The organism is Viridibacillus arenosi (genome assembly GCF_001955655.1).
Lineage (GTDB): Bacteria > Bacillota > Bacilli > Bacillales_A > Planococcaceae > Viridibacillus > Viridibacillus arenosi.
On sequence record NZ_MSPW01000010.1, the window covers coordinates 1 to 57,671 of the forward strand.

Below are 57,671 nucleotides of genomic sequence, written 5' to 3' on the forward strand. Positions count from 1 at the left end.
GTATCTACATTGAGCACGTGGATAAACAAAATGGAACAGCTACAATCCATCCCCTTGATGAACCAAATAAAAAACAAAGTGTTTCTATAACCAGCTTAAAAGAACAGTAATTCCCTCGATTTAATAATAAACCTCCACTTTCGGGTGGTGGTTTATTGTTCTATTAAGTTCAAGTCCCATCTTATTAATCAATCTATCCCCTTGTTGACCTATCCTGCCCCGTTAGTTGAAGAAGAAAAAAGAGCTGTCTGAACAGCTCATAGATATTCTACTAAAGCACCCGTTAGTTCAAACAGGAGTTTCATTATTAGTAGGTTATATTATTTATACTTCCTTGAATATACAAACTCTGTAATCGGAAGTGTCACAAATGTAAGACCGACCACAATAAGCAAAGGATAATTCTCAATATCATTAAATTTAGTTGCTCCTTCAGAGATAAACAGAATTAAACCTGACAATATCATTAATGCAAAGTAACCTATCTTAGCACTTTGGGTTTCAATATGCTTATCTAATTCGTCCTTCTCTTTAGGACCTTCGTGGCTGCCCCAAGTAAGAGAATTAACAAAGTATGCTAAGGAAAGAAAACTAAAAAATATTAACCCACCATCTATAGTTCCCAATCGTACCCATCTGTATATAGTGATCCCCGCAAGCGTACAAAATAAAGTAAATGTTAAAACAACGATGATTTTTTTTGATTTATCCACTCTTTTTTCCTCCATTCTCCAATGGTATAAATAAATCCTCCATAGTGATTCCTAAATACTTCGCTATATCAAATGCCAACTGTAAACTTGGGTCATACTTGTTGTTCTCGATTGCGTTAATCGTCTGCCTACTTACATTACATAACTCTGCTAATTTCCCTTGTGAAAAACTGTTTTTTTCTCTGTATTCTTTAATTCTGTTTTCCATTCTATATGCCACCGCCATATCCCTAAGGTGTAAAAAACCTTTTACACCTATATAATAAAATAAGACAAAGGAAGTGTCAAACGTTTTTTACACCTTCTTTGTCTTGTGATTATAGAACTTGACTCTTATTCAACTAAACTGCCCCGTTAGTTTAAGTACATTCTTTCACAATCTCAATATTGATAGTAACAAAAATTCCCAATATAAAATCAATCTTTTTTACAAATCTACACTTTATTCAGGTTCAACTCGAGCGAAAACCGCTTTATCTTCATTTATTCCTTCTAATTTGCTCGATTTTCAGTCGTTTTTGCGTTAATCCTTCTTTCCGTTCCAATATATCACAACAAAAAAAGCATTATTCACTATCTATGTATAGTTTCCACAACATGAATCACTTTTATCCCTAAGGCTTCCCCTTTAGTTGAATAAAAAAACCTGTTTGAATAGCTCCAAGATCTTCAACTAAGCACCCGTTAGTTTAAGTGTGATTCTTCACAAATTCTTAGATATTCGCAATGAATAGCGGATCGCACCATAATTATTAATTTACTCATATTGTTCAGTAGTTAGATTTCTACTTTATGAGATTTTCTTTTTTTGTATCAATTTCAAGTCAACTAATAATTAAAATCTAAGTTTTGCATTACAAAAATTACCAAATGGTTTATAATACATATTTGAATGAAAAAATACGATTCGGTTGGTAGTCCGAATGCATCACAATTTTGATGTCAATAACCTTCCCCTCCTTGGGATGTCCATCATTCGAGATTAATATTAAGGAGGGACCTACTATGAAACTAACCATTTGTTATGATGGGCAATTTTATATAGGGCTAATAGAAAACATTTCCGAAAACAAATACAAAGCATACCGGTATATTTTTGGAAAAGAACCTAAAGATCAAGAGGTCTATGATTTTGTAAATACGAATTTGTTGGATTTTATCAAAAATAATGATAAACATAGTGGAATACCTATCCAACAAAATAAAGTAAAAAAAATCAACCCTAAAAGACTTCAAAGAAAAGTGGCGAAAGAACTTAAAAAACCTAGTATTTCTACTAAGGCTGACGAAGCGCTTAAAGCCGAATTGGATCTTAGAAAAAAAGAAAAATCTGTTACCTGCAAACGACTAAAAGAAGAACGTAAAGAATATATTAGGAATATCAAAGTTCAAAAGTCTAAAAATAAACATAAAGGTAGGTAATGCATTCTTTTTACTGACAACATTAGTTGTCAGTTTTTTTATTAGTTGATTACTGCACATTTTCTTTTAGATATTCAATCAATATAGTTATGAAATTTATAGTTTCACTTTGTTATTATCTGTTTAAATTAACCTTCTACTCCTTCATATTCAACTAAACTGCCCCTTTAGTTCAATAAGAAAAAAAGAGCTGCATATGCAACTCAATGATCTTCAAGTAAAGCACCCGTTAGTTCAATAAAGAAAAAGCTATGTTATAGGAAAAGGTTGATTTATAACGTTAAAGAATCCACTGTATATGCAAGATTTTATTCAAAATATGAACCAGTGCAATTTCTTTTGAACAGCATTGAAAGCTTTGTTGTATCTAAGTTCAAACGATAGTGCATAATAAGGTGTATATGAATGAAATATAGAAAAACACTTAATACATTGGTATGACAACGTTTTAAGTGTTTTATTTCGTCCCAAAACTTTGATTTGGGAACGTTTATTGGTTTTATTTTGTATACTTTATAAATCCTTGTTGCACTAAAGCACTCCGTTTAGTTTAAGTACACTTATTCACAACTTAAATATTTTATACTCTCAATAATAGCAAGAAAAAACGCTTCACTTTAAATACTAGCTATGATTTTATATTTAATTATTATCTCAATATTCTCCAAAAGTCAGGTCCATAGTTCTTGTTCCAAAATTCAACTGGGATTTGTTTTTTTGAAAAATGATCACCGACGTTCATCTTATATAATTTATTTTTTAAAGGAGAACCATAGGAACATTCAAGTTGGCGATCAGTAAGATTAAACAAAACTGAATGAACTGTTCCAAAGTTCTCTTTGTAATTATGAATGGATAGCCCTTTTGGAAACTCCGTTGAAAGAAGCTCTTTCATTTCGCATGTAGTTCTTTTACCATTGGCACTAAATTTATTCTCTAAAATAGTATATCGTAGTTGGGAATGTTCTAGCTTACCTGGTTCAATACTTTCAATTTCAGGAAAAAGCCCATGGTTTGTTGCAATTAGATAGTCTAGTTCTGCTTTTTTAACTAATGTCACTCCGTCGTATGTTCCAACTAAAGCTGCCTCACCATTGGTATCCGCTAAAAGTAAATTCATGTTCGTTCCCACAGGCATGCTTTTCACTGTACGGACAGCTTCTTCAATATTTTCACACGTCTCTAGTACAGCCCTAACCACCACCATGAACTGTAGCCCAGAAACTACTGGTTCTCTCATACCGGGATATTTGCCTATTGGCATGCCACACGAAGCAAATGCTACACATAGACCTTTCTCGTTTAATCCCTCACTTCGACCAAATGTAGAAACTGAGAAACCAGTATGCGTGTATCTTCCATCTACTTTAGTTGTACAAAGGCGCATATCCGAAATCTCAGGTGAGAGGTCATAGTTTCTTAATACATAAGTCTTTCCATCTACTGTTTTTGAGGGCAAAATTGCGCCTAGGCTACAGCCTCCTGGTATTAACCATGCATCATTATAAAACTTTAATTGATTTGGTTTATAGCCAAATTCTTCTGCAAAACCTTCTAATTCCTCATTTAATCCCGGGCAGTACTCCTCGATTTGGGATTTCATTTCAAGGTACGCTTTGTCGGAATCAGGTTGTTCCCTAAAAAAAATTTCCTTAGCATGTGTACTCTCACGGTATTCTAATGCCTGCTGTTTTCCAATTTCATACGAACTTCCTTTTAGATAAGCAAATTTCCCTGTATGCTTGTTCATTCCAAGCTCCCCATTCTGCATTTTAATAGCAAGCCATATATACCTTGCTATTAACAGAATAAACCCTCCATCAACTGGAGAGTTTAGCTCAATTCGTTATTCAATTATTCTACGTCTTTACCTTTACAAACACTTTTGTCAAAAAATAATTTGGGTGCATCTCATTATTCGGTTTAATATTTATTGGATCCACTACTTGGGTGGGACGAGTCCCTTTATGTACTGTTCCATATACATACCTTCAACGTGCAGTGATTGTTCTTCCACCCATCTCTTTAAACGTTTGTAACCGTAGTGAAGTTCTGAATACGGTCCTTTCACATTGACACATGCATACATTCCTCCAGGCAATACGGTGAGATACTCCTCATTTTTATCGTTTTTTATGGGGAAAAGTAATTCAACATCTGCTTTCTTTCGTTTCCAGTCTTTTTGATGAAAAATAGCTAGTAGGGGCCCCTCCGTATCAAACTTATAGGCATATATCCTTTCAAACAACATTTTAACGAGTCTGTCTATGTCAATAATGTTTATTGTTTTACGAATAGACACAACCCATATATCTTGTCGTTCCTCTATGTAACAACTTGATAGCGTGGGTTCAGAAATGAATGCTTCCTTATTCTTTATGAAATTCCTCATTTCTTGAATATTGCTAATTTTCTTGCCGAGTTGCTCTTGTTGATACTTTAATTCCTCTGTTTTTTTCTTTAATTACTAAAAAACCTCATACTTGTTACATAAAAAAAAATAATCCAATGAGGCATAAATCTTCCCAAAGCGTCGTTTGGTCACATTTCTTTACTTAGCGTTGTAAATCCCCATAATTCTGAAAGTACTCTTTGTTGCACTAAACTGCCCCGTTAGTTCAATAAGAAAAAAGAGCTGCATTTGCAACTCAATGATCTTCAAGTAAAGCACCCGTTAGTTGGAGAAGATTTCAGTTATTATTTAACAACAATCGCTTAATTGTTTCTTGTAGTAAACTACCCCGTTAACTTATTAAGAAATCTCCTTATTCAAATACAACCATTTCTCCGACATCTATAAACCCAAAGCGCTTATAGATATTTTTCCCATCCTCCGATGCTTGTAAAACAACGGGTTTTTGTTTATCTTTTGTCTGAGTAAGAAGGTAATGAAACATTTCACTGCCATATCCTTTACCTCTAAATGTTTCTTTTGTCATAACATCATAAATACCATAACTTTCTTTGCTATCTATTAGTAAACCAGTAGATACAGTTATTTCACCGACGCGTCCAATAAACATTTGAATTTCTGAACCTAAATTTACTTCAGAAAACTTATTAAAATAATTTTCCAACGCATCTTTTTCTGGTGTACCTTCAAATAGGCTTATAAAAACTTCTTTATATTCCTTAAGTTCTTCAAAATTTCTCACATGAGTAATCATAAGCTGATGGGACTTTCTTTGACCGACATTAAGGGTATTTTCAAGTTTCATCATTACATTACGTTCTGCTTCTTTTAGGTCGTATTCTTGCATCAGGTCTTGCCAGCCAGCGTTCAAATACCGAGAGTCAATCCACGTACTAAAGGGATATTCTTTTAGATGCATATTTTCGATGCTACTTCTAATATTAATTGCATTTTTTATATGTGAAGATTTCGGCAAAAGTACATTGAATGTATCAGTGGGTATTTCTGTATTCGCCAAAACGAAATTTTCTTCTTTGATAAGCTTTCCATTAACCGCATGAGTGAATATTCTTATTTTTTCTTCAAAATTGTTTATAACTAATTGTTGATTTGCAATCATTATTTTGCTCCTTCAAATTATATTCAGCGCGCGCTCTTTTTTATTATAGGAGCAATTCAATTATAATAATACAATGTTCACAGTTTTTATATCCTCCCATAATTTTCAGAAAACTTAAAGCACACTGGTTTATTTACACCACAAGCTGGCCGTTTGTTGAAAGAATGACTCGCATTCTTTCAACAACTTTATTATTCTTTAAACGACTTTATTGTAAGTTAAACACCTTTTTTTGTCACTGTACTGTTGTATAATTCTTATTGAACTAAAGCCACCGTTAGTTGAAGAAGGATATTGCTATCCCTAACCAAAGATTTGTGCAGTAATAGCAAATAACTCTTTATTCCTATATGGCATATTAACAGAGTTCTTTATCATTATAGGAGGATTACTATCTTTTATAAATCCACTTTTCTCCAAGAACAGCATTAACTCGTCATTACTGGATGGCACATCAATCCTTAACTTTCCTTGATGATTAAGAACTAACCCATCGATTATTAAAGCAGCTGTTTGTGAATCTGGTGCTACAATAGGTCCTATTAATAAATTTACTGGACCTAATATGGATAATCCAAACCCAATAATCTTCCCCTTTGAATTTCTAACAACTAAACATTGTTTTGATTGATTTATCCTGTTAAGAAGTAATTTTCTTCTCTTATCACCAAATGCAGCCGAATCTAATTCAATAAGTTCATTAAAATCATTCTCACTGTATTTCTCTAAGGTAAATTCTCGATGATTATTAAACAATTTAGTTGGAATATAATTGTCACTTAAATACTTATGTACAGAATCGACAGTTATAAAACCCAAGTTTTCATATAAGGGTTTCCCATCCTCAGTTGAAATTAACATTATTGAGGTATTTTGAGAAACACTTTCTATACATTTCTGAGTAGCCTTTTTTCCTAAGCCTAAACCTCTATATTCTTCATTAACAATAACCATACCAATTGAAGCTAAATTAGTATCATAAGGTATTATTGCGGCACTAGAAACAATATTCCCAACAGCATTTTTATGTCCGTATATTTTACCAGATGACATAACAGTTCTGATTTCATGTTCATCATAATCCCAGCCAACTGATGTAGAAAGTTCTACCAAACCTAAAACATCATATTTATCAAATTCCACTAATTCTAATACTGTTTTATTGTCTATATGCATTAGAAATCCCCCTAATTTTATTTCTATTCTTAGCGTAATTTACCATCTAGCCTTGTTCAACTAAACTGCCCCGTTAGTTGAATAATATCTATTTCTTTAATGGCATAAATAAGGAAGGATTTAACTCGACACTTTCAATTACAATAGCAGTTAATCCTTTATCTGATTTTGTTTCATGCCATTCATCTTTTTCCCAAAATACAGCATCTCCAGACTGAACTTTAAAATATTCTTCGCTATCATTACGAACATACCCTTCTCCTGTTATTACTACCAAAAGTTGAGGTACTACTGCTTGATGGAACCCTACAATACCATTTTGGTCTAAGTGCATACATCCTATATTAGTTGCTTTATCTGTTTGAATAATACGAGACATAATAAAATTCGAATCAAATTTTGAAATTCTCTTACCACTATCTTTACTAAATTTATAAAACTCCATTATGTACCCCCAATGAATTAGTATATATAATACTTATTCAACCACATTGAACGATTGTCCTTTAATTCTTCTTCAACTAACCTGCCCCATTAGTTGAAGAAGAAAAGTGAAGCTTATTCAACAATTGCGCCCTTTAATGGAGTAATGTAGGATAATCTATTAGCTCGGCTAGTAAAAGAAAAGATGTTTTTCAGGTATAAAAAATTTTCGATAAAATAAATCTCAAGCTATACTAGCTTAAATAAAAACAAAAAGGCTGTTCAATTGGAGAACGTTTTGAACAGCACTCTTCTTATTCCCTAAGCCATTTCAGTTTTACATCATCCTCTAAACAACCGAATTGATCGAAATGGCTTGCTATAATGCCAAAATACATATTTTCATCTGCGCTTACATCGACGTTACGTAGCGCATCATTAACGATATATGCAGCATCCTCTCCTAGTGCAAAAATTGTGTTGAAGGCACGTACTCGTATATTTTGGTCTAAATCAAACATAGCAAATAACAACTCATCAGTCGGAATAGGCTCACTAAAATGAGCATATGGATCTTCATAAGTAGCACAATAAATTCGCTCTCTTGCCTCCTCAAAGGTATCACCAAGTAATACCCCTCCAGCAAAAATCCCATTATCCGTTTGCGAAAGATTAGCCAAATCAATCTCTACAAAGTGCATATCTTTTACAATATAGTAATTGTCATCTAGATTTAGCGCAATAACATAATCATCCCACGTCGCGACTTCTTCCGGTTCAATATAAACTGCAGGACGATACAAGTATTTTGCTGTCACATCTTTAAAGAAAATCGTCCATTCAGCATAAGGGCTACCAAAACTAGATAAAACTCGTAATGCAAATCTACTTTTGATCTTTATTAGTTCGTCATACACGTAATAGCCTTCAAGATTACCTTCTGTTTGTGCATCATGAAAAACTAACTGCACAATTGACTCGACTGTAAACCCTCCACTCATATCTAATAGAAGCGTAAAATTATTTCCTTGTTGCTCAGCATTCAAAATTTTACCATCATGAAATGATTGTGAAAAAACGGTTTGTGCAGACGGATTAAAGCGTTCAACAATTGCTTCACGCTTTTCATAAATAGCATTACTCTTAGTTGTGAACTGCTCAATTGTCACATTGCACCATTCTTCAAACACTTCCATTAAAGTATCATTTCGAAATAAAGTTCGTTCAATAATTCCCGACTGAAACTTTTGTGGTAAAACATCTATATACTCGGCTAAATGCTCATATAAATGATTTTCAAATTCAGCATCGAACTCTTCCTCAAATGGATATGTATGTGCTGCGTTGAATACTTCCTGTCGTTCACGTGTTAAGAAAAACATCATTCCACTCCTTTTTAGTAGTATAGCGAATAATAATGAATAAATATTATAATAGATACTTCCGTTTATTCTTCTAAACTCTAAGGACTTGAACTTCAGAATCTTGTTCAACTAACCTGCCCCGTTAGTTCAAGAAGAAAAAGGCTCTACTCCTTATTGAAGTAAAGCCCCGTTAGTTGAATAAGAAAAGGGACGCTTATTCAACAATCGCGCTCGATTGTGGTAGATACATTATCCTCAATTACTTCTTTGAATTAAAAAAAGTTCATAATTAACCTCCTCGCATTATTTTTAATATTGAATACTTTCGATAAGTTTTATAGAAATTGACACCAAAAAAAACAAACAGAAATGTGGAAGACAACTTCAAAAGGACAAACGGAGTTTCAAATAAAAATGCCTTCCAAAATAATGAACCTTTCATACTCCAAAGACCTTCATGATATAATCCCGAATCCTTGTAAAACATATAAGAATAAGCTAAACACAGTATAACCATCCAAAATGAATAATTCATTAATTTTTTATAATGATTATCCTTTGATTGGCGATCCGAGAAGATTTCATTTTGATCATCATCTTCTTTTTGCCAATACCGTACTCCACTAAGCCAGGGCCCCTTTATATAGTTCCAACCGAAATCCTCATATATCCCTTTGTATTCAACCAACTTTTTCTTAGGTAAATAATCTTGATAATCAAGTCGTATAACATATCCCTTGTCAGTTCCCTTGTCAGTTTTTTTGAAAGTGTATATTCCTAATCCACTAATATTTGTACAACGATAGCCTTTTTGTAATTGCTCGTTCAGCCATTGCTCCTCTTTTTCGATATCAAAAAATATTTTAAATTTCTTCATTCGATTCACTTCCTTCGTATAGGGATAAAATATGCAATAACCTGTTTTGTTCCATTTTCAAAATGGCGCTTCCTTCTGCAGTTATCATATAAACTTTTCTCCGACCTGACTCTCCAACAGGTTCAATCCAACCATGATTATTCAAGTTTTCAATCGCACCGTATAATGTACCAGCTGCTAAAATAACATTACCATTACTTATCTTTTCTATCTTCTGCATTACGGCATAGCCATGGAGTGGCTCACGCAGAGCTAATAAAATATAATGCATGGTTTCAGACAACGGTAATAATTTATGTTTCATATCCTCACCCTCTATTCAGTTCAGCTATATAGTTCAACTTAATAATAACATAATACAGTTCAACTGAATAGTCAACAACATTTTCAAAATTAGTCAAAGGAACTTAAAGTAAAAAGCCTGATAACAAGGGGGAAATCAATCTAAAAAGTCGCTTTCCTTACGTAAGGGAAAGCGACTTTTTGTGTAGTCTTATTCAATTAAATGGCCCGATTGTTGAACTAAAGTTAAACAACACTCTTCAACTAACCTGCCCCGTTAGTTTAAGTGTAAAGGTTCACAATCTATTTTATTTAGTGGGTTCCAACATAGCAGTACATTAGAGCAAAGATAAAAATAAACGTTAAGACTGCTCCTAAAACATTTTGGTTATGAGTGCTTTTTCCATTCTTTAGGTTCTTCAAAAAAGTAGTAAAATTTAAAAACCATAAAACGCCTAATAATGGTATGACAAGCCAAAGCATAAATAACATAAATTAGTCCTCTCCTTCCCATTAACAAAGTCTTCTTGAACTAACCTGCCCCTTTAGTTGAAGAAGAAGAAGGGATCAAGAATTACTTTTCGATATGTATTTATTTTCTCCTGGCAACTTCTTTATCTCTTTCCAAGCAGCAATAGCATCTTCTCGCTTTTTCCCTTTGTTTTCAGGATCAGTAAAGTAATCTCGTGTAAATTGATTATATTCAAATTGAGAACTAATTGTTGTGATGTATGAAGGGTCTTTCTTACGACCCTCTTCTTCATACCAGGCAGCAATTACTTCTTGATATGTCTTTCCTACATTTTCTTTAAAATAGTTTTGAATATGTGTGGAAAAATGAAATTTAGGAATTTGTGATTTAAAGAATGCCCTTACTGCCTGACTACAACGATGCTCTTCTGTAATAATTGTATATAGGCTCAATTCCTTTGATTTGGAAGACTTTTGGTAAGAATTTTGTTTTCTCGATGGTTTAACGATTTTTCCTGTTTGAAGAAAGAACACAATTCTATCTGTGATTTCAACTTTTGAACCTGAAGTACTTAACCCATTTTCTCTACAAAAAACCTGTAGTTCTTCTTTTAACCAGTAAAAATTTCTGAAATCTTTTTCATTCAAATCCTTTGATAATATGGGTCGCATTTCATTCACCTCTTTTGTATTTAAATCCCATTATAGAATATTGGTTTCCAAATGTCCTTGCTAATATTTTTTTTAACTCTTCTTGTACTAAACTGCATCTTTAGTTGAACAAGAAAAAATGAGCTGTATGAACAGCTCATTAATCTTTTGCTAAAGCACCCGTTTATAGAAGACAAAATCTAGATAATTGGTTGGGATGGTAATGGAGAATAACCGCAATAAATTTGTGGTATCTAATAAAAAATTAATATTAAATTCGTAAAAGTTCTTGAAGTATTTAACAAATTAATGTAATGTATAACTTGCATATGTAATATATAAATTACATCGTTAGGAGGTATATATGGTTAATAAAATTAAATTAGCTAGAATGGAAAAAGGGCTAACTCAGTCTCAATTAGCTGAGGCTGTCGGTGTTACTCGACAAACAATAGGTTTGATTGAAAAAAATGCCTATAATCCTAGTTTGCAACTCTGTCTTGCAATAGCCAAAAAACTTAATAAAACACTAAATGATTTATTTTGGGAGGAATAACATGAATATTTTCAACTTACTTGCGCAAGATGAATATCGTCAACAACGAACTTCAAGATTTATTGTAGAAGGTGCTTTGTTTCAGCTCATTTTATCTTTTATTATGATAGCGTTGTATCTTAATACAGAAATAAAGCCTTTGATTTTACTCGCTATTCCAGTATTTTTCTTTTTAATTTATATTGTTTTGCGTTATATTATATCTGGAATTGAATATTCGGAAGTATTTTCAAAAGATGAATATATGCAAATGAAAAAGAGAAATATCTTTCGATCAATTGGTTTTGCTACAGTATTTGCAGTAATGATGATACTAGTTAAAAGTTCGATTTTTGAAAGTATAGCTGTTGCTTTTATCGCTGGTGTATTGTGGTTAATAATGGATACTATATCGCTTAGTAAGTCCTATCGAAAAAATCAGGAACTTTAAACTTTATATATATGAAGTATGTGATACAAAAAATGTAATAATGATTAAAAGTTTATATTATAAAAAAAGACCACTCCATAACGGGCGGTCTTTTTTTTGTTGTCTTTTATATATGGTAGTGTACAGTAATGGGACAATGTTTACGTGAGGATATTGCAAAGATGTTTGGTAAGTTCCAATACTGCTTGCTGTACATAATTTAACAACCATTCTCAATCCCTTTACTTCTTCACGCTTTTCCATTCTATTCTTCTTTAATATCTAATATTAATCACTTCAAATTAAACTATCCTACCCTAAATTGAATAAAAAAGAGCTGTATAAACAGCTCTAAGATCTTATACTAAAGCACCCGTTAGTTTAAGTACATTTATTCACAAACATTAAATTTTAAAGGGCTATTCAACAATTTTACTTTTTTATAGTCGCAACTAGGAAAAGGTCGGATAATTTTTTTACAACAGTTAGTTTATTTTCAATTATCATTTCAGTCTCTTCACCATATTCATGATTTAATAAATAGACAGGAGGATTATTTCCTTCGTGTATATTTATTGCGTAAGGATTTCCAATACCTATTTCTAATCCAATACAAATATAACCGTTTTTATGTACTGCACATCCAGGAACATATAATGAACATTCTTCAATCATACACTGTGGATTCAAGAATTGTATTCGTAATTGAGCTTCTTCATCTTCCTCATCTAGAGGAACAATCAATTCACTATCACACACTTCTACCGTAGTCATTAATTCTATCAACCATTCTGGTAGTTTAATATCTAGTTTTTCATTTAGGTCATTTATTTCGCCAACTGTCGATATCCTAGTGGATGTTCCAGACCTTTGAATCATTTCTTTAGCATTTTTAATTACTTCATTAACCAACGTGACTCCTCCATACAATTAGATATATTTACTTCTTCTTTAATTAACGTCCCGTTTCTAATTTCTTTCCATAGAATACTTGACCTATCCAATCTTAACAATGTATTTCCTGATTTTATATATGTAATATTTTTCTTATTCAACTAAACTGCCTCGTTAGCACAATAAGAATAAAGTTATTATTTAATCCTTAAATGCCTTTTGAACTCCGCAAATGGAGTAGCATAGGGGTCTTTAAACTTCTTAATATGATTTGTTAGAATAGACATATTCTCATCAAGGAAAGGATGTATTTCAGTGGTATCAGCAATACCATACAGTTTAATTAAAAAATAAAGGGTTTGCCATATCAAAAAGTCATCATCTAACTTCAATAAGACCTCAACGACAATCGGAATATAGTTAAATGCTTCGTCAGAAGACATTTCCTTTGTAATTAATTCAAAAGAATTACTAAAATACCACTCATCCTTGTCTAATTTTTCTTCCCATTCCACATATACCGCCAATAATCTGTTATCCGTTTTAATCACGTCCCAATGTTCAATTTGCTATACATATATTATCAATTATTCTTCAACTAAACTACATCGTTAGTTCAATAAAAAAAAGAGCTGCCTATGCAACTCCATGATCTTCAAGTAAAGCACCCGTTAGTTGAAGTAAAAAATGCACCAAAAGCGTGGTTTGGAAAGTTTTCTTCGTAGAGTCACCAAAGTATGATTTGGGAACGTTATGATAATTTAAATATGCATATAATTTACTTTAATCGTGCATGAACAACCATTGAAATACTATTTGCATCAAATAATGCTTTTTTCCATGAGCCATATATACTGATTAACTCAAAGCCATGTTGTTGCAAAACACGTTTTAGCTCTAATGGATACGTATATCGTAGTTTAATACTATCTTTATACTCATTTTTTGAAGATATGTATGTTGAAGTACACTCTAAAATTTGATTCAAAGGATTATATACTTCCTGACTGATAACTTTTGTTATTTCTCCATTTTGCTCAATCGATTCTTCAGAAATATCAACGTTTAAAAGTTCATGTAAAATAGGATTTCTCGTATCAAAAATAAATTCGCCTTTTGTGTTTAAATGCCTTTTGACTGAGATGAATAGGGCATCTTGACTCTCATTAGTTAAGAAATGTTGGAAGGAGTTACCCGTCATATATATAAAGTTTGATTTGATAGGCAAGTTTAATTTTGTACAATCCTGAACGCTTAAGTGAATGTTAAGACCTTCAGCATCAGCTTTTTCTTGTGCATACTTCAACATTCCTGCATCAATATCAACACCATATACTAAGTGTCCTTGTTTTGCTAAAGGTACTGCTAAACGACCTGTTCCACAAGCAAGTTCAATAATTGATTGATTACTCCCACCTAAATGAGCTTCGATGAATTCTAAATCTGCCGTATAACTTTTATAGGTCTCATCATATTCCCCTGGATTTGCATATTTGGACAAATTATCGCTAAATTCATTATTAGTCATAGATTAAGCTCCTTTTTGGATTTTTATGAATATTCATTATATCACTTTCCCAAGCCTTCCCAAAGCGCCGTTTGGTAACAATTCTTTCCTGAACGTTGTAAATCTGCATAAATCTAACGAGACTCCTTATTCAACTAAAGCACCCGTTAGTTTAAGTGAAATTCTTCACAAACTTTAATTGTTATATTAAATCACATCTAGTATATAAATTAACGCTCACCTGAAGCTTTTAACTAGAACTATTCCAACTATTAGAAGCCTCCACTTTAGAAGGGTATTATCTGTAATAAATATTAGGAGAACTACACTAATGATTGGGACAGCTAGTTCAATAAGACATTGTTATGATATTGAAAATACGTTTACGCTTTTCCCTCCTAATATTATTTTCTTCTCCATTACCATTCCTATATTTTTAGCTACTTTTTGCGAAACGACATTCTCAGGCTGAATTAAAGCGATAAATCTTTGTTTATTTAGATGTTCTTTTCCATATTTCCAAAGTGCAATCGCAGCTTCTGTTGCATATCCTTGTCCCCAATAATCTCGAGCGATCCAATACCCTATTTCTATTTCCACTTCATTTTCAATTACTTGTGGAACGAGACCAGCGTGCCCAATAAGAACATTGTCTTCTTTTCGAACTAACAGCAATAATCCCAAATTATCACCAAATTTGTATGTACTATATATCCAGCTTAAAAAATTCTTCCCACCGTATATGTTTCTTGTCTCTCCATTTCCAATAAATTTAACCATTTCAGGGTCAGTTAATAAGGACATAAGGAAATCAAAATCATCATCCGTATACGGACGAAATAACAGTCTTTCAGATTCAACAGGCAATAAAAACATCCTTTCTATCAGTAAATTAAGGGAATATTATTCAACTAACTTCCCCTTTAGTACAATCGATTCAACAAAAAGAGCGTTAATCCTTCTTGGATCAACGCACCCGTTAGTTGAATAAGAATAATTTTAAGTAGCAATATTTATAGAAAATAAAATACGGTCTTGTCCCGGACCAGCTTAATCAGTTTTTAAGGATACGGAAAAACCCATTGATTTATGAAATGAGATAGAACCCTCGTTAACTGGTGTAGTAATGCAACGGACAGTACAACAACCTTGCTATTGTTCTATGATTATATAGTCGTCATCTTCGGCAATTGGTGGATTAAATTTTTCGTTCCTCACACTCGAAAGGTTCTTCGCACGAGAAAACTTCATGGAAAAACCCAAAATACGGGATATCATCTTCAAGGCATTTTATTCTATATGACAACTCCTCATCGCACTTCAGCTCTTCACCGTTGTTCCGCATTACCTCGAATGCATCTACAATATTTTCTATGAGGGTTATTTGGATGAATAAGGACAATTTATCCAACATCAAATCCTCGTTTTTGGTCTCGGATGTGTATCCCTCTAGTACTGTTCTGAAATAATCATCCATAAAGTTTTTTCGTTTACCGGCGTCTGGCTCAAATTGTATCCAGCCCATTCCGAGTGTCCAGAGATTTGCCAAGTCATACATATACCAACAGAAACATGAATTATCGAAGTCAAATACAGTGATTTGTCCGGTATCAAAGTCAATCATATAATTACCATCACTATAATCAAAATGTACCATCCCGAAAGACTCAGAGTTCTTGTCCAATCGTTCTAAAGTTTTAAGGAGCTCTACCATCTTCTCCTTAAGCAGTGATAGCGTACCAGGTATCAGTTTATCGATATACTCGACATTGTATTTATCGAAAAAACTATACCGGCGATGGACGGGAGCATAGCCTTTCGACAATTGGTGCAGCTTACCCAGAACTTTACCGCAGTTATAATAGTATTCCGTAATAGGAACTCCTTCGCGATACTGATAATGATTTTCTACCAGCCTTTTTCCCCTAGCCTTTTCGAACAGGCAGACAAAAAAGGTGTGATTATTATGAGTAATCTCTTCCAGTAGATTTCCCTTCCGGGAGCTGATTACATTCGAGACACTACCGCCATGCTCGAATAAATATTGGATATATTCAACTTCGCCCAACAAATCCTCTCGGCTCCTGTCATTTAAATAGGCGATTCTGAGTATTTTTGCACTAGCGCCCTCTTTCTCACAGTTATAAACGACATTCCGCCCTCCGGCATGAGCATTAATTAGACTTGTTTCATAGCCTTCCAACACGTACAACTCTGATACTAGTGGACTTAAATAAGCTTCGTATATTTCAGCAACTTCATTATGATTAATAATATCTCCTCCAACTGACTTCATTTTCACCCAAGGCGGGTGTTTGTTCAAAAGTTTACATGCTTTAACTTATTCAACACCTTTCCAAAAAAACCTTCTTATTCAACTAAACTGCCCCGTTAGTTCAATAAAGAAAAAAGATCTGCATATGCAACTCTATGATCTTCAAGTAAAGCACCCGTTAGTGAAAAAGCGACTGTTAGCTGGTTTAGTTTAACTAAGAAGTTATTTTTATCATATATTATAATTATTTTATATAGGGATTTTTTAATGGCATTATGTTGTAATTAATCATTCTTACTAAACCATGTATCAATGGATTTTATCATATTTTCAAATGCTTCTTCTTTAAATGGTGAAGCGATTCCTGAATTATCAAGTAAGTCTAGGAAAGATAAACGTCCCCCTTGTTTACAAATATCCATATATACATTCCAAGCAGTATACATATCTATTTGTGCGATTGACCAAATCTGCAATGCACAAATTTGAGCCATTGCATAGTCTATATAGTAAAATGGAAATTTAAATAAATGAATTTGTTGGTGCCACAAGTTCCCTTTTTTTAAGTAAGGGTGATTATAAGTAGTTTTATATGGCATATATTTTTGTTCAATTTCAACCCATTTTTTCTTTCGCTCCACTATTGATAAGTTAGGATTTGTATAGATAAAATGTTGAAACTCATCAATACTAGCCCTATAAGGCATTGCAAATATAGCATCCTCTAAGTGTGAATATCTATAATTCATTGCGTCATCCCCAAATATTTCTTCCATGTAGGGCCATATAAGAAATTCCATTGCAATTGAGCTAATTTCACAAGCTTCCTTAGTGGGAAGTATATATTCTGGTATAGTGTTATTTTGGTTAAAAATAGCCATCTGAAATGCATGACCAAATTCATGTGCTAGTACCTTTACATCCTTTCTTGATCCATTAAAGTTTGCAAAGATATATGGAATCTTTTCATTACATAAATAAGTAGCATAAGCACCTCTTGCTTTATTTTCTTTAATGGTTAAACCCATATATTTATTCGCATGCATTAACTTAAAAATCTCACCAGGTTGTTCAGATAATTGTTGGAAAATAGTTTTAAATTTTTCTATCATCCAATTAGAATCCCCTTTAAGGATAGCCTCTCCGGTTTTAAACCTCACTTCTTCATCATAGTAGGTTAAGTTCTCAATCCCAATCCGAATCCGTTGCTTTTCTCTTAATTTCTCGGATATAGGAGCCATATATTTCAAAATCATTTTTCTAAAGTCAGCCACCTCTTGTTGACCATAGTCAACCCTAGAAAGTCTAGCATATCCAAGTTCCACAAAAGAATTGTAGCCGAGCTCCTTTGCTATTTGAGTTCTTACTTGAATTAAAGAATCAAAAAGTTCATCAATTCTATTTTCGTATTGCTCCAATAGTTCATATTTTTTTTCGATAGCCTGCTTTCTAAGCATTCTATCTGGAGATGAAACAAATTTGTCTAATTGAGCTAGATTTCTCTCTTCTCCTTTAAATTCAATCTTGGCATTTGCCATCATTTTTGTATATTCACTTATAAGATTGTTCTCTCTTTTTAATTTATCAATAACTGATGAACCAATTGTATTTACATTAATCTCAGCTAGATTCAGTAACTGTTTTCCATACTTTTTACTAATTTGTTCTTTAAATGTGGACCTTATTAAACGATCATAATAACTCGCTACAACTTTTTCATATACTGGCCAATTTTTATTGATAAACTTTTGTTCTTCCTGATACTTCTTATCTGAGGTATCTAATTGCGCTCTTATCTCCGCAATAGTCAACATTGTTAAAACATGATTTCTAAGCGAATTAATCTTATCTATTAGCTTAAATTGCTCTTCAAATGAGTTTACAGAGTCAAACTTTCCTAATAGTTCAAATACCTCTTCTTCAAATTCAACGATGTTAGGCCTCTCATATAAAAGCTGATCAAAAATCATTCCTCTACCCCCATTCCATATTATGGTATATTTTATACAGCGGAATTAAAAGTCTTATAATTCAAAATAGTTTGTGCTATAATAGCAATATAAGATAATAACTACCGTTAACGTATACAAAAGGGCTGCTTTCATTAAAGCGGCCCTTTTTGTTTTCTTAGATATGGTTCGATTCAATCTATACTCTATTTTATTTCTTCAGCAATGGTATATATATTTTTCTACTTAAACTAAACTGCTCCGTTAGTTCAATAAAAAAAAAGAGCTGCATATGCAACTCAATGATCTTCAAGTAAAGCACCCGTTACTTTAAGTACTTTCTTTCACAAACTTACTTTGTTTTGCATAATCCATAATTTATATGAACATTCCTTACAGGTATGCTGCTCCGTTAGTTCAATAAAGAAAAAAGAGCTGCATATGCAACTCAATGATCTTCAAGTAAAGCACTCCGTTAGTTAAATAAGAACAGCAACGCTAATTCAACAATCGCACCTATTGCGGAAGACTGTGGTCAAACTGTGCAACAAATCTTAGGGAACAGTCCTTCGTATAACTACTCCCTTAGGTTTAACAGATTATGTTATTAATTTGCTTCTTCTGGTCTCCCGGGAAAAATCTTTTCAAACAATGAAATCAGAGAAACAGTAACACAGACAATAAGCAATCCAGTTATTAACGATGATGTATTAATCCCGTAATGCGCGAATGCTGATGTTAAGATATAACTTACAACGAAACCGAGTAGTAAAACAGACAGAGAAATACCTATTTTCTTTTCCATAAATTTCACCTCCAATCTATATACGTTTATAAGTAAAACCAAGTTTCAAAAACTTCATTCAGAAATGTTTTTCCGTCGTTAATCCCTCTATACGCCCCGTTAATTCAATAAAGAAAAAAGAGCTGCATATGCAACTCAATGATCTTCAAGTAAAGCACCCGTTACTTTAAGTACTTTCTTTCACAATCCATTTCAAAAACAATTTTTTCAATATAACCACTCCAATATTATACAAAGGTCCCGTAAAGTTATTATCGGAAATTTAATGAATGCTTTTCCAGAATAAAATAGGCATCATACTAATCAATTTGTTGTTTTTCTGCGTAATACCATTTTAAATAATACATTATTCCAGACTTATCGACCCAGCTAAAATCTATTAGATCCTTCTCTAGTGAATGGTGTAGCTCATCTACTGGAATCCACTTTATATCCATAGTACCGTCGCCTTCTTTAACTAAATTACCAGAGGCTTGACATCGAAAATAAGCGCCTAATGAATCTACTGGACCATTTGTCGTTTGATATACAGCAAAAGGCTTCATAGCTTCAACATTTGAGTCCACATCATTAGTTTCAATTCTAGTTTCTTCCCCAAAAATCTTTGTTATATGAAGTCCTGTTTCTTCGTGCACTTCTCTTTTAAGTCCTTCCATAAATGACTCGAATTCCTCTAACCTTCCTCCAGGTAGCTCATAAGGTGTTTTATTCTCATTAGATTTAACCCTTTTTTGTATAACGATTTCAGTTCCATTTGGTCCATTTCTTTCAATTATTGCTCTAACATTTACATAGATCATACAAGTTCTCCCTCACTTTTCCTCTTCAACTAGATGGCCCGATTGTTGAATACAAGTTAAAACCTCTCTTGAACTAAACTGCCCCGTTAGTTCCGATTGTTGAATACAAGTTAAAACCTCTCTTGAACTAAACTGCCCCGTTAGTTAAAGAAAAAATGAGCTGTCTGAACAGATTAAAAATCTTCTACTAAAGCCCTCGTTAGCACAAAAAAGATTTGTTATTTCGCTCTTAATATGGGCACAAATGAATACGCTTAAGTTTATTCAGTATAAGTTTACTACAACTGTTTAAAAGAATGGCGAAGTGATTTCTCCGTTTGAGATAGTTTATTCTTAAATAGAATTTTCATAAAGAATAACGGATAAATCATTAAGTATAAATTAAATAACCACCAAGTAAAATCGAAGTCTTTGATAAATGCCCAAAAAGCAATTGCTTGCAATCCTGAGCAAAATGTTAAAACAAGAGAAATAAGCGCCATGCTTTCCCAAGTAGGATGATTCCTTCTACATAAATATAAACTGTACAATCCTGTAATTGAAATTAGAATATCCAAAGGGAAGAATGACCAGTTCCATGCAATAATCATTGGATTATCATAGTCCTTAAATGCAACATTTTTTGGTATAAGATAAAAATAGGTGGCAATCCAATAAAGGATAAAACCGACATCTGTTACAAGAAAAAATGGTTTTAATAGTTTCATTTATTCCCTCCAGTTATAGATTGCGACATATATTAGAAGTATATGTAACTAAATATTTTCTTTTATTTGTGATATTTCTTCGATAGAACCACTATGTTTACTTTCCATATTCAAAGTGACAACTCCTATTAAAATAAGAATAATCGATACTGCCTTTACTGTACTTAAACCTTCTTGAAACATGAAAAATCCAATTAAAGTTATAATTACTATTCCTACTCCAGACCAAATAGCATATGCAACAGATACATCTAGATTTTTTAACGATAACGTCAGAAAAATAAAACTACCAAGATAAAAAACTATCATTAAAATGCTTGGATATAGCCTCGAAAAACCTTCTGATAACTTCATACTAGTTGTTCCACCTACTTCAAAAATAATAGCTAAGCACAAGTAGATCCAATGCATTTCTAGTCATTCCTCCGTTCATTTATAATTCCTTGCAACAACATATCCACTACTGACTGAAATACTTCTCCAACTGCCATTTCATTCTTACTTGCAAATTTAGATTGATAAATTTGATTAATTGCCCCTAAATATACCTCAATGAATAAGGAAATATTAATGCTTTTTATTAAATTTTCTTTAATTGCCTGCTCCATTAAGTAAACGACACTATCCCACTCTTCTTTCAAAAAGCGATCTAATTTTATCCATTCCTCATAATGATATTTTTTTAAATCTGCAAGTAAACGTACATCCAATAATTCAAATTGTTTCGGTACGCAAATGAGTATTTGATGTATTTTTTCCAATAAAGAAAGTTGGGTGTCCTCAATAATAATTCTCTCTTGCTCCTTAATCTGACTAAATAAATGTTGAATTACTTCTTCAACTAGCTGATTCTTAGATGAAAAATATGTATAAATTGTTCTTTTACTTGTTGATAATCCGTTTGCAAGGTCACTTACAGTAAATGAGAATCCTTTTTCTTCAATCTGCAAAATTGTTTCTTTAATAATTCGTTCTCTCAAAATGGCACCTCCCAATACGTTTGGTACCAATAAAGTTTTGCTGGTACCATTATTTAGTATTATACATTATTCATATTAAAATTCAACCAATTATTAACATCTACAAATAGGGAATATTGAAATATTAACTACACCTCTTTAAACTCATCTAAATTGGAAAATGGAATCGATAAGGCACTGTGAAGACTAAAAGGAGAAATACAGATGAAACATGTAGTGGCACTTGATGTCAGTATGGGTAAAAGTACAATCGTGATTTATAACCATTATCGTCAATGTGAATTTGAAGGAAAAATTTCACAACTTGATACAGAAATCAACTATTTATTTTATCGAATGCATGCCATTATCAACTAGTTTCCCAAAATTAAAACGATTGTTTTCTACACGATCGTCCCTCTTTTTAAATATTGTGCAACTATATCCGCACCTAGATGAAGTAGTAGCTTGTTCAAAACAGTGATTCGTAATTCCCTAAAAGCGAATACAAAAAAGAATCTCTCACTCGCACGTGATGAACAAAAAGGAATGGCATTATTAAAAGCTGCAAAGGATTCGTACCCAGCAATTTCAAAAGAGGATGTCCGTACAAGTACGAGAACCATCTTGTCAAGTACTTCGATATTCTTTCGTCACATTTGTATTTTCACGAAACAATCATTACTACCAAAGAATGTACAATCTAATTGACTAGTTTTATGTTCTACATTATGTAACACCTTTTCAAAATACTATTCATACAACACACTCATTTTTAAATATTGAACTAACCTGCCCCGTTAGTTCAATAAAAAAAGAGCTGTCTGAACAGCTCAACGATCCTTTACTAAAGCACCCCGTTACTTTAAGTACATGTAATTGGTATTTTGCGAACAATGACATTCACTCATTATTCACTATGTATAGTTTCCACAACATGAATCACTTTTATCCCTAAGGCTTCCCCTTTAGTTGAATAAAAAAACCTGTTTGAATAGCACCAAGATATTCAACTAAAGCACCCCGTTAGTTGAGTAACTTAAAATATTTTCTCTTCTTTATTTTCAGCTTAGAATGGATTTCCCCCTTTTATAAAAGGGATAAAAACTACATAATTTGAGCCAATAAAAATAAGCCAAAAGAGTACCGATGTAAGTCGCTGTTTAAAGAGAATACTTTCCCTAGATATAACCAAACCAACAATCAACGAGTATAAGACGAATAAAATATAAGAAACTCCAAACCAGTTTACCCATACATTTCCCGTAAATTGAATTCCAAAGTTCTCGTAAATAGGTCTTAAAATATAAATTGTGAAAAGTAAACCAATTGATAAGATTACAATGATTTCAATTATTTCAATTAATCTAAGTACAACTTTTTTCAATCCATCCAAAGAAATCACCCCCATTTCGAACATCTCTTAATGATACTTTATTCATCATTTTCAATGGGTATGTCCTTGTAATATTTGAGACTAGTTTATTGAACTAACCTGCCTCGTTAGTTCAATAAAGAAAAAAGAGCTGCATATGCAACTCAATGATCTTCAAGTAAAGCACCCGTTACTTTAAGTACATTTGAAATCGGCAGTTATCCAAATTAATTATGAAACCACCAACCTACAATAGATATAGCCCCTACTCCCCAAGCAGTTGTACCCAATATCCACCAAATTACAGATTTAGCTTTTGATGAATTTTCCTCGTCTTCCATATTTGCTTTTATAAAAGCAACCTTACTTTCCATACCTTTTTTCATAGAAATGAGAACAACTAAACCGATTAGCATGAAACCAGTAGTTATCCAGAGTAATAAGTCCACCTTCTCTACCTCCTTTTTTTTTATGAATTACTTTCCTTTCAATCTTCTTTATTCATTTAACCTGCTGCTTTACTTTAATACGTCTGTAAAATATAGTTGTTTCAATTTTATATAAATTTTCCATTTATAATATGTAAAAATCCATTTGGCTTATTGAACTAACCTGCCCCGTTAGTTCAAAAAGAAAAAAAGAGCTGCATATGCAACTCAATGACCTTCAAGTAAAGCACCCGTTAGTTTAAGTACATTCTTTCACAAACTTAGTCGATTCTGTCATATATAAATCCGTTCATTCATCACAGGAATGCTCTCTATTTGTTGATTAAAAAAACTGCGAACACAGCTCCTTAATGTACTATTAATCCGTTGAATTAAGTGTCGTTATTCACGAAGCCAACTTACAACACCTTGCATTATTTGTTTTTGGCTTCACTCTCATCAATATGAATCTTTTGAATCGGTTTTGAATCGGTTACCTGTATTTGAATAAACCATTGAAAAAACAATAAGACCTATGATTAAAATAAGACCTATGATAAGTAGAAATTGAATTTTAAAATATTCACTTAATGCAATTAATAATATGCTAAAGCAAATGCCAAACATTATTTTACTCATAAATTTACAAAGTTCTTCTTCTCTATATTTTTCTTTTTCGCTATCGGACATTGTATTATAACCAGCAAGCAGAAATGCTCCTTTTCCTTTTGACAAAACGATAGCGAATATTAAAAAAGGTACCAAAATTACTAAAATTGCACCAACCACATCGTACACCTCACTCATTGGCTAACTTTCTTATTTGGAATATTTTATCATATAAAATGATTCATTTCCTTATAAACTCTTATTAAACTAACCTGCCCCGTAGTTAAATAAAGAAAAAAGAGCTGCATATGCAACTCAATGATCTTCAAGTAAAGCACCCGTTAGTTTAAGTGAAACACTTCACAATATTACAATTTAATAGGTGTTAACAGTCTTCGTGTGCTTGAAAATTATTAAGAACACGCAGACTGAGCGACATGTTTTGTTAGTATCTTCATTGCTGATAATATTCTGCGCCTTGGTTATCCACTAAAATACGCTCGCCTTTTCTCGTAAAGACGATGTCAAATCCATCTGCCGATAACCATAAAACTTTTCCATTATCTTTGTAGATAAGTCGAGGTTGTTGGAAATGTTTAAACACATTTTCCTTGCCAATCTCTTTTAAGTATAACTCGATGGCTGACTCTACTTTATTACGTGAACGAGAGCCACTCACAAGCAATTCTCCATCATCTATTGCCACAAACTGATTGTTATTATGACTATATCCACCGAAACCAAAAATGGCTTGCGCCTGCGCTACTTCAATATCAAAACGCTCGTATATATAAAAGGGTTGATCATAAACTGATTCATATATTTTGCCATCAACAATTTGGTAATACGTAACAACTTCGTTCCATTTTTCTCCTTCTTTATTCATCACCATAAATTTCATCCAAATGATGCCGTCAAGCTCCCGTAGAAATTCTGCTTTCGAAAAATCCATATTTTCATACTTTTTAGATAGCTCATCCACAGTCCCACCATATGCCGGGGATGCTACTAGGTTTAGCGTTTCTGAATCCAGTGCATCAATTGCCTCGAAATACGTGTTAAAAAGTTCTCCATGGTCCCCAAGTGCATTTGTTGTGGCAGCACTTAAAATCCCTGATTGGGCTGACCATAATGTAATCGTAAGAAGCAATGCAGCGATTGAAACTATGCCTACCATTGCAAATATTGGAGTACGCGTCAACTTTTTTCTCGGTTTAGCCATTTTCCGTGCAAGGTCCTTCGTCATCCAGAACTCTTCGCCAATCACCTCATCAATACCCGTTTTCAATCGTTCCATCAAAGCCGTCCTCCTTAAGCACCAATTTAAGTTTTTTACGACCACGCGCAAGCCTTGTACGCACCGTAGCCGATGAACAATTTAGTAGCATACCAATTTCCTCTGACGAATAGTCTAAGTAATACGTAAGTACAATGACTTCACGGTATTTCAGCGGTAATGAAAGAACGGCTTGTGCGAGTAGACGATTTTCTGATTTCGTCACGATATCTTGCTCTGTCGATCGGCCAAATAAATGCTGAATTTTTTCGCCAATAGTCGTATTTTTATAATGCCAACTTCGCAAATAGTCGTAACTGCGATTGATCGTCATTCGATACAAATATGTACGATACGTGGCCTCTTCACGGAACAACGATTGCTTTTCAAATGCTTTTAGTAGCACATCTTGGACAATGTCTTCCGCAGCTTGCTTATTTTTCACATATGTATAAGCAAGTCTCAACAACTCATCACCATGATCATATATAAATTTTTCGAGTCGGGTCATAGGGCAACTCCTTTTATTATTAAATGTTAGACGGAGCAAGAGGAATTTCTGTTTCAAAAATGAGTGAAAAGATCAAATGGGGTATACATCGGAGATGTGGCGATATGTGAGTATTACTAAATGTGGAAGATGTATCGTAATATATACAGTTTGATTCGAAATCTGCAATTCTACCTGTGATTCAATAACAGCTCATGTCATTTTAAATTATCTATTGGAGAATAACATTATTTTTTCAATCCTTCTGACAAGTAATTATTTGAAATTCTCATAGAACTATTATTAGATATTTAATTTTTTTGCTCTTTCACTGATTTTTCTTAGAACTAAACTGCTCCGTTAGTTGAAGAAGAAGGCTCTGTTAAATTTCAATATTGATAACGTAGCTACAAACTTCTTTTCTACTCACTCATCCTCTGTTGACTCACTTCTCCTCTACTTTTCATAAACGAGTAAAAAGAGAATGAAAAAGAAGGAATACTATTAAAAGTATTCCCTCTGCATAACAAATCTTTTAAGACACATATTTATTTAAATAAAAGCTATTTTACTCTGATTGTTCTACTTTTACTCTTGTTTCCGTATTTATCCTTCGCATATACCCGCACTACCGTGCCTTTCTTTTGCGCTTTGATTTTCACCGAATAATTCCCTTTACTACTAACAGATCCTCGTCCAATCTTCTTAACGCTGTTATAAACATAGATTGTCGTTCCCTTTGTACCTTTTCCTGTTACTTTTACCGATTTACTTGTTAGTTTATTTATAGTTGGAACAGAAGGAGCCGTTGCTCTATTCTTGTAAGTTGCCTTTAGTCTATAAGTAGCGCTTGTAATTCCACTCCCACCCCAGCCATAAGGATTAATCACTATATAATAAGTTCCTTTTTTGACCCGTGGAGAAAAAGTTATTTTTTTTCCCGCCCTTGCGGTGTAGGTACGAGCTACTTCAGTTCCATTGCTATCATACAGATATGCGGAAAATCCAGCCTTGGTATTATCCAAGGTAATACGTGCTTCTCCGTCCTTTTTTGTTGTGAATTTATAAACATCTCTATCAAGTGATGAAAAACTACTTGAGTTATAGTATTTATTTGAAATAATCGGCATAGATGTTTCAATCGTATCATTCGTCTCAAAAGTTTTAGCATCTCTTGTGAAGGTAGAAGCAAACGTCGCTTTTAATCTATAACTAGCGCTCGTAGTTTGACACTCCTCGCAATAATCGTTAACCACTATATAATAGGTTCCTTTTTGAATGTCTGTAAGTAAACTTATTTCTCCTCCAGCACTACTCGTATAGGCACTAGTTACTTCTTTCCTGTTGCTATCAAACAGAGTTACGTAGAAAGCTTCTGTCAAATTATCGAAGGTAATATATGCCTCCCCGTCCTTTTTTGTTGTAAATTGATAGACATCCCTATCTGTTGAAGAGATGTCGGATGTATACATTTTCCCTGATTTAATCGGCATAGATGTTTCAAGTGTATCATTCGGCTCAAAAGTTTTAGCATCTCTTTTAACAGTGGACGCCGCATATGTCGCTTTGAGTCTATAACTACCACTGGTGTCTCCATTTGCACTCCAGTGATAAGGTTGAAGTTCTACAGAATAAGTTCCTTTTTTTAGGTATTCAAGAAAACCAATATTTAATCCAGCCGTACTAGTATAGGTACTAGTTACTTCTTTCCCGTTGCTGTCATACAGATATGCGTAAAATCCACTCGTTGTATTATCTAAGATAATACGTGCCTCCCCGTCCTTATCCATTGTGAATCGATAGATATCTTTATCATTACTTGAACTTATCTTCCCTTGGACAGGGAGACCTGACGATATATTGTTTTCTTCTGCAAAAGTTACCTGACTAAAGACCACTGATAACAAAAAAACAAAAAAAACTGACTGTAAAATACGCACGATTGATAATTCCTCCTCTTTGTCTACTCTTCCAAAGTAAACCATTACATAATTATACTATTATCCCATAAAAGCATACACCTGCAAAAAATTCACTTCAACACTTCATGATTTGTTTTTACTTATTCCCATTCCTTTTAAAAATCATTTCATTTTTTCGCCCTCTAAAGGTAAATTATTAATTATTCTTATATCAAGGCAAGAAGAATGGGGAACCTCAACAAATCAGGTTCCCCTAATTATTTTAAAAAAACAACATTGAAATTTAACAGAGCCAAGAAGAAAAAAGAGTTGTCTGAACAGCTCATAGATTTTCTACTAAAGCACCCGTTAGTTGAACAAGAAAAACACTTCTTACTAAAGAATGTCACCTACTTATGTTACGATTCGCCGTGAAGTAGCGGCAAAATGCCATAATGCAATTTAGTATTCTACTAAGACCTTTAAAGGATTGATTTTTCCTTCAGCTATGTCCTCAAAACAGCTAATCAGTTCCTCTTTTTTTATTTTTTTCTCGAATATTTTATTTAATTTAGTATCATTTCGTACTTCATTAATAAACCATTCGGAATGCTTCTTATAATCCCAACCGTCACTTGAACCAACAATTTTTAGTTCTTTCTCATAAAATTCAGGTTGTAATTCAAACCTCTCTTTATTCCCATCTGAAAGAATACATATACTGCCTTCTTTCGTTAGTGATTTCTGTAATATATTAAATGCATCATTATGTCCTGAACACTCTAATCCATAATCATAATGATTTATTGGGCATGCAGATCCATAATTAAACACAGTCTGCCCCCAGCAGCTTAGCCAATTTCCCTCTTGAGGTATTCGGTTCTATTACATCCACATGTTGAACTTTTACTTTTTGTTTTAAGAAATATAGAGTTAAAAGTCCTATTGTCCCCATCCCACTTACTATTACTCTATCTGACTCTTTAGGTTTGAGTTTCAGGACACCCTTTGACGAGTCACAGGATAAAATAGTGAGTAATGCGTAAGAATAGTGAATGTCTTTAGGAACTGGAATAGCTTTATATTCTTTAATTACTCCAAAATCCTTGTGCCCATAAAATGCTACTACCCTGTCTCCAAGATTTAATGATTTAACATTATCACCTATCTTAATAATTTCACCATAGCTTTCATACCCAGTCTCTTTCGGATAAATAGGAGATTTATCAGTAAAATCACTTTCCATATATTGTGGCAGTTCTGCCCCAATACTAATTGCACCCGCAATAGTTTTTATTAGGATTTCATCTTTTTCAAGAGGGGATAAATTATTTTGTATCCATTTCAGCTTTCTTTTTCCATACAACACCAGTGAATTTTGTTCTTGTTTCATTATTTTACCTTCTTTCAAGAAATTCTTATTGAACTAATCTGCCCCTATAGTTGAATAAGCTCCTGTAAATAAAATACCATAAAAATGTAAAAAACCTTATTTTATTTAGAAAGCAACAAACCTTACGAAATAGCCTTTTATCTATTCCTCTTCTTCAACTAAACTGCCCCGTTAGTTTAAGTACATTCTTTCACAATCTCAATATTGATAGTAACAAAAATTCCCAATATAAAATCAAGCTTTTTTACAAATCTACACTATATTCAGGTTCAACTCGAGCGAAAACCGCTTTATCTTCATTTATTCCTTCTTATTTGCTCGATTTTCAGTCGTTTTTGCGTTAATCCTTCTTTCCATAACTTTAGGAGGAAATAAAAAACAACCATATCCCTTGTTATATAAAGGTTTAGGTTGTTTTAATAAAGATGGTTATTTCGTTAATTACGATATTATGCGTTCTCTTGGGCATGAGCATTTGAAAACTACAGAAAAAACAAGTCTTAGAGAAATGAACTAAGGTAAGCATCGAAACATTTTTCTAAACATCGTAACTTAATTTCAAATCAACAATTATGGAAACTAAAACAACACAACTAACAACCATAATAAATTTTCCATCTATAAACAATGTTGGTGTAATGGATAATTTGTTATTTATAGTTTTCAAGATAATTCCCTTTTTCAAAAATTTCTTTAGAACTTAGGGCAGTCCATTCTTCTGGTGTTACATTAGGGTTCAAATCAAGATATGATTTAACCATTTTATATCCTTCACTGTAACCATAATATAACGGAAGGCCATTTCCTCCAAGAATAATTTCAAGTGCCCGATTCAAGTCATACTTTTCGAGATCTAATGCAACTTTTGACCAATAAACTTTGTTGTAAGTTAAATCAACTGGAGATAAAACAATTTCAGGATAAACTGATTTTTCAAACTTAACCGCTTTTCCTTCAAATATTAGAGTATCCAATACAGAAAAAGGTACTTCTTTACGTAGGTACTTCTCAGTCCAAACACTATGATGATATTCGTGAGCTACTCCAGCCCTTAAAACAGCATCATTAAAATATTTATCGTATAGGACTATTATTTTACCTGCCCCTACGGTTATCATAGATGCATTTACATTTGTGGAAGGAAAAACACATACAGTTGTTTCATTTTCAGATGTGATAAGATCAGAAGATTTTAAAAGAGCTTCTTTTATAATATTTTCTGTTTCTTCCCTGTCAATTTTTTCGCTTAATTTTTGATTTTCTGTTAAACGATCAGGAGCTACATTTAGAACTGGATCAGCCATATGAAGATATTCACCATTCTCAAAACAATCACTATATACTTGTTTAATTACCTCTTCATTATAAATTTCCAATTGTGAATGTTTTGGGTTACTTTCAACCTTATCTTTATAGTTTTGATAAAGTTCATAGGCATTGACGATTTTATACTTTTGATTTGTTTGAGGGTGTTCGAATGATAAAACTATACTATCAATATCTTGTTTTTCATTAGAATCGGCGAGTTCGCTTTTAGATTTTTCTGATTGTGTACAGGAAGCAAGCGTTAGAAATGTCATTATTAGTACTAATACCGCAACTATTTTTAGATATTTCACCAATAAAACCGACCCTTCCGTAAAACAAATTTATGAAAATTTCGACTATTCTATAAATAAATTTTACCATATTTTAGTTGGTGTTTATGGATTTGAAATAAAATTTGATTAGAAATTTCGTATGATCCTCATTTTTAGTCAAAAAAAGAATCCATTTTGAAAAATGATTGATCAGAAAGGATTCTTCAACTATAAATGATGATTCGATTATATAAAAAGAGTGATTATTTTAAATCTCCTTATGCCACTAATACCGCCGTTAGTTCAATAACTATAAAATATCTCACTTTTTCTTTTTGCTCTAATTCCAGCTCTTTTGTATCTTCCGAATATAAACAATTTGACCGATATGATATGCATTATGTGTCGTTACATTCCCCAATACTTGCCACCAATTAGCATCAAAGTACCCTTGAACATCGCTTTCTAGTTGTTCTTCAGTTAATATTTCTTGCCAATGTAAAAGAACTTCTAAAAGTTGTTTTTGAAGTTCATTGAATGTTTTATTTTTTGAAATGGTGAACGTACTGTCATTACTCCCTACTGCCGGAACTGCAATAATACTAGCTTCTTTATACCTTGTTTGCCACGTTTCATTCCAATAAAGCAAATGCTGTACAATTTCGGCAATACTATTACTTTCTTCACTCACCTTCCAAAAAGCTTCTTCATCTGTCAAATTTTTAACAGATTCTGAAAATGGTACATACCAACTTGGATCGTTTGCATTAGCTAACAACTGATCAGACAAAACATCTTTTGGGTGAAACATACCTTCCACACTCCTTCTTAAGATTTATCAGAATTTAAATGACTTTATTTATTGTTAATCATTCTCTTTGATATGGTTATTTCCCTCTTTTTTTACTCTTTCTACTATTAAACTGCTAATAGATACTGGATCGTACTTACGTAGAAAGTGACAATATCGTCACTTCTTTGTTTAATTTGTAACCCTAATCGAAGGCTACTACTTTTTATTTCTTGTAAAATGTACGAAAGAAGAAAATAAGGAGGAATTCTACGATGAAAGCATTAAAGATAGCAATTGGAACCCTGGTTGTTGCAGTTATAATAATATTGCTTATGTCTCTTTTGGTTAAGAACGAGCTTGCAGACATGTTAAACCCTTTTATTCATCAAAAGGATGTTTTTGTAAAGATTGATCAAACTGGAAAAAAGATTGATCAAAAAACATACGAGTATGCCCTAGACGGAATTAATGAAGATGGCAAAAAAATAAAGATTACTTTCACTGCCGGTAAACAATTACGTGAGGGGGCATACTTAAAAGTTGATACAAAGAGAACTTATGTGAAATCTTGGGAAGAAGTGAAGTTGAATGATATTCCCTCCGTTGTCCGAGATAAGCTCAAATAAGACTTAAAGGAAATTGGTCTTAGTGTAAAGTATTTTGCATTATTTTTTATAGGGACGTACTATGTGCGAAAAGCGAAGAGACTTACTGTGTTTCAATGAAATTTATTCAACTAACCTGTCCCGTTAGTTGAATAACAACAAACTTTTTAGAAAGCAGCATTAAAATATCAAAAATTACTCCAGATGTCTCCTCAAAATTACCCCCAAGAAATTAAAGAGTTTTATACATATTAATACCAGCTATTTGGAAACCTATTGTTTCATATAACTTAATTGCCTTACGATTTGTTCCAAAGACGTGTAATTTAAAATACAATATTTCTTTCAATGATAAATATTCTTCAATTTCTTCCATAACCTTTGTACCTATGCCTTTTGAACGGCATTCATCAAATATATAAATCTCATATAAAAATGCACTTTTTTTGGTTTCATCTATCTTTAGCCAAACGTAACCATATCGCTCATTTTCATTCACAATATTATAAAATTCATGTTGATCTGTAAGAAATCCATTTGGCAAATACCCTTGCAGCTGTTTCTTTGCTCGTACTGCAGCTGGTTCTATAACTTCAAACGTATGTTCAGCTAAAGTTTCTGCGAATCGCTTTTCTTTATCTAAAATATATTCGTTAAACTCATTTCCATTCATATTCTTTAAATACTGCATATTGTCCCCCTATTGAAAATACTCCTTAACCTTTAGCAGCCTTTTGGTCATTGACTATAGTACCTTATAATTCAAAAACGAATTCTTTAGTACAATTAATTCAACATATAGGAGTATAGTAGAATGATTTTATTATTGTTTCCTATACTAAATCACTGGTATAAAACACTCAATTCTAAAATTTTCTTTTTTATTTCAGCTCTTAACTCTATGGGGTGAACTACTTTTGCATTCTTCCCCATTTGTATAAAATAATCAGCCAAAAAGTCCATTTCTGTTTCACTTATTGAGCCCTTTATGACTCCATGACCTTTACTGTCTATTGATATTCGATGATATGGCGAAACATTAGATTTATATTTTTCTACTCCTTCTGGCGTTAATTCCACAAAAAGCTCATACTCTTTTTTGATTGATAAAAGATTAATAATATCATGTAAGTTGGTTTCCTTTAGATTCATCTTGTCATTTCTGACACTTAATCCGATCTCTGATATTCGATCGCAGCGAAAAAGTCTAAATTCCTTCCTAAGGTAGCAATACGAAGGGCAATACCATCTTCCATATTGAGAAAATAATCCAATTGGTTGTATATCTCTTTTAACCCCCAAGTAAGAAATCCAAAGCGTTTCATTTTCGATAGCCGCCATAAATAGCTCTTTTAATAGGGGATTTTCTTTACTCTGATTATCTATTTTGAAATCAATCTTATTTTTGATTAAATCAATTTCACCTTTCATCTTTCCATTTAAGTTCAGGTAGAATTTTTTTATGATTGAATTGTATTCTGATTCAAAAGGTAGGCTAATAAAATGTTTTAAAGATAAAAGAGCAAAAAAGATCGAGAAAGTTTCTTCTTTTGTAAAAGAGACAGCAAGTAGATTTTTTTCTTCCAAAACTTGATATCCTCCATTAGGTCCTACCTCTGAAATTAATGGAACCCCTAAAATACTTAGTTCTTCTAAATCCCTAAGAATCGTTCTTCTTGAAACATTAAATTCATTTGCTAAATCATCTACTTTAAACTTTTTGACTCGATTAATATACAACCTTAATTCATTTAATCTAATTGCCTTACTCAATACTTTCCCCCATTTACTAATTGTGTCATCATTTGTCACTAATACATTATATACTGAGAACAGCATCGAATTAATAGAATTTTTGTAAACTAATTAGGAGGGCTTATGAATGAACCAAACTGAGAAAAAAGAGATTTTAATTGTAGTATTGGACGAATTTGCTGATTGGGAATTGTCTTATATAGCAGCTTTTTTAAATACTACAGACAAGTACATTACTAAAATAGTTAGTGTAAGCGAGGGTGTTATAAAGTCAATCGGTGGATTAAGTGTTCTTCCAAATTATACTTTTAGAAGTATACCTGAAGTCTTTTATGGTTTAATACTGATTGGGGGGAACTCCTGGCGAAAGTCGCTCAACAATAACGTCATTCCAATAATGGAAAAGGCACTTACTATGGATATTCCTGTCGGGGCAATATGTGATGCAACAGTTTTTATGGGCGCCAATGGATGGTTAAATGAAATAAAGCATACCAGCAATGATCTTAATGATTTGAAAACTTATGCAAAAGATAACTACCAAAATGAAAAAAATTATGTACTAGAGCAAGCAGTTTCTGATGGGAAAATTGTGACCGCAAATGGAACAGCTTCATTAGAATTTGCAAAAGAAATTCTTGAATTATTAGAAGCATATCCTAAGGAACATATAAATCAGCTTTATAATTTTCACAAATTAGGGTATTACGAGGCAAAAAAGGTGAATTCTTAAACATTCATAATGCACATAATCCTTAAGATAGGAATTTATGTGCATTTTAACTTTACAAGATATACTCGCAAGTACCTTTTTAAAAGAAAATTATTCATAATTTAATGCTCTTTTGAATTGGTGAATTGTGAATTTTCATGTATAATCTATTCTTACTTCTTCAACTAACCTGCCCTGTTCGTTTAAGTACATTTCTTCACTACCTTTTCATAGATTTCAATATAAATATCCAACAAAAAATCACCTCAAAGAAATACTAAAGAGGTGATTTTTATAGAACTTTTTTACTAATCATCAATTTTTTTAAAACTATATGTTTATTAACTATTTATTAGTCCCCACCACCACAAGAAGATCCTGAATCAGAAGAGTCCGAACTAGATGAAGAACTTCCACATGAATTAGATGTATCACCAAATACAGAAGCAAAAAAACCTGTATTTGTTTCATCATTATTGCTACCAGCTCGTGAATAATCAGCTTCTTTCTTTAGGCTAATACTTTTATTTTCTTTACGTTTTTTATTGAATGGCCACATATAATCACTCCTTTTAAATGAATTCGACCTAAAGTAAACTAATTAAAATCTTCTAAATAAGGTCCAGAAATTGAGATTTTCAAAAGAATTTCTGTGAGCTCTTCTGGCGTGTATTTATCTAGCTCTTCCAACCACGAGATGATTACTTCTAAAAAAGCACCCGTAGCATACTGAATCAGTATATCTTTAGGTACTATTACTGCCATACCTGATTCCTGTGCCGCTCCTATACCTTCTTCTACAAAAGATCGAATAATCCGCTTAAATTCTTTCGCAAATTTTGTCTTACGATTTTGCAATAAGAACATTTCATAGAAAGAATGATTATCCTTAATGTGTTTAAATAAGGACACCATATTTTCAGGCAAGTTGGTTGAACTTAAGTCCCGAATCGCCATTTTTTGTTGAACTGCAATATGAGATGTTAAATCACTTAACATCTCTTCAGAAAATTTATCCATTAGTTCATTAATAGAAGAATAATGTTTATAAAATGTAGGACGTGTAATATTAGCACTTTCACAGAGAGTTTTAATAGAAATAGTTTCTGAAGAAATGAGCATATTAAAGAATGCATTTTTAATACTTTCTAAGCTTCTTATTTCTCTTGGATCCAGTCCTTCTTTCATTAGTCGCGATGCCTCCGATCAATGTATGTATTCCAACATTATACAAAAATGCTATGAAAAAGCGAAATAACTTGAATTCAACAAATTTAATCATAAAAAAAGAGCTGACATTGGTTAATCAGCCCTTTTCTTTGAAATTCAAGACTACAGTGCAGTCCAACCACCGTCGATAACAAGTTCAGAACCAGTAACAAAACGTGCTTCATCACTCGCTAAGAATAATACACCGTACGCAACATCTTCTGGATTACCCATATAAGGAAGTTGAGTATGTGCTTCATAATAAGGCATAGCAGGTTCCATATATGGCTCTGTCATTGGTGTTACGATAATTCCTGGGTGTACTGAGTTTACACGAACTCTATCTTTACCGTATTCAATTGCTGCAGCTTTTGATAATACACGCAAAGCTCCCTTAGAAGCTGTGTAAGGGCTTGTACCAGCCATACCCACAAGTCCACCAATAGAAGAAATATTAACAACTGAACCATTGCCGTTTTTCTGCATCTCAGGAACAGCATATTTCATACCAAGAACACAGCTATTCAAGTTAATATCCATTACTCTATTCCATTCAGACATCTCGATATCAGCAATTACACTCGTGCAAGACACACCTGCATTATTAACAAGAATATCTACTTTACCGAATTTTTCAACAGTTAAAGCGACAACTTCTTTCCATTGTATCTCAGATGTTACATCATGTTTAAATGCAATTGCCTGACCACCAGCTGCATTAATTGCCTCAACGACTTCATTTAAAAGTTCTTCTTGAATATCCGTAGCAACTACAGATGCTCCTTCTTTAGCGAATAACTCACATTCTTTGGCACCCATACCCGATGCTGCACCTGTAATAATTGCCACTTTACCGCTTAAACGTCCCATATAAAAAACCTCCTATAAATATGTAATTCGAACAATCTATTTTACACTATGCAAAATAGTTTCCGATTTCTTTATAACACGAATTTTCTGAAATAGCAAATAAGGGTATTTTAAAATGTCATAATAACTATTATTAAAAACAAAAGGCTTATAAAAATGGTTTAATAATACATTATATATTTATATCCTTTGCTGTTAATGGAAAGAATCTTACCATATATAGGTACTTGCCGCATTAATACTGATAACTATAATTCTATTACTAATAAGAGATCTAAAATCATCGATTTTCATTTTCCATTTCGACAAAAAATGAAATTACATATAAGTAAAAATTTTCAAATTATTACTTACTAATTTTTAGCTATTTATCCATCTTTCAAAAATGAAAACATCCATTTATACACCATCGCAAACTAGTGTTTTTCCCCGGAAATTTAAATAGGTCTAATCTCACATTTTACAAATATATTTCATCTATTATTCTATCTATTACATCTACCGATAAAAAAGAAAAAAACATATACACACCAACGTTTACAATACATTTCAAATGTTTCAGTACTGCGAAAAAGTTATTGAAATCAATAGTTCTAAGTACGGCTATCATTTGAAATGAAGTTTAGTAAACGATATAGTAATAAAGTAAACACTCTATTTTGCCCATAAAAAAATCCCTTATTTGATGTTGTTTTTCCCCTTTTTTCTTTACCCTCATCATCAACACATATCAAAAATTGGTAAAAATATGAGTAAAGCAAGCATAAATATAATGACTAATTTCCATTTACTTTATTAAACAATTGGAAATTCAAGTAAGAAGGATTGTTTTAGTCATCTTCGCACATGATAAACCAATAACTTCTTATTTATTTTTCGAGATAATTAAATTTAATAATCGTTATTTCATGACTGCTTCTGTTTTCAAAAAGAATATTAAGAACGAGGTGTTTAAATGGATCCTTTTGTAGAAGTAAGAAACGTATCAAAGATTTTTGGTAAGTCTCCCAAAGCAGCACTGGAGCTTTTAGAATTAGGTCGTTCTAAAAAAGAAATTTTGAAAGAGACTGGACAAACTATAGGTGTAAATAAAGTAAACTTTAGTATTTACCCTGGAGAGATCTTCGTAATTATGGGCTTGTCTGGTAGCGGTAAATCTACGTTAATTCGAATGTTTAATCGTCTGATTGCCCCAACCATTGGTGAGATTTTAATTGATAATGAAGATATCGTAAAAATGAGTGCTTCCCGTCTGAGAGAAGTAAGACAACAGAAAATTAGTATGGTATTTCAAAACTTTGCTCTTTTCCCCCACAAAACAATTTTAGAAAACACTGAATTTGGACTTGAGATCCAAAACAAGCCTATAAAAGATCGACGTGAGAAGGCTATGCAAGCTTTAGAAATCGTTGGACTTAAAGGGTATGAACATCAATTACCTTCACAACTAAGTGGTGGTATGCAACAAAGGGTAGGTCTTGCTCGCGCACTTGCTAGTGACACCGATATCTTGCTAATGGATGAGGCATTTAGTGCACTAGATCCATTAATCCGTAAAGACATGCAAGATGAACTACTCGAGATTCAGGAGAATTTCAAAAAAACGATTATCTTTATTACACATGATTTAGACGAAGCACTAAGAATTGGCGATCGAATCGCTCTAATGAAAGATGGTAGCATCATCCAACTTGGTACACCGGAACAAATCATGATGAATCCAGCAAATGAATTTGTTGAAAAATTTGTTGAAGATGTCGATTTATCTAAAGTCTTAACAGCTTCACATATTATGAAACGACCAGAGAAAATTGGTGCCGATAGAGGTCCACGTGTTGCGCTAGAGATCATGCGTAAAGAAGGTTATTCAAGTATATTCGTGGTGGATCGTAAGCAAAAATTACTTGGCGCTATTTCTGCCGAACAAGCACGCCAAGCGATTGATCAAAACTTATCAATATCAGAAGTCATGACAACCGAAGTACCAACAGTACCTGAGGATGCACTACTCGTCGACTTAATGGATGTTATGGCAACGTCCGCTCTTCCAATATCAGTCGTAGATGATAAACACAGAATCAAAGGAATTGTTATTCGCGGAGCTGTCATAGGTGCATTAGCTGGTAACAAAGATTCCTTGAACGATTTGGAGAGTGAGTAAACGATGAATATAACAAAAATTCCATTAGGTGAATGGGTAGATTCTTTAGTAGATTGGATCACAGTCACGTTTGCTGCACTGTTTTCATTTTTTACAAATTTAATCGATGGACTGTTAAATATAATTGTTGATGTATTAAGTGTAGGTCCCCCAATTGTTTTAATTATTGTGTTAGCCTTACTAGTCGGCTATACGAGTAAATGGCCATTAGGCATATTTACAGTAGTGAGTTTGCTATTAGTTGATAACTTAGGTTATTGGGATTCAACGATTCAAACTTTAGCTATTGTATTAGTATCAGGATTCTTTATCATATTACTCGGTATTCCTATCGGTATATGGTGTGCACAAAATAAAACAGTACAAAATATCGTTACACCTATTTTAGACTTTATGCAGACAATGCCTGCATTTGTTTATCTGATTCCTTCAATACTATTTTTCGGAATTGGTGTAGTACCAGGTATTGTTGCATCGTTTATTTTCGCGATTGCACCTGCTATTCGAATGACTAATCTTGGTATTCAAGAAGTGCCAAAAGATTTGATTGAAGCATCAGATGCATTCGGATCAACATCCAGTCAAAAATTATTTAAAGTTCAATTACCTTTAGCAACACCAACCATATTAGCAGGTATTAACCAAAGTATTATGCTTGCCCTTTCAATGGTTGTAACTGCTTCATTAGTTGGTGCGCCTGGACTTGGTGCAGACGTTTACCGTGCCGTGAGCCAGATTAATGTTGGACAAGGTTTTGAAGCCGGTCTTTCTATCGTATTCATTGCCATCATTTTAGACCGCATTACTCAAAACATCCGTAAACCAGCGTATGAAAAACTTGTAAGTCGTAAAATTGTCCTTATTATCACAGGTATCCTCATTGTAGTAGCTGCATTATTTAACACATTTACAAAAGAGGACACTATAAAAGGGACTGGTTCTGCTATTGGTGAATCGACGGATTATAAAATTATCGGTATTGAACCCGGTGCTGGACTAATGGCACAAGCAAAAACTGCGATGAAAGATTATAAATTAGATAATTGGACGCTTGTTGAAGGTTCTTCTGCAGCAATGGTTGCTGAATTGAAGAAAGCATATTCAAAAAAAGAACCAATTATTATTACAGGTTGGTCTCCACATTGGATGTTCGCTTCCTTTGATTTGAAATATCTCGATGATCCTAATGGGACATTTGGTGGCGCAGAAGAAATTAATACAATCGTACGAAAAGGATTAAAAGAAGATGCTCCTGGTGCCTATACAATACTCGATCAATTCTCTTGGGACACAAGTGATATGGAGAAAGTAATGGTAGATGTATCAGGTGGTATGGATCCAAAAGAAGCCGCTGACAAATGGATTAAAGCAAATAATGATAAAGTAGCTAAATGGACGAAAGGAGCACAAGCGGGTAATGGTGAAGAGATCAAACTCGTTTATGTTGCTTGGGACACTGAAATTGCTAGTACAAACGTCATTGCGAAAGTACTTGAGCAAAACGGCTATAAAGTAAAAATGAGTCAAGTTGAGGTTGGTCCGATGTTTGCAGGTGTTGCAAACGGAAGTGTCGATGCAATGGTCGCAGCATGGTTACCAAGTACTCACAAAGATTATTATGAATCATACAAAAAAGATTTGGTTGATTTAGGACCAAACTTAAAAGGAACAAAAAATGGTATCGTTGTTCCTAAATATGTAGATATTGATTCCATTGAAGATTTAAAATAGAAGAAAACGAACCCAAAATAGTATCCACTATTTTGGGTTTTTGTTTATTTAAGTTACGGCTTCAATCTTCCTATGCACCGTAGTTACTAGTTCTTTTACGGTAAATTGTTCTAGGTTGAGAATTGTTTTTACGATTTGCACTCTTTGTTCAAAAGGTAAGTCGTTTGCAAGTGTCATAAATTTCTCAACTAACGCATCAGTAGACACTGGATTTTCTGGATCTCCAACTGGATATCTCGTTTTTGCTTTATAAATCGAACCATCATTAAAATGTATCGATAGATTTGTACCCCATTCTTCCGGATAGGCTGCATCTACTTTTTTGTCTACTTGAACTTCAATTTTTTCTACTATTGCGTGAATTGTTGGATCATGCAATATTTGTTCTGTAAATGCATGATAACCTCCGCTACCAGTTATTAGTGCAAGGGCCGCACAAAACTGAATACTAAATTTTGCAGCATAAATCGTATCAGGTGATGGATTATCCGTTATATCCAATGCTACTTTATAAGTTGAGATTACGATTTTCTTTATCTCTTTTAAATTCACATTATGTCCTTTATGATATTCAACTAGTAAATCCATAACATGATGTGTATGACGGCAAGAAGCATGTATTTTAAATGAGTTTTCAATAATTTTAAAGCTATCGCCAAAACCTTCTGTCATCTTGGACACATCATGCTGTTCACTCATGGCTTCAAAAAAGCCTCGACTTCCTTCTAAAATTTTCTTCGCGCCCGTAAATCCTTTTTGTGCTAGTAAACAACTTAAAACACCGTGCATAGCCGCTTTCCCCGGATGAAGTTGCTTGGACATTGCGCCATCTTCGATAAATTCCCAAAGACCAGCCGCTTGTGTACCAGCACTACCTAACGCGTCGACAATTTGATTTTCATTTAACTTCAGTAATTTCGCTACTGCAGCTGTAGCACCAAAAGTTCCACATGTAGCTGTATTATGGAAGTAATAATAATGTGATGGTGACACTGTTTCCCCAATTCTATACGCCACTTCATACCCTGCGACAATCGCTGTGATGAGATCTTTCCCAGAAAGCCTTTTCCACTCTGCAACTGCAATTGCGGCTGGCATCACAACTGTTGCAGCATGTACTATAGATGCCTTATGGATATCATCAAGTTCAACAAAATGACTTGCCGCACCATTTAATAATGCTACATTCAACACTGAATTTTTAACATTAGTAACTGTTGTTGCTTGCAGTGCACCACCCATTTCACGAATGAGTTCATCAATCATTTGTATTGGTAACCCATCTCGTCCTTTAAGTGCAGATGCGTAATAATCTAGGATACAACGTTTTGTAAATGTAACGACTTCCTTCGGTAACTGCTCATATGTTAAACCTACAATGTAGTTTGCGATCTGAATGCTAAACTCCACACAACTACCCCCTAATCCATTTTAATAATAATGCGTGATGAATCCCCAGTTGCTAGTAAATCAAAGCCTTCGTTAATATCTTCGAGGGTAATAATGTTCGACATTAACTCATCTACAGGCAAACGCCCTTGCTTCATCAGCTCAATATAATGTGAAATATCACGCTTTGGCACACAACTACCTACATATGATCCCTTTAACGTCTTTTCTTCTGCTGTTAATGTCACGTAAGGAAAAGAAAATTGATGTTCTGGATGTGGTAAACCCGTTGTTGTCGTTACACCGCCGCGCTTTGTTACAGCGTATGCAACATCCAAAGCTGCTACTACCCCTGCTGTTTCAAATGCATAATCGACGCCGCCGTTCGTATACTTTTTGACTTGTTGAACGACATCATCGTCCCTTGAATTAAAGACAGCCGTAGCTCCCAGTTCTTTTGCTTGCACTAATTTTTTATCATTAATATCAATTGCAATCACTTCGCTAGCACCTGCCGCAATTGCACCAAGTAATGCGCTTAAGCCAATACCCCCAAGGCCAATAACAGCTACCGTACTACCAAGCTTCACATTGGCCGTATTCACGACCGCTCCTACACCAGTAATAACCGCACAACCAAACAATGCGAGTTTTTCAAACGGCAAATCTTCATCAATCTTCACCAAAGAATTCTCTGATACTACTGCGTATTCAGAAAAAGCAGAGACACCCACATGGTGATTGACATCTTCTGTTTCAGTATGAATGCGAATGCCTCCACTAATTAATGTTCCTGCTCCATTTGAAACAGCGCCTGGTTCACAAAGTGCTGGCCGACCTTCAGAACATGGAATGCAGTGTCCACAACTTGGTACAAAAACACAAACCACTTTATCGCCAGGTGAGAATGCTGTTACACCTTCGCCTACTTCAACAACAATACCTGCCGCTTCATGTCCTAGCGCCATTGGAAGAGGTCGTGGGCGACTACCATCAATAACGGATAAGTCCGAGTGACAAAGACTTGCTGCTTTAATTTGAACAAGCACTTCTCCTACTTCTGGTGAATCAAGCTCTACTGTTTCAATATGAATTGGTCGACTTTTTGCATATGGCTTTTGAACACCAGATGCACGTAAAATAGCTGATTTTACTTTCATTTGCAACGTCCCCTTTACGGTAAGATATTGATACCGATAAATTTCAACTCTGTCATACCTTCAATCGAATATTGAATACCTTCCTTGCCAACTCCACTCTTCTTCACACCGCCATATGGAATATGATCATAGCGTTTGACAGAAACTTCATTTATCCACACGCCTCCGGTTTCCAATTGTTCTGCTACACGAAGTGCACGATTAATATTATTCGTAAAGATACCTGCCTGTAAGCCAAACTCTGTATCATTCGCCCATTTTATGACATCTTCTTCTCTAGTAAATGGCATGATAGAAATTATAGGTGCAAATACTTCGGCACAAACCACTTTCATATCAAATCGAACATGATCTAAAATGGTTGCTTGCATCATTGTCCCGTGGCGCTTTCCACCAGTCAGCACAACTGCCCCTTGAGCAACTGCTTCATCTACCCATTCTTCTGCACGTTTTGCTGCCTCTTCTGTAATCATCGGTCCAAGTTCTGTTGATTCATCAAGTGGATCTCCCATTCTCAACTGAGACACTTTTTCAACAATCTTTTTTATAAACTCCTTATACACTGTCTGATGTACAAAAATACGTTGTGCTGAGACACATGCCTGCCCTGCAAATGTGAAGCCTCCCATTGTAATCGCATTGACCGCATGATCGATATCTGCATCTTCAAATACAATATTAGGTGCATTGGAGCCTAGCTCTAAAGTGATTTTTTTCCCTTTTGCCATCTCTTGAATTTTCCATCCAACGGTACTACTACCTGTGAAAGTCACCTTTTTTACTAGTGGATGTGTCACTAATGTTTCAACTAATTGCTCTCCCGGCCCATTCAATAAATTAAAAGCGCCTTTTGGTAAACCAGCTTGTTCAAACAATTTATATAACTTTATAGCAGATAATGGCGTTTTCTCTGCTGGTTTTAACACGATTGTATTTCCCGCTGCAATGGCAGGTGCAACTTTATGAAGTGACATATTTAAAGGGAAATTGAACGGTGTAATTGCTGCAACAACTCCAATTGGTACCCGTTTAGCTATACCTATTTGCCCTTCACCACCAAGTGCATTATCTAAGACAATTTGTTCCCCGTTTAAATTTTTTGCCCCTTCAGAAGCAAAGCGTAATACTTGAATAGCCCGAGCTACTTCACCTCTTGCTTCTACAATCGGCTTGCCTGCTTCTTGTGCTAACGTATTTGCAAAATCTGGTGCTTGTATTTCGAGTAGATCCGCAGCTCGTCGTAAAATCGTACTACGTTCATATGCAGGCATTGATTTCATTTTTTGTTGGTAAATTTCATGAGCTACTTCAACTGCAAGTTCCACATCGCTAGTCGTAGCACAACTGACTATTCCGATTAGCTCATTATTAAAAGGATTACGCACTTCAATTTCTTCACGTAAATCACCTTTAATTTCTACACCTCTAATATAAGAACAAGATTCAATCATTTTTCATCCTCCTCTGTACTTTATAAAAATACCCTAAGACAGTAGTGGCCTTAGGGTTGTTATTGGTTTACTCGTAATAGCCTTCGGTTGATTTAATAAATGAGTTAAACTGATTCGAATCATGACCAAACCAAATGGTTGAATTATTTTGTTCTGCAAGTTTTCGAATACGTTCAGCTGAGCTACTATAGCCAACAGAATCATATATGATACCTGGTGGCTTAACAGGAGGGCCTAAGCTTTCTGCTGTATATAACGCATCTGAAGCAAGTAAAAGATTACCTGTACCTGGCAACTCAATATGCAAGCCCAGCATACCGTAAGCATGTCCTGGACCAAAGTTTAAGATTTTAATTCCTTTCACTAACTCCACTTCTTTTTCATGTGGCTGAATTGTGCGCCAGCGTAGCTGATTTTTTATCCATGCTTCTACATCGCCCCATATATAAGCACCCATATCACGTGTCATCGCAAATGTTTTCATAACATTAGATAACTCTGAATCATGGACAATAATTTCGGCATTCGTAAATAACTCTAAGCAACCGGCATGATCTAAATGCAGATGAGATGCGACAACATATTTTATATCTTCTGGACGTACCTTTAGTTGTTCTAAACGATTGATTAAGTAGCATTCCTCACTTTGGAAAACAGGGAACAGCTTTTGTACACCTTGTGGCCAGCGTCCTTCTTCTCCCATACCATCAGGATTACAACCTGTATCAAATAAAATTTTCCCATCAGGATGATCAATTAAAACTGCATAAACTGGGAATTCTACAAACTCTGCTGGGGGAGAAGGATTATCAACACTTGCTGGGTTATGCATAGCAATCATATAGTTTTTATCCATCTTCATCGAACCTGTATCTAATACATACACTTTCGATTTACACATAGTCATTCCTCCAATTGATCAATTATTTAAAACTTCTTTCCATAACAAATATCTGTCGTTAATTTTGCAATTCTTGCCTGTTCATTAAACGCTCAATTTCTACATCACTTTTCCCTAAAGCCCTCAGCACTTCAACTGTATGCTCACCTAGAGCTGGGGGCGTATTTCTGACTTGCAAATCCACTGATGATAATGTAATCGGTAAGCGGGTTAAGTGGATGTTTCCATTGCTTGGGTTCTCGGCATCTATAAGCATATGGTTACTAAGTGTTTGTGGGTGCTTTGCTACATCAGTCATTTGCTGAATCATGGCACTAGGTACACCTTGACGCTCTAAATCGGCGAGCCAATCTGCTGCTTTTTTTGATTGCAGCGCTTCCGTTAGTTTTTCATTGAGTAGTGTACGATTTTGAACACGCACTACGTTTGAAGAAAAACGCTCATCTATAAGCCATTGCTGCTTCTCTAACACTACACAGAGCTTGTCGAATAATCGATCATTAGAAATGCCTATCATAATTGGTATATCTGCAGTTTGAAAAGCGCCATACGGAGCGAATGAAGCGTGATTAGAGCCTAATTTTTCTGGATTTTCCCCTGTTAACATTGTTGAGAGTAAATGATAAGCGACCCAGTAGACTCCTGTTTCATAAAGTGAAGTTTCAACTTTTTGCCCTTGTCCATTTTCTTTACGCTGTAAGAGAGCTGATAAAATACCAAGTGCACCCCAAACAGCACTGCCTTGATCTAAAATCGAAACAGGTACACGTGCTAATTGATCGCTTCCTGTCATGCTCATTAAACCTGTTTCAGCCTGTAATATAGCATCGTAACCGGGTTTATATTTGGAAGGCCCCATTTGACCATATGCTGTTAATGAACAATAAATTAAACGTTCATTTAAAGATTTCAAAGTATCATAGCCTAGGCCTAACTTATCAGCTTTACCTAATCGATAATTTTCAACAAAAATATCCGCATCACGTATTAGCTCATACATCACTTCTCTTGCTTCTTGTAATTGTAGATTTAATACAACTGACTTTTTATTGCGATTAATATTTAAGAAAAATGTTCCATCCTCTTTTACAAGTGGGGCCATTTTACGTGCTTCGTCACCAATACCCGGACGTTCAATCTTAATAACTTCCGCACCAAGATCAGCTAAAATCATCGTCAAACTGGGACCTGAAATGTTCGTCGTGACATCAATGACTCTCATTCCTTGTAATGGCAACATTCACTTCACCACCCTTCCAGTCTTACTCTCCTATTTCAAAACATCACTTAGTAAGATTTAGGCATTTTCAAAACATGCTCCCCTACATACGATAAAATAAGGTTTGTCGAAATAGGTGCTACCTGATATAATCGTGTTTCTTTAAATTTCCGTTCAATATCATACTCCGTCGCGAAGCCATAACCACCGTGTGTTTGTAATGTGACATTTGCCGCTTCCCAAGACGCATCCGCTGCAAGAAGCTTAGACATATTCGCCTCTGCCCCGCATGATTTTCCTTCATCAAATAATTGAGCTGCTTTAAAACGCATGAGATTCGCCGCTTCAATATTGATATATGCTCTTGCAATCGGGAACTGAATGCCTTGATTTTGACTGATAGGGCGATTAAAAATGACACGTTCATTCGCATAATTTGTCGCACGTTCAATAAACCAACGACCATCACCAATACATTCAGAGGCAATTAAAATACGTTCTGCATTCATACCGTCTAAAATGTACCGAAAACCCTTTCCTTCTTCTCCAATTAGGTTTTCTACAGGTACTTTTAAATTTTCGATAAACAACTCAGTCGTTGAATGATTCATCATCGTCTTAATCGGCCGAATTTCAATGCCATTTCCAACTGCCTCTCGTAAATCAACTAATAGCACGGACAAGCCTTCACTCTTTTTCGTTACTTGTTCAACAGAGGTTGTACGCACGAGTAAAATCATTAAATCTGAATGTTCCGTACGAGATATAAACACCTTCTGACCATTCACTATATAGTGATCACCTTGTCGCACGGCTGATGTTTTTAGACTTGTCGTATCCGTACCTGTATTTGGTTCTGTCACCCCAAAAGCTTGTAGGCGTAACCTACCATCAGCAATTTTTGGCAAATACATACGTTTTTGATCATCCGAACCATGACGTAAAATGGTTCCCATCGTATACATTTGGGCATGACACGCCCCAGAGTTTCCACCAGAACGATTGATTTCTTCTAAAATAACGGACGCTTCTGTAATGCCAAGGCCCGCCCCCCCGTATTCTTCAGGAATGAGTGCTGCTAAAAAGCCTGCATCAGTTAGCGCTTTCACAAATTCCGTTGGATATGCTTGCTGCTCATCAATTTTTCGCCAGTACGTATCGGGAAATGCTTTACAAACAGCACGTACACTTTGACGGAGTTCTTCTAAAAACGCCACTTTTTCTTCTGCTAATAACAACGCAATTCTCCCTCACTTCCCTGTGAAAATCGGCGCCCTTTTCTCATTAAATGCAAGCACACCTTCAAGACGATCATTTGAATTAACCGCTAGATTATAAATCTCTATTTCTCGTTTTCGCGCTTCACTATTTGATAACGCTCCTATCGTATTTGCACTCTTCTTACAACCTTGCACACCCAAAGGAGCATTTTTTGCAATTTTATTTGCAAGTCTTAGTGCTGTTTGGAACAACTCCGCCGGTGGAACGACCGCATTAAGTAGACCAGCATCACTTGCTTCTTCTACTCCAAAGATTTCACCGGTAAACAACCATTGTTTCGCTTTATGTAATGGCACTCGTTTAGGTAAAAGGCGAGAACCACCACATCCAGGCATTATGCCACGCGTTACTTCCGGTAAGCCAAATTTCGATGTTTTTGCTGCAACGAGTAAATCGCAATTGAGCGCTAATTCAAAACCACCCGCCAAAGCATAGCCATTCACTACGGCAATTGTTGGCTGTGGTAGATCCTCAAGCGCATAAAACATTTGCTCAAATAACTCATGCTGCGCTTTCCAAGCCTCATCAGAAAGCCCTTGACGTTCCTTCAAATCTGCTCCAGAGCAAAATGCGTCATTATTTGAAGAAGTTAAAAGTACAACCCTAATGGACGAATCAGTTGATACAACTTTTAAAAGTGACAACATATACTCAGCCATTTTTGTATTAAAAGCATTGAGCATTTTCGGTCGATTTAAAGTTATGTTTAAAATCTGTCCGTTATCTCCTAATATTTCAGTTAGAATGGGATTCATAATTACACTCCTTCATTGACTAAAATTGAAGCTCGTGTTATTTCACGAGTTGCGGAAGTATCAAGTGCTTTTGCAATATCTGCTAACGTATAATCACAAGCTAGCATGTCATCAAATGGGTATACATCGCTTTTGTCACTTAAAAACGTGAGTGCTTTTTGCAAATACCATGGATTGTATCGAATAACTCCTAAAATCTGAATATTTTTTCGCGTCATTAGCCCTGGGTCAAACTCAGTCAACTTTCCTGGTGAGATATTACCAATACTAATGTACTTGCCTCCTGCTTTTAATAAATGGATACCCTCATTTAATGCAGCAGGTACACCCGTTAACTCCATCGCAATATCAGCGCCTCTATTATTCGTTAAAGCTAATAGGCGAGCTACGCGATCTGCTACTGAAGGATATTCTGCAAAAGAAATTGTATAATCGGCCCCAAACCTCTTCGCAAGTGCAAGGCGACTTTCAACTGCATCGATCACAATTACTGTCGCACCTAATGATTTCGCAACAGCGGATGCATTCAATCCAAGTCCTCCAGCTCCTTGTATGACGACTGTATCGCCATACTTAATACCCGCTTTTTCAACCCCATAATATACTTGAGACAATGCACAATTGGCACTGGCTGCAGATGCATCTGAGACATTTCCTGGTACTTTATAAAAATATTGATTTGGATGAATATAATAATGCGTTGCAAACGAACCATGGAAATGAGGATATTCATGAGCATCCTTACTCCAAAATTCGTATGCATTTTCGCACAAGTTAAACAAACCTTGCTGACAATGGGTACACTTGCGGCAAGTTAAAAAGTAAGCAGCTGCAATCCTGTCTCCAACTTTCACTGGATTTCCAGCAAAATCCGTTGTGACATTTTCACCAAGTTCCACAATTTCTCCCACCATCTCATGTCCCATTACACCTGATTTTTTTGTCGGATGTTGTCCTCTCCAAATGTGTAGTTCAGAACCACATACATTCGTTCGAATCACTTTCACTAACACGCTACCTTGTCCAGCTGTTGGTAAATCATATTCTTCAAAGATAAGTTGCTCAGGCTCTGTCATCACCGCGACTTTCCCTTTCATAGGAATCCCACCTTTTCTTTGATTTACATCTTATTAATTCTATTTCTATGAGATTCAAAAAATGAGTATAATCTAAAGTTTAATTTTTTCTATATCAATATTTTTACAAAAGATGCACTTAGAATGACCATTCTTACTATTTTTTTTCTCAATAAGCTGCAAAATGCAGTGGTTTTGGCTTAAAAGCATATATTATACGTAAATTTATACACTTTTAGAGTTTTATTTACTGCCTTGCATAGCGTTCCATGATATACTTGAAGCATTGTGAAAAAAAGGAGGAACTTACATGATTCAAGTAAGTAATGTAGGTCTTCGCTATGGCGACCGTAAATTATTTGACGACGTAAATATTAAATTCACACCGGGTAACTGTTACGGACTAATCGGAGCAAACGGTGCGGGTAAATCCACATTCTTAAAAATTCTATCTGGTGATATTGAGGCACAAGATGGCCACGTATCAATGGGTAAAGACGAACGTCTTTCTGTATTAAAGCAAAATCACTTCGAATACGATGAATTTAACGTTTTAGATACAGTTGTTATGGGGAACAAACGTCTTTGGGAAGTAAAAGCTGAAAAAGACGCAATCTACGCAAAAGAAGAATTTTCTGATGAAGATGGCATGCGTGCTGCTGAATTAGAAGGTGAGTTTGCTGACCTAAACGGTTGGGAAGCTGAATCTGAAGCGGCAACATTATTAAATGGTTTAGGGATTGGTGACGAACTTCACTATATGCTTATGGCTGACCTAGAAGGTTCAGACAAAGTTAAAGTGTTATTAGCACAAGCTCTTTTTGGTAAGCCTGACGTTCTATTACTGGATGAGCCTACCAACCACCTTGACTTAAAAGCAATCCAATGGTTAGAAGAATTTTTAATCAACTTTGAAAATACGGTTATTGTTGTATCCCATGACCGTCACTTCTTAAACAAAGTATGTACACATATTGCTGACCTTGATTTCTCTAAAATCCAATTATATGTTGGTAACTATGACTTCTGGTATGAGTCTAGCCAATTAGCACAAAAAATGATGTCTGACCAAAACAAGAAGAAAGAAGAGAAGATTAAAGAGCTACAAGCATTCGTTGCTCGTTTCTCTGCGAACGCATCTAAATCTAGCCAAGCAACTTCTCGTAAAAAAATGTTGGATAAAATCGAGCTTGATGACATTAAACCATCTAGCCGTAAATATCCATTCATCAACTTCCAAACTGGTCGTGAAATTGGTAATGACGTGTTAACTGTTGATGGTCTAACAGCAAGTCATGATGGCGAAACTCTATTTAAAGACATTCGCTTCTCTATGAACAAAGAAGACAAAATCATTTTATTAGGTAGCCCGCAAGCAAAAACTGCTCTTCTTGATATCTTAATGGAACAAAAAGAAGCAGATGCAGGAACATATAAATGGGGTGTTACTACATCTCAAAGCTACTTTGAAAATGATCATGATAAATACTTCGGAGGCAATGAGAAATCATTAGTAGAATGGTTACGCCAATATTCACCAGAAGACGAAACTGAAAGCTTCTTACGTGGATTCTTAGGTCGTATGCTATTCTCAGGTGAAGAAGTGAAAAAATCTCCTTCTGTATTATCAGGGGGAGAAAAAGTTCGTTGTATGCTTTCTAAAATGATGCTTGCTTCTGCAAATGTTATTTTACTTGATGAGCCTACTAACCATCTTGACCTTGAGTCAATCCAAGCACTAAATGAAGGTTTAATCCGCTTCAAAGGCGCTATGATCTTCACATCTCATGACCATCAGTTCATTCAAACAATTGCTAACCGCGTAATCGAAATCCGTGAAGACGGTTCAATTTTAGATAAGCAATTAACTTATGATGAATATTTAGAGTGGAAAGAAAAAGAAGGTTTGAAATAATCCTTTAATCACTTTTAAGGATTTAAACCGAACAAAACCCCGCAATTCCCAATTTAATTGGAAAGTGCGGGGTTTTTCATGTCAACGCTTAGAATTTAATCTCCATTTATATGCTGAAATATATTACAAAACAAATAAATTGATGATTCGTTTAAACTTCTCTACTCCTATACAATTTCTAAAAGATCCGTCAGCTCATGTATTTCATACGTCGGCTTAATTCCTATTTTATTTTCTTTATAATGCGGATTAAACCAGCACGTATCAATCCCGTAATTTATCCCACCTTGAATATCAGAGGTTAAAGAATCACCCACGATCAACACTTTTTCTTTATCTGTAATCTGTAGCTTGGAAAATGCATAATCGAAAATACCTTTTTCAGGTTTCTGGAATCCAACTTCTTCAGAAATAAAGATATGCTCAAAAGTGTTACTGAGAGGAGAGCCCCCTATTCTTGATATCTGCACATCTTTAAAGCCATTTGTGATAATAGACAGCCGACACCCAGAAAGCTTGTCACATACTTCTACGGCTCCCTGTATAGGATGTATTTCCTTGCCCAAATATCCAAGATACACACAACTGAACTTATCAGCATTAATTTCAAGCTCATTTGTATAGAACAACTGCTTAAATCTTTCAACTCCCAGTTTTGGTAAAGTGATAAGTCCTTGTTCCAAATCTCTCCATAACATCATGCTAATCTCTTTGTAGTTTGCTTCATAATCCGCCAATCCCGTAGGTAATCCGAACTCCACAAAAGTTTTATGTAAGGCATTTTTTTCCGACTTACTAAAGTCGAATAGAGTATCATCAACATCGAACAAAATAGTTTCGTACTTCATATAGCTACCTCCATTAAACAATACCGACCTAACTAGGCCGCTTCACTCAATTTACATTCATAAAAAACATTGATGTACTCTCTGTTACTTCATTTGTAATATCTCTATCTTTTCCTCTATAGTGTGCAAAAATTAAAATGTGATATGACTTCGGAAGAATGCTTATTTTAATAGTTTAATTAATACAAGAGTACACCCTTATTATACGGTATATTTAGAAAGTCTTGTATAACAAACAGCTCTTTCATTTAATTAGCTTTAGTCAATTATTTAATTTTTATATGACCTACTGAAACAGAAATATCTAATTCGTTATCCGACTTTATGTTATTTACTATTCGATTTCCCGCCCCTTGTTTAATAATATTTTCGTTTAGTAATCTATCATTTTTTGAGGTTATCTTCCCATTCTTAGTTGCAATATTAAAGCTAATTTCATTCATCTCTAGCTCTCTAGGTAGCGTTATGTGGACATTGCCGTTTGACAATTTTATCTTGTTCTTACCCTTAATATGTGTAAAAATCAAACCTTTTAATGAGCCTGTTTGGTTCTTTATATTAACCGTTCCATCCACAGACCCTATTTTAATAGAACCGTTTTTTGCTTCTATATTTAAGTCATCCCCTTTAAAAGAGTCTACAATAATATTTCCTACACTCGAACTAAGGCTTAATTGATTAATTTCACTTACATTTTTTGCAGTTATATTGCCATTTCGCGTATTTATTTGCACATGTTCTAATAATCTAGAAGGAATATTCAATACCAATTCCCCTCTTTTTGTTGAACCAGGCACTATGGTCATCCACTTTTTTTGAATTGCCTTTACCTTTATAATGGCTTGATCCTTCTCATAAACAATATCCATGCTAGGACTTCCAACTAATGATTTTTGACCTGTATATTTAACATTCATCATTTGCTCACCAGTGACAATAACAATGTTTGAAATATCAGCATCAACATAAATCCTCTTTACGTTATCCAAATCACTCTTGTACTCAACATCTTTTTTACTCATATTCGATGCAACAATAGAGCCAGCTATCATTAAAATCAACACCCCAATCATCCATTTCATTCTTTTCATACTCTTCTCCTTATTTAGAATTAATAATAATCATTTTAACTTCAAAAATAAAATATTTTAATTACTAAAATATATATAAACTATAATATATAAGCACGATACTAATTGTCAAATTTTTTAAATAAAAGATTTTCCACAATATCTAAGGATAGAAACCCCATCAAATAATAATGGAGGTAGATTGTTACCATATCATTAAATCGTTGTATCGACCTTTCCCTAGCCCTATATTCTGAGCATACATAAGGAAGGAAGATGCGATTTTTTTAATTCGATCAATCTCAATAACGCTATAATACTTTGCTTTTTAACGGGTAGATTTACAGTTTTCTTTTATAAAAGTCTAACTATGACATAAAGAAATGATGTAATATTTAGATATTGAGTTGAAAGGATGGATATATAAAATGATCAAACTAAGTGAATTACAATCTTGGATATCAAAACTTGGACTTATTCCACATCCAGAAGGTGGATATTACAAAGAAACTTTCCAATCTGAGGAACGCACTTCTGATAAAGAATTACAAGTAACTTTTAAAGGTCAAAGAAAGCTTTATACGAGTATTTATTTTCTATTAACGTCAAATGATATTTCTCATTTCCATCGTTTGAAATCTGATGAATTATGGTATTATCACGGTGGTAGTCCTTTAACAATCCATATCATTCATGAAAATGGAGAATATGAAGAGATTAAATTAGGATTAAATCTTGAAAAAGGAGAAGTTCCTCAAGCTTTAGTTCCTAAACATTCAATCTTTGGCTCTTCTGTTATGGGGGAAGATGTATGCTCTCTTGTTGGGTGCATGGTTTCTCCAGGTTTTGAATTCCAAGACTTCGAGTTATTTACACAAGACGAACTTTTACTAAAATATCCTCAACACAAAGATATAATTTTGAAGTTAGCGTACAAAGAAATTCCAAAATAATTTAGGGCATACACTACCTAAATATAGTTCTCCAAGATTATTTACATAGGGACAAAAAGAATATGTCTTTTTGTCCCTGTTTTCTATATCCACTACAAATATGATTGTTTGGATTTAAAATAAACTTTAATTATTATGCAGGATTTCATTATTTTATTTGCACAATAAGAGTTGGTTAGTTGGAAAATGCTATCAACTACATATATATTGAGATAACTAACTACTTTTATAAGGATTTTAAAATGCCCCTTCGATAAACAGTGATTTTAGTGACATAAGAATTTTAAAAAACAAAAAAACAGATTGGAAGTAATCTGTTTTTAGAATTGATTAATATTCGATTTTTTTAAATAGCTTATTTATCTCTACAAATGTGCTTGAGATTTCCTCTATCTTTTCTTTTGAGAATTTTGAAAAAATTAATGCAACTCTTTCTTCCCCTTTTTTAGTTAGAGATACCCTTACAACTCTTCTATCATCTTTTATCCTTATTCTTTCTACATAATCTAAGTTTTCAAGTTTATCACACATATTCGTTGCTGCTCCAGGTGTTAGCATAAACGCTTCTGAGATTTCAGTAATTTTCATATGTTTGAATAATTTTAGTCTAAGCAATAAGAGGATTAAATTTTCTGAGAGGTTTTCTTCATGCGTAAGTACCTTCATAAATTCATTTGATTTATTTTGAATATCAAACATTTCCTCCATTAAATTCTTTATAGCGTCTTCAAAAGATTTTTCCATCACAATCATCCCTTAGATAATTTTAGTTATTAAAATTTAAAATGATTAAATAATTTAAGAACTATATATGTATTATACAATCTACAGTAAGATTTTGCTAATTCTTAAGAGATGGTCATTTTCTAAAGTAACTCAAAATAAAAAGCCACACCTAGTAGATGTGGCTTAAATTACTACTCTTCTATACCAACAATTTCAGAGATATGTGCAATCGCTACCGTTGTAAAATCATCCAAATCAAGGTATGCATAACTTTCTACTGTTTCACTTAAATAATTTTCATAGAACTCGTCGGGAGATTCATCAACAACGTATGTATTCCCATTTCCCATAATGACCAGTGATTTCTTCATATCTCTTCCTCCTCGTAACATATTATTAATATCATATGCTAGTAATAGAGAGGTTCATGCCACATTTGATAAGTATTATTTAAAGTTTTAAGATACCCATACAAACTACTCGATTTTCATATCAATATATATTTTATGGATGAGGATACTCTACATTTGTTTCCAGTCCATTTTAGTTATCTTACTTGGTTCTCATAATATGTTCTATCCGCATATTTTTGATCAGTACCATTTAAATAAGCTAAAATCACTCTTGGATTTTTCAATAATCCCCAATCCCCGTAAGCATCAAATCTTCTACATGAAGTAATCATTCCATTTTTTATCGTTCCATACTTTTTATTATTTTTCTTTCCCCATTCTTTTAATCGTTTTGCAAAATCTGCGTCTTCAGCCATTAACATATTTTCATTAAATCCGTTGATTGCGTTAAAGTCTTTTCTATAACACCAAAAAATCCCCACTGATATTAACCCGTACTTAAAAAGTAAGGGAATAATTAATAACAATGCAGAGACGATGATTCCTAAAGACATCCTTTCAAACTGCCCGTTCACGCCACCTCCAATGTATTTTCCTGATGCTAAATAATTGTCTACATTCGACAGCATTCCCTCTGTCATCTGTGTATCGGCGTCAATGGTGATGATTATTTCACCTTGTGCTATTGCAACACCTGCATTTCGGATTATAGATAAGTTTTTATCTTTATTTTCTAATGTAATACAATTATAAGACTTTGCAACTTCCTCCGTTTTGTCTGTACATCGATTTAATACGACAATGATTTCGATTTGATCTGCATATGCTTGTGATGCCTTTTTTATTGATTCTAAACATTTCCCTATGTACTTTTCTTCATTATGTGCAGGGATTATTACGGAGAACTTTATTTTCTCTTTATGTTCCTCTTTCGATTTTTGATTTGCACTCGTCATATGCCAACTCCTTTTTGTGTTTGCCACTGACTACCCTCTTCAATAATGTATATGCTTTAAATTATGGAAGTATCGCTTTCAAATATAATTAATACAATAAATTTCCAACTTCAATCTACTCAACGGTGAATATTCCAAAAAGCGACATAAGTAATTATTATAAATATTCATAATTTTAATCACATTTTCTTATCAAATGATTTGAGATAAAATGGAAGTATAACAATTCAAGGAGGTTTTACAATGTCATTTGTATTTAAATCGATTGCTCATATTCAACTAGCTGCTCCTAAAGGTTCAGAAGACAAAGCGAAAAGATTTTTTAGTGATATTCTAGGATTTCGAGAAATTGCAAAACCAGAACTGTTAAAAAAAAGAGGTGGTGTTTGGTTTGAATTCGCTCACTATCAAATTCATATTGGAATTGAAGAACCATTTACTCCCGCCAAAAAGGCACATCCAGCTTTTGAGATAGAAAATATTGAAGCTTTAAAATCCCATTTATCCAAAAACGATATTAAATTCATTAATGATGACGATTTGCCAGGAGCCAATAGAATTTATATAAACGATCCTTTTGGTAATCGAATTGAAATTTTAGAGTGGCTTTGACATCCTTTACAATTATATTATTTCGTATATACTAGCAATCTAAAAATTAAAGAGTATGTTTTGAAACAAATTCTTCAAAACATACTCTTTATCTATATTATTAAAAAATTTGTAATTGATTTGTTCTGCCTCTGTTAAGCTAAACTACCAGTTCCTAGTCATTGGATACAACTAACCGAATGTTTGAAGGTCGAAAAGCTACAAAAAACCAGCTAATATTGACTATTATTGCAGCTAAACAGATCGCAACGACGACTAAAACTTCAGGGACGATATTTTGAACAATGCCTAAGACAAACACTGTTCCTATTGTAGCCGTAAATATTAGAATGCCGAAGCCACAAA

General features: G+C 33.9%; 62 protein-coding genes and 1 pseudogene (1 of these 63 running past the window's edge). 13 read left to right on the forward strand and 50 right to left on the reverse strand.

Features of this window, described 5'->3' with window-relative positions:
* Positions 1-8: 8 nt before the first annotated feature.
* Positions 9-110 carry a small, acid-soluble spore protein, H family gene (locus tag BK137_RS16105; RefSeq protein WP_425318990.1) on the forward strand — a complete coding sequence of 34 codons (102 nt, stop codon included), beginning with the start codon at positions 9-11 and terminating at the stop codon, positions 108-110.
* A gap of 210 nt (positions 111-320) precedes the next feature.
* On the opposite strand, the gene BK137_RS16110 is transcribed toward BK137_RS16105, so the two are convergent.
* The gene (locus BK137_RS16110; protein WP_200866438.1) at positions 321-713 is read right to left on the reverse strand and encodes a DUF2178 domain-containing protein; all 393 of its coding nucleotides are present in this window, start codon (positions 711-713) and stop codon (positions 321-323) included.
* Entirely contained in the window at positions 706-921 is a 216-nt protein-coding gene (locus tag BK137_RS16115) for a helix-turn-helix transcriptional regulator (protein WP_038185121.1), read from the reverse strand. The genes BK137_RS16110 and BK137_RS16115 overlap by 8 nt, the downstream gene beginning before the upstream one ends.
* Before the next feature lie 797 nt (positions 922-1,718).
* Between BK137_RS16115 and BK137_RS16120 the strand changes: the two genes are divergently transcribed.
* Complete coding sequence (locus BK137_RS16120) at positions 1,719-2,135, forward strand: YjdF family protein (RefSeq protein ID WP_038185127.1); 417 nt, start codon at positions 1,719-1,721, stop codon at positions 2,133-2,135.
* A 649-nt stretch (positions 2,136-2,784) separates the two neighbouring features.
* Here the strand turns inward: BK137_RS16120 and BK137_RS16125 are convergent.
* The 9 genes from BK137_RS16125 to BK137_RS16170 form a co-directional block, all read right to left on the reverse strand.
* Positions 2,785-3,885 carry a C45 family autoproteolytic acyltransferase/hydrolase gene (locus tag BK137_RS16125; protein WP_038185129.1) on the reverse strand — a complete coding sequence of 367 codons (1,101 nt, stop codon included), beginning with the start codon at positions 3,883-3,885 and terminating at the stop codon, positions 2,785-2,787.
* 192 nt (positions 3,886-4,077) lie between these two features.
* Positions 4,078-4,437 carry a GyrI-like domain-containing protein gene (locus tag BK137_RS16130; RefSeq protein WP_235175734.1) on the reverse strand — a complete coding sequence of 120 codons (360 nt, stop codon included), beginning with the start codon at positions 4,435-4,437 and terminating at the stop codon, positions 4,078-4,080.
* A gap of 463 nt (positions 4,438-4,900) precedes the next feature.
* Positions 4,901-5,668, reverse strand: a complete 768-nt coding sequence (locus BK137_RS16135; protein WP_038185130.1) for a GNAT family N-acetyltransferase — start codon at positions 5,666-5,668, stop codon at positions 4,901-4,903.
* A 303-nt stretch (positions 5,669-5,971) separates the two neighbouring features.
* Entirely contained in the window at positions 5,972-6,844 is an 873-nt protein-coding gene (locus BK137_RS16140) for a GNAT family N-acetyltransferase (RefSeq protein ID WP_038185131.1), read from the reverse strand.
* An 88-nt stretch (positions 6,845-6,932) separates the two neighbouring features.
* Positions 6,933-7,289, reverse strand: coding sequence for a cupin domain-containing protein (locus tag BK137_RS16145; RefSeq protein WP_038185132.1), 357 nt, complete (start codon positions 7,287-7,289; stop codon positions 6,933-6,935).
* 292 nt (positions 7,290-7,581) lie between these two features.
* Positions 7,582-8,649, reverse strand: a complete 1,068-nt coding sequence (locus tag BK137_RS16150) for a DUF4085 family protein (RefSeq protein ID WP_038185133.1) — start codon at positions 8,647-8,649, stop codon at positions 7,582-7,584.
* A 271-nt stretch (positions 8,650-8,920) separates the two neighbouring features.
* A complete protein-coding gene (locus BK137_RS16155; protein ID WP_038185141.1) occupies positions 8,921-9,508 on the reverse strand; it encodes a DUF2812 domain-containing protein in 588 nt (195 codons plus the stop codon).
* A complete protein-coding gene (locus BK137_RS16160; protein ID WP_038185142.1) occupies positions 9,495-9,812 on the reverse strand; it encodes a PadR family transcriptional regulator in 318 nt (105 codons plus the stop codon). Before BK137_RS16160 ends, BK137_RS16155 begins: the two co-directional genes overlap by 14 nt.
* Positions 9,813-10,357: 545 nt before the next feature.
* Positions 10,358-10,933, reverse strand: coding sequence for a DUF6434 domain-containing protein (locus tag BK137_RS16170; RefSeq protein WP_038185144.1), 576 nt, complete (start codon positions 10,931-10,933; stop codon positions 10,358-10,360).
* Between the two features lie 343 nt (positions 10,934-11,276).
* Between BK137_RS16170 and BK137_RS16175 the strand changes: the two genes are divergently transcribed.
* Positions 11,277-11,468: a helix-turn-helix transcriptional regulator gene (locus tag BK137_RS16175; protein ID WP_038185145.1), complete on the forward strand. Its 192-nt coding sequence runs from the start codon at positions 11,277-11,279 to the stop codon at positions 11,466-11,468.
* A gap of 1 nt (position 11,469) precedes the next feature.
* Positions 11,470-11,898, forward strand: coding sequence for a hypothetical protein (locus BK137_RS16180; RefSeq protein WP_038185147.1), 429 nt, complete (start codon positions 11,470-11,472; stop codon positions 11,896-11,898).
* A gap of 411 nt (positions 11,899-12,309) precedes the next feature.
* On the opposite strand, the gene BK137_RS16190 is transcribed toward BK137_RS16180, so the two are convergent.
* The 11 genes from BK137_RS16190 to BK137_RS16240 form a co-directional block, all read right to left on the reverse strand.
* Positions 12,310-12,789 (reverse strand): SMI1/KNR4 family protein, encoded by a 480-nt coding sequence (locus BK137_RS16190; RefSeq protein ID WP_038185155.1) that lies wholly within the window; start codon positions 12,787-12,789, stop codon positions 12,310-12,312.
* Positions 12,790-12,968: 179 nt separating this feature from the next.
* Positions 12,969-13,286, reverse strand: a complete 318-nt coding sequence (locus BK137_RS16195) for an ABC transporter (RefSeq protein WP_235175735.1) — start codon at positions 13,284-13,286, stop codon at positions 12,969-12,971.
* Positions 13,287-13,549: 263 nt separating this feature from the next.
* Complete coding sequence (locus tag BK137_RS16200; protein WP_038185157.1) at positions 13,550-14,299, reverse strand: class I SAM-dependent methyltransferase; 750 nt, start codon at positions 14,297-14,299, stop codon at positions 13,550-13,552.
* 342 nt (positions 14,300-14,641) lie between these two features.
* Entirely contained in the window at positions 14,642-15,145 is a 504-nt protein-coding gene (locus tag BK137_RS16205) for a GNAT family N-acetyltransferase (RefSeq protein ID WP_081730091.1), read from the reverse strand.
* Between the two features lie 331 nt (positions 15,146-15,476).
* The gene (locus BK137_RS16210; protein WP_179078283.1) at positions 15,477-16,574 is read right to left on the reverse strand and encodes a phosphotransferase enzyme family protein; all 1,098 of its coding nucleotides are present in this window, start codon (positions 16,572-16,574) and stop codon (positions 15,477-15,479) included.
* Between the two features lie 263 nt (positions 16,575-16,837).
* The gene (locus BK137_RS16215; protein ID WP_038185159.1) at positions 16,838-18,523 is read right to left on the reverse strand and encodes a M3 family oligoendopeptidase; all 1,686 of its coding nucleotides are present in this window, start codon (positions 18,521-18,523) and stop codon (positions 16,838-16,840) included.
* Positions 18,524-19,109: 586 nt separating this feature from the next.
* On the reverse strand, positions 19,110-19,307 hold the full coding sequence (locus BK137_RS16220; RefSeq protein WP_038185160.1) for a hypothetical protein: 198 nt from the start codon (positions 19,305-19,307) through the stop codon (positions 19,110-19,112).
* A gap of 299 nt (positions 19,308-19,606) precedes the next feature.
* Positions 19,607-20,107 carry an NUDIX hydrolase gene (locus BK137_RS16225; protein WP_038185063.1) on the reverse strand — a complete coding sequence of 167 codons (501 nt, stop codon included), beginning with the start codon at positions 20,105-20,107 and terminating at the stop codon, positions 19,607-19,609.
* Positions 20,108-20,385: 278 nt separating this feature from the next.
* Positions 20,386-20,814 (reverse strand): YvaD family protein, encoded by a 429-nt coding sequence (locus BK137_RS16230; RefSeq protein ID WP_038189199.1) that lies wholly within the window; start codon positions 20,812-20,814, stop codon positions 20,386-20,388.
* Between the two features lie 48 nt (positions 20,815-20,862).
* On the reverse strand, positions 20,863-21,225 hold the full coding sequence (locus BK137_RS16235; RefSeq protein ID WP_038189201.1) for a DMT family transporter: 363 nt from the start codon (positions 21,223-21,225) through the stop codon (positions 20,863-20,865).
* 2 nt (positions 21,226-21,227) lie between these two features.
* Complete coding sequence (locus BK137_RS16240; RefSeq protein ID WP_038189204.1) at positions 21,228-21,794, reverse strand: TetR/AcrR family transcriptional regulator; 567 nt, start codon at positions 21,792-21,794, stop codon at positions 21,228-21,230.
* A 204-nt stretch (positions 21,795-21,998) separates the two neighbouring features.
* On the opposite strand from BK137_RS16240, the gene BK137_RS22380 reads away from it, so the two are divergent.
* The gene (locus BK137_RS22380) at positions 21,999-22,151 is read left to right on the forward strand and encodes a hypothetical protein (RefSeq protein WP_179078284.1); all 153 of its coding nucleotides are present in this window, start codon (positions 21,999-22,001) and stop codon (positions 22,149-22,151) included.
* A gap of 90 nt (positions 22,152-22,241) precedes the next feature.
* The gene (locus tag BK137_RS22385; protein WP_038189216.1) at positions 22,242-22,484 is read left to right on the forward strand and encodes a hypothetical protein; all 243 of its coding nucleotides are present in this window, start codon (positions 22,242-22,244) and stop codon (positions 22,482-22,484) included.
* Positions 22,485-22,842: 358 nt separating this feature from the next.
* On the opposite strand, the gene BK137_RS16250 is transcribed toward BK137_RS22385, so the two are convergent.
* The 9 genes and pseudogenes from BK137_RS16250 to BK137_RS16290 all read right to left on the reverse strand — a co-directional run bounded on the left by BK137_RS16250 (position 22,843) and on the right by BK137_RS16290 (position 31,636).
* Positions 22,843-23,169, reverse strand: coding sequence for a hypothetical protein (locus tag BK137_RS16250; protein ID WP_038189219.1), 327 nt, complete (start codon positions 23,167-23,169; stop codon positions 22,843-22,845).
* A 206-nt stretch (positions 23,170-23,375) separates the two neighbouring features.
* On the reverse strand, positions 23,376-23,597 hold the full coding sequence (locus BK137_RS16255) for a hypothetical protein (protein WP_038189222.1): 222 nt from the start codon (positions 23,595-23,597) through the stop codon (positions 23,376-23,378).
* A gap of 438 nt (positions 23,598-24,035) precedes the next feature.
* Entirely contained in the window at positions 24,036-24,365 is a 330-nt protein-coding gene (locus BK137_RS16260) for a DUF3784 domain-containing protein (RefSeq protein WP_038189225.1), read from the reverse strand.
* A 274-nt stretch (positions 24,366-24,639) separates the two neighbouring features.
* On the reverse strand, positions 24,640-25,482 hold the full coding sequence (locus BK137_RS16265; RefSeq protein WP_038189228.1) for a hypothetical protein: 843 nt from the start codon (positions 25,480-25,482) through the stop codon (positions 24,640-24,642).
* Positions 25,457-25,972: a sigma-70 family RNA polymerase sigma factor gene (locus tag BK137_RS16270; protein ID WP_051448819.1), complete on the reverse strand. Its 516-nt coding sequence runs from the start codon at positions 25,970-25,972 to the stop codon at positions 25,457-25,459. Before BK137_RS16270 ends, BK137_RS16265 begins: the two co-directional genes overlap by 26 nt.
* A gap of 542 nt (positions 25,973-26,514) precedes the next feature.
* Positions 26,515-27,891, reverse strand: a complete 1,377-nt coding sequence (locus tag BK137_RS16275) for an Ig-like domain-containing protein (RefSeq protein ID WP_038189242.1) — start codon at positions 27,889-27,891, stop codon at positions 26,515-26,517.
* 423 nt (positions 27,892-28,314) lie between these two features.
* Positions 28,315-29,245 (reverse strand): annotated as a pseudogene (locus BK137_RS16280) (alcohol dehydrogenase catalytic domain-containing protein).
* Positions 29,246-29,895: 650 nt separating this feature from the next.
* Positions 29,896-30,864, reverse strand: a complete 969-nt coding sequence (locus BK137_RS16285) for a DUF2268 domain-containing putative Zn-dependent protease (RefSeq protein ID WP_051448825.1) — start codon at positions 30,862-30,864, stop codon at positions 29,896-29,898.
* A gap of 301 nt (positions 30,865-31,165) precedes the next feature.
* Positions 31,166-31,636 (reverse strand): DinB family protein, encoded by a 471-nt coding sequence (locus BK137_RS16290; RefSeq protein WP_038189247.1) that lies wholly within the window; start codon positions 31,634-31,636, stop codon positions 31,166-31,168.
* 254 nt (positions 31,637-31,890) lie between these two features.
* Here BK137_RS16290 and BK137_RS16295 point away from each other — a divergent pair, with 254 nt between their 5' ends.
* Complete coding sequence (locus BK137_RS16295) at positions 31,891-32,244, forward strand: YxeA family protein (RefSeq protein ID WP_038189261.1); 354 nt, start codon at positions 31,891-31,893, stop codon at positions 32,242-32,244.
* Between the two features lie 211 nt (positions 32,245-32,455).
* Here the strand turns inward: BK137_RS16295 and BK137_RS16300 are convergent, their stop codons facing one another.
* Both BK137_RS16300 and BK137_RS16305 read right to left on the reverse strand, forming a co-directional pair.
* On the reverse strand, positions 32,456-32,914 hold the full coding sequence (locus BK137_RS16300; RefSeq protein WP_038189265.1) for a GNAT family N-acetyltransferase: 459 nt from the start codon (positions 32,912-32,914) through the stop codon (positions 32,456-32,458).
* A 152-nt stretch (positions 32,915-33,066) separates the two neighbouring features.
* On the reverse strand, positions 33,067-33,996 hold the full coding sequence (locus BK137_RS16305) for a helix-turn-helix transcriptional regulator (RefSeq protein ID WP_038189268.1): 930 nt from the start codon (positions 33,994-33,996) through the stop codon (positions 33,067-33,069).
* Between the two features lie 109 nt (positions 33,997-34,105).
* Here BK137_RS16305 and BK137_RS16310 point away from each other — a divergent pair, with 109 nt between their 5' ends.
* Positions 34,106-34,711, forward strand: a complete 606-nt coding sequence (locus BK137_RS16310) for a DJ-1/PfpI family protein (RefSeq protein ID WP_038189272.1) — start codon at positions 34,106-34,108, stop codon at positions 34,709-34,711.
* A 331-nt stretch (positions 34,712-35,042) separates the two neighbouring features.
* Here the strand turns inward: BK137_RS16310 and BK137_RS16315 are convergent, their stop codons facing one another.
* From BK137_RS16315 to BK137_RS16325, 3 genes are all read right to left on the reverse strand, one after another.
* Entirely contained in the window at positions 35,043-35,249 is a 207-nt protein-coding gene (locus tag BK137_RS16315) for a hypothetical protein (protein WP_038189275.1), read from the reverse strand.
* Positions 35,250-35,287: 38 nt separating this feature from the next.
* Positions 35,288-35,878 (reverse strand): TetR/AcrR family transcriptional regulator, encoded by a 591-nt coding sequence (locus BK137_RS16320; RefSeq protein ID WP_038189278.1) that lies wholly within the window; start codon positions 35,876-35,878, stop codon positions 35,288-35,290.
* Positions 35,879-36,022: 144 nt separating this feature from the next.
* Complete coding sequence (locus tag BK137_RS16325) at positions 36,023-36,769, reverse strand: SDR family NAD(P)-dependent oxidoreductase (RefSeq protein ID WP_038189281.1); 747 nt, start codon at positions 36,767-36,769, stop codon at positions 36,023-36,025.
* A 955-nt stretch (positions 36,770-37,724) separates the two neighbouring features.
* On the opposite strand from BK137_RS16325, the gene BK137_RS16330 reads away from it, so the two are divergent.
* Positions 37,725-38,930, forward strand: coding sequence for a quaternary amine ABC transporter ATP-binding protein (locus BK137_RS16330; protein ID WP_038189292.1), 1,206 nt, complete (start codon positions 37,725-37,727; stop codon positions 38,928-38,930).
* 3 nt (positions 38,931-38,933) lie between these two features.
* Positions 38,934-40,661, forward strand: coding sequence for a glycine betaine ABC transporter substrate-binding protein (locus BK137_RS22830; protein ID WP_038189295.1), 1,728 nt, complete (start codon positions 38,934-38,936; stop codon positions 40,659-40,661).
* A gap of 48 nt (positions 40,662-40,709) precedes the next feature.
* Here the strand turns inward: BK137_RS22830 and BK137_RS16340 are convergent, their stop codons facing one another.
* The 8 genes from BK137_RS16340 to BK137_RS16375 all read right to left on the reverse strand — a co-directional run bounded on the left by BK137_RS16340 (position 40,710) and on the right by BK137_RS16375 (position 49,914).
* Entirely contained in the window at positions 40,710-42,071 is a 1,362-nt protein-coding gene (locus tag BK137_RS16340; protein ID WP_038189298.1) for an MmgE/PrpD family protein, read from the reverse strand.
* An 11-nt stretch (positions 42,072-42,082) separates the two neighbouring features.
* Positions 42,083-43,210 carry a zinc-dependent alcohol dehydrogenase family protein gene (locus BK137_RS16345; protein ID WP_038189301.1) on the reverse strand — a complete coding sequence of 376 codons (1,128 nt, stop codon included), beginning with the start codon at positions 43,208-43,210 and terminating at the stop codon, positions 42,083-42,085.
* A gap of 14 nt (positions 43,211-43,224) precedes the next feature.
* Positions 43,225-44,661, reverse strand: a complete 1,437-nt coding sequence (locus BK137_RS16350; RefSeq protein ID WP_038189303.1) for an aldehyde dehydrogenase family protein — start codon at positions 44,659-44,661, stop codon at positions 43,225-43,227.
* A 67-nt stretch (positions 44,662-44,728) separates the two neighbouring features.
* A complete protein-coding gene (ahlS, locus tag BK137_RS16355; RefSeq protein WP_038189305.1) occupies positions 44,729-45,562 on the reverse strand; it encodes an AhlS family quorum-quenching N-acyl homoserine lactonase in 834 nt (277 codons plus the stop codon).
* 58 nt (positions 45,563-45,620) lie between these two features.
* Positions 45,621-46,802 carry a CaiB/BaiF CoA transferase family protein gene (locus tag BK137_RS16360; protein WP_038189308.1) on the reverse strand — a complete coding sequence of 394 codons (1,182 nt, stop codon included), beginning with the start codon at positions 46,800-46,802 and terminating at the stop codon, positions 45,621-45,623.
* A 47-nt stretch (positions 46,803-46,849) separates the two neighbouring features.
* Positions 46,850-48,019: an acyl-CoA dehydrogenase family protein gene (locus tag BK137_RS16365; RefSeq protein ID WP_051448820.1), complete on the reverse strand. Its 1,170-nt coding sequence runs from the start codon at positions 48,017-48,019 to the stop codon at positions 46,850-46,852.
* 12 nt (positions 48,020-48,031) lie between these two features.
* On the reverse strand, positions 48,032-48,817 hold the full coding sequence (locus BK137_RS16370) for an enoyl-CoA hydratase/isomerase family protein (protein WP_051448821.1): 786 nt from the start codon (positions 48,815-48,817) through the stop codon (positions 48,032-48,034).
* Positions 48,818-48,819: 2 nt separating this feature from the next.
* Positions 48,820-49,914 (reverse strand): zinc-binding dehydrogenase, encoded by a 1,095-nt coding sequence (locus BK137_RS16375; protein WP_081730137.1) that lies wholly within the window; start codon positions 49,912-49,914, stop codon positions 48,820-48,822.
* A gap of 289 nt (positions 49,915-50,203) precedes the next feature.
* On the opposite strand from BK137_RS16375, the gene BK137_RS16380 reads away from it, so the two are divergent.
* Positions 50,204-51,808 carry an ABC-F family ATP-binding cassette domain-containing protein gene (locus BK137_RS16380; protein WP_038189310.1) on the forward strand — a complete coding sequence of 535 codons (1,605 nt, stop codon included), beginning with the start codon at positions 50,204-50,206 and terminating at the stop codon, positions 51,806-51,808.
* Positions 51,809-51,975: 167 nt separating this feature from the next.
* Here the strand turns inward: BK137_RS16380 and BK137_RS16385 are convergent, their stop codons facing one another.
* Positions 51,976-52,656, reverse strand: a complete 681-nt coding sequence (locus tag BK137_RS16385) for a YjjG family noncanonical pyrimidine nucleotidase (RefSeq protein WP_038189313.1) — start codon at positions 52,654-52,656, stop codon at positions 51,976-51,978.
* A 266-nt stretch (positions 52,657-52,922) separates the two neighbouring features.
* Positions 52,923-53,747, reverse strand: a complete 825-nt coding sequence (locus tag BK137_RS16390; RefSeq protein ID WP_038189315.1) for a DUF4097 family beta strand repeat-containing protein — start codon at positions 53,745-53,747, stop codon at positions 52,923-52,925.
* 407 nt (positions 53,748-54,154) lie between these two features.
* Here BK137_RS16390 and BK137_RS16395 point away from each other — a divergent pair, with 407 nt between their 5' ends.
* The gene (locus tag BK137_RS16395) at positions 54,155-54,679 is read left to right on the forward strand and encodes a cupin domain-containing protein (protein ID WP_179078285.1); all 525 of its coding nucleotides are present in this window, start codon (positions 54,155-54,157) and stop codon (positions 54,677-54,679) included.
* A 330-nt stretch (positions 54,680-55,009) separates the two neighbouring features.
* Here the strand turns inward: BK137_RS16395 and BK137_RS16400 are convergent, their stop codons facing one another.
* The 3 genes from BK137_RS16400 to BK137_RS16410 form a co-directional block, all read right to left on the reverse strand.
* Positions 55,010-55,423, reverse strand: coding sequence for a MarR family winged helix-turn-helix transcriptional regulator (locus tag BK137_RS16400; RefSeq protein WP_038189330.1), 414 nt, complete (start codon positions 55,421-55,423; stop codon positions 55,010-55,012).
* 173 nt (positions 55,424-55,596) lie between these two features.
* Entirely contained in the window at positions 55,597-55,776 is a 180-nt protein-coding gene (locus BK137_RS16405) for a hypothetical protein (RefSeq protein ID WP_038189333.1), read from the reverse strand.
* Positions 55,777-55,952: 176 nt separating this feature from the next.
* A complete protein-coding gene (locus BK137_RS16410) occupies positions 55,953-56,714 on the reverse strand; it encodes a glycosyltransferase (RefSeq protein ID WP_038189335.1) in 762 nt (253 codons plus the stop codon).
* A 243-nt stretch (positions 56,715-56,957) separates the two neighbouring features.
* Between BK137_RS16410 and BK137_RS16415 the strand changes: the two genes are divergently transcribed.
* Entirely contained in the window at positions 56,958-57,326 is a 369-nt protein-coding gene (locus BK137_RS16415; RefSeq protein WP_038189338.1) for a VOC family protein, read from the forward strand.
* A 154-nt stretch (positions 57,327-57,480) separates the two neighbouring features.
* On the opposite strand, the gene BK137_RS16420 is transcribed toward BK137_RS16415, so the two are convergent.
* Positions 57,481-57,671, reverse strand: the end of a protein-coding gene (locus BK137_RS16420; protein ID WP_038189341.1) for a DUF5391 family protein. Its footprint extends 229 nt past the window's final position; 191 of the gene's 420 nt are visible here — the last part of the coding sequence; its start codon lies off the right edge, out of view — the gene reads right to left on this strand; its stop codon occupies positions 57,481-57,483.

Bases quoted from the DNA above. Each gene is read 5' to 3' on its own strand.
- BK137_RS16115 (WP_038185121.1), bottom strand. From the start codon at position 921: ATGGAAAACAGAATTAAAGAATACAGAGAAAAAAACAGTTTTTCACAA.
- BK137_RS16120 (WP_038185127.1), top strand. From the start codon at position 1,719: ATGAAACTAACCATTTGTTATGATGGGCAATTTTATATAGGGCTAATA.
- BK137_RS16125 (WP_038185129.1), bottom strand. From the start codon at position 3,885: ATGAACAAGCATACAGGGAAATTTGCTTATCTAAAAGGAAGTTCGTAT.
- BK137_RS16135 (WP_038185130.1), bottom strand. From the start codon at position 5,668: ATGATTGCAAATCAACAATTAGTTATAAACAATTTTGAAGAAAAAATA.
- BK137_RS16140 (WP_038185131.1), bottom strand. From the start codon at position 6,844: ATGCATATAGACAATAAAACAGTATTAGAATTAGTGGAATTTGATAAA.
- BK137_RS16145 (WP_038185132.1), bottom strand. From the start codon at position 7,289: ATGGAGTTTTATAAATTTAGTAAAGATAGTGGTAAGAGAATTTCAAAA.
- BK137_RS16150 (WP_038185133.1), bottom strand. From the start codon at position 8,649: ATGTTTTTCTTAACACGTGAACGACAGGAAGTATTCAACGCAGCACAT.
- BK137_RS16155 (WP_038185141.1), bottom strand. From the start codon at position 9,508: ATGAAGAAATTTAAAATATTTTTTGATATCGAAAAAGAGGAGCAATGG.
- BK137_RS16160 (WP_038185142.1), bottom strand. From the start codon at position 9,812: ATGAAACATAAATTATTACCGTTGTCTGAAACCATGCATTATATTTTA.
- BK137_RS16170 (WP_038185144.1), bottom strand. From the start codon at position 10,933: ATGCGACCCATATTATCAAAGGATTTGAATGAAAAAGATTTCAGAAAT.
- BK137_RS16175 (WP_038185145.1), top strand. From the start codon at position 11,277: ATGGTTAATAAAATTAAATTAGCTAGAATGGAAAAAGGGCTAACTCAG.
- BK137_RS16180 (WP_038185147.1), top strand. From the start codon at position 11,470: ATGAATATTTTCAACTTACTTGCGCAAGATGAATATCGTCAACAACGA.
- BK137_RS16200 (WP_038185157.1), bottom strand. From the start codon at position 14,299: ATGACTAATAATGAATTTAGCGATAATTTGTCCAAATATGCAAATCCA.
- BK137_RS16210 (WP_179078283.1), bottom strand. From the start codon at position 16,574: ATGAAGTCAGTTGGAGGAGATATTATTAATCATAATGAAGTTGCTGAA.
- BK137_RS16215 (WP_038185159.1), bottom strand. From the start codon at position 18,523: ATGATTTTTGATCAGCTTTTATATGAGAGGCCTAACATCGTTGAATTT.
- BK137_RS16220 (WP_038185160.1), bottom strand. From the start codon at position 19,307: ATGGAAAAGAAAATAGGTATTTCTCTGTCTGTTTTACTACTCGGTTTC.
- BK137_RS16225 (WP_038185063.1), bottom strand. From the start codon at position 20,107: ATGATCTATGTAAATGTTAGAGCAATAATTGAAAGAAATGGACCAAAT.
- BK137_RS16230 (WP_038189199.1), bottom strand. From the start codon at position 20,814: ATGAAACTATTAAAACCATTTTTTCTTGTAACAGATGTCGGTTTTATC.
- BK137_RS16235 (WP_038189201.1), bottom strand. From the start codon at position 21,225: ATGCATTGGATCTACTTGTGCTTAGCTATTATTTTTGAAGTAGGTGGA.
- BK137_RS22380 (WP_179078284.1), top strand. From the start codon at position 21,999: ATGAAACATGTAGTGGCACTTGATGTCAGTATGGGTAAAAGTACAATC.
- BK137_RS16265 (WP_038189228.1), bottom strand. From the start codon at position 25,482: ATGGAACGATTGAAAACGGGTATTGATGAGGTGATTGGCGAAGAGTTC.
- BK137_RS16270 (WP_051448819.1), bottom strand. From the start codon at position 25,972: ATGACCCGACTCGAAAAATTTATATATGATCATGGTGATGAGTTGTTG.
- BK137_RS16290 (WP_038189247.1), bottom strand. From the start codon at position 31,636: ATGTTTCACCCAAAAGATGTTTTGTCTGATCAGTTGTTAGCTAATGCA.
- BK137_RS16295 (WP_038189261.1), top strand. From the start codon at position 31,891: ATGAAAGCATTAAAGATAGCAATTGGAACCCTGGTTGTTGCAGTTATA.
- BK137_RS16300 (WP_038189265.1), bottom strand. From the start codon at position 32,914: ATGCAGTATTTAAAGAATATGAATGGAAATGAGTTTAACGAATATATT.
- BK137_RS16310 (WP_038189272.1), top strand. From the start codon at position 34,106: ATGAACCAAACTGAGAAAAAAGAGATTTTAATTGTAGTATTGGACGAA.
- BK137_RS16315 (WP_038189275.1), bottom strand. From the start codon at position 35,249: ATGTGGCCATTCAATAAAAAACGTAAAGAAAATAAAAGTATTAGCCTA.
- BK137_RS16320 (WP_038189278.1), bottom strand. From the start codon at position 35,878: ATGAAAGAAGGACTGGATCCAAGAGAAATAAGAAGCTTAGAAAGTATT.
- BK137_RS16325 (WP_038189281.1), bottom strand. From the start codon at position 36,769: ATGGGACGTTTAAGCGGTAAAGTGGCAATTATTACAGGTGCAGCATCG.
- BK137_RS16330 (WP_038189292.1), top strand. From the start codon at position 37,725: ATGGATCCTTTTGTAGAAGTAAGAAACGTATCAAAGATTTTTGGTAAG.
- BK137_RS22830 (WP_038189295.1), top strand. From the start codon at position 38,934: ATGAATATAACAAAAATTCCATTAGGTGAATGGGTAGATTCTTTAGTA.
- BK137_RS16345 (WP_038189301.1), bottom strand. From the start codon at position 43,210: ATGAAAGTAAAATCAGCTATTTTACGTGCATCTGGTGTTCAAAAGCCA.
- BK137_RS16350 (WP_038189303.1), bottom strand. From the start codon at position 44,661: ATGATTGAATCTTGTTCTTATATTAGAGGTGTAGAAATTAAAGGTGAT.
- ahlS (WP_038189305.1), bottom strand. From the start codon at position 45,562: ATGTGTAAATCGAAAGTGTATGTATTAGATACAGGTTCGATGAAGATG.
- BK137_RS16360 (WP_038189308.1), bottom strand. From the start codon at position 46,802: ATGTTGCCATTACAAGGAATGAGAGTCATTGATGTCACGACGAACATT.
- BK137_RS16370 (WP_051448821.1), bottom strand. From the start codon at position 48,817: ATGAATCCCATTCTAACTGAAATATTAGGAGATAACGGACAGATTTTA.
- BK137_RS16375 (WP_081730137.1), bottom strand. From the start codon at position 49,914: ATGAAAGGGAAAGTCGCGGTGATGACAGAGCCTGAGCAACTTATCTTT.
- BK137_RS16380 (WP_038189310.1), top strand. From the start codon at position 50,204: ATGATTCAAGTAAGTAATGTAGGTCTTCGCTATGGCGACCGTAAATTA.
- BK137_RS16385 (WP_038189313.1), bottom strand. From the start codon at position 52,656: ATGAAGTACGAAACTATTTTGTTCGATGTTGATGATACTCTATTCGAC.
- BK137_RS16390 (WP_038189315.1), bottom strand. From the start codon at position 53,747: ATGAAAAGAATGAAATGGATGATTGGGGTGTTGATTTTAATGATAGCT.
- BK137_RS16395 (WP_179078285.1), top strand. From the start codon at position 54,155: ATGATCAAACTAAGTGAATTACAATCTTGGATATCAAAACTTGGACTT.
- BK137_RS16400 (WP_038189330.1), bottom strand. From the start codon at position 55,423: ATGGAAAAATCTTTTGAAGACGCTATAAAGAATTTAATGGAGGAAATG.
- BK137_RS16405 (WP_038189333.1), bottom strand. From the start codon at position 55,776: ATGAAGAAATCACTGGTCATTATGGGAAATGGGAATACATACGTTGTT.
- BK137_RS16410 (WP_038189335.1), bottom strand. From the start codon at position 56,714: ATGACGAGTGCAAATCAAAAATCGAAAGAGGAACATAAAGAGAAAATA.
- BK137_RS16415 (WP_038189338.1), top strand. From the start codon at position 56,958: ATGTCATTTGTATTTAAATCGATTGCTCATATTCAACTAGCTGCTCCT.